We start from the raw sequence: 57,671 nt of genomic DNA, 5'->3' as shown, positions 1-57,671 counted from the left end.
CTAATCTCACCTTTCCATACTCTCCCTGAACCAATTGTCTTCCATAGGTCTTTGAAAAATTCTTTTGAATGGAAACCTGAATTTAATATGTTATGGTCTTTGCCAAGAATTTCTTCCCGTTTATATTTTGAAATCTCACAGAACTTTTCATTTACACTGGTGATAATTCCTTTTGCATCGGTAAATGCAACAATCGAGGATTGATCAAGTGCAAATTTAATGTCAATATTCTCTTTAACAGTCTCTTTAAGATGACCCTCAGCTCTTTTTCTATCCGAAATATCTGAACGAATCGCAATATACTGAATTGGCTTGCCTTTTTTATTTAAAAAAGGAACAATCGTGGTATCAACCCAGTAAAACGACCCATCCTTTGCTTTATTTCGTATTTCACCGCGCCAAATCTTACCTGAATGGATCGTAGTCCATAAATCCTTGAAGAATTCCTTAGAATGATAACCAGAGTTTAAGATCCGATGATTTTGGCCAATGATCTCTTCCTTTGAATACTTGGAAATCTCCTCAAATTTATCATTAACATATATGATTATTCCTTGGGGATCTGTAATCGCAACAATAGTCGAAGCATCAAGCGCTGCTTTGATGTCCTTTAAGTTCGTATCAGTTGTCGCTAATTGTTTACTAATTAATGTACTTGATACAAGTAGCCCGCCAATAATTAAAATAGACAAGAATAATACCAAATAAATAAAGAAAGGACTATCTGCACTTCCCCCATTAATCCTTTCGCTTGCTGTTGTAATTAACGCTCGCTTTAGAAGAAAATGCCCTTCAATGATCGCTAACGACATAATGACCGCACTAATTGGTTTTAACCAGACCTGGTTCCCTTGGGTATAGCCATTCGAAGAAAAAAGAATCCATAAAGAGAATAAAAAAGAAGCAAAGATTAATAGACCTGAAAAAAGGAGCAAAAAAACTTGGTACGTTATCGTTACATTCATGGCATATAAACCGATTAAATGGATTGCAAATACGGCAAGAGTAAGAAATAAACTAGCCGAAATTAAATGATAAAACTTTATCTGTTTTCCAAATAATGATAAGAAAGCCATTCCAGTAAATGCAATCCCGATGATAATGGAAAGAATCGTTAGTGGAATGTGATAACTGGCAAACCTGTTAATATCTGCGGAAATGAGCCCAATAAAATTCATGATCCAAATCCCAATACCAATGGAAAATGTACCACCCAGAAACAGAAGCCTGTTATTTTTTTCAGTAGACTTTACTAAAGTAAACATATCTAATGCGGTGTATGATGCCATGATCGTTAAACCTATGGCAATTATTATGAATAGAGGATGAAAAGTCTCTATTATTGCATTCATTTGCCTGCATCCCCCAAATCTATTGCTTTTCTACTATGATTGTAATGGAATGCGAATTGTTATGGAAGTCTAAAATTTTCATCTAGCCTCAATTTCCCTTTATTTTAACCTATTTCTCACCTTTCAAGGAAATAGAAAAACGGACAATTAATATTTCTTGTGATAAAAGACCTATTTTGCGGAAAAGGCAGAATTTTTTAAAAAAAGTCTACACATTTTTATTTATTTCAGCTATACTGTACTATAACAAGAGGGATATTAATAAACTGTATTAATAAAGGAGGAGTTTTATTATGTTAATGAGTCCAGTTGAGTTTTTCCGTACTTTACCAAAAAAACAATGTTCAGAGTGTGGTCAGCACATGGAGGAACAAGCAGAAAGTTATTTTATGGAATGTGACAAATGTTTAGCTAAAAAAGAAGAATAGCTCTAAAAAACTCTCCAATAACATTGGAGAGTTTTTTCGTATTTCAAGAGGAATATATGGTTATTTAATTTTTGCCTTTTAGGAGAGAATTAGGCAGGCATAATCCCTTATCTTGATGCAAATCCTTTAGATAAGGAGTTGATATGTATGGATAATAAGTCTAAATCTTGGAGTAATCAGACTAGAAACCCCATAAAAGAAACTTTTGCTAATAATACGAAAACCGTATCAGGCGAATCAGTGGATGAGCTTCGGAATCTTGAAGAAGCAAACACCTTAATCAGCGGAGATGAAATTCGCCAGCAAAATGAAAATTTATAGATGTTACAATTTTTTTGATGATATTAAATAAAAAGGCTCTGTTAAACGTGTGCCTGTTGATTTCCACTCCAGGCGATTGGCATTAACATAGCAAATAAAAAAAGACTGTCCATGATCCATGACAGTCTTTAGTCCATTATTTAAATGATTATATTTGCGGAAGTTCTCTCATTTCTTGAAGCATTTCATTGCCACACATTGGGCATAGCAGGTCTTCTGCAACGAAGTCCTTTCTCATCCACCCTATACAGGCTTCATCGATGCAAGAATAGATTTCTGTATTAACCAGAATTGTTTCAATTTCTTCTTCTTTTGCTCTTTTACCGTAAAAAATGGGAACCGCCTCCTTTTTTATTAGTATGCACAAATAAGTTGCTTTTCATTTCCATAAATCCTTAGGAGTTGAGAAAAAGAATGCACAATGAAAAAAGATATACAAAAGTTGGAACGGATATTGAAGAAGTTAAGAGGTTAAACAGCCAATCAGGCTTGAGCTATAATGAAGTCAAGAAATTACTTGCGAAAGATACCTTAATAATAAAAAGGAATAGTAAATAGCATTAAAAAAATCCACAAACTCCCTTAAAGGGAAACTTGTGGATTTTTTTAATTAGAGTTAAAAGTTACCTTCTTTATACTCAATCGATATATGTTCTTGATGACCTTTCGAAAGGAGCTTATCATTTTTACGGTTTTCCTTCGATTCAAAAATAATGTTGAAATCGTAATCATCTGGGTATAGTTCTTTTGCTGGAATATATAAATTAATTCTTTTGTGGTTAATTGTATGCTTTTGCCCTTTGATTTGCACAACGTAATTTCCAAGCGTGTCTGGACCCATATAGATAATCCCAAACTCATTTGTAGGTGTAATTTTTACATTATCCCCCTGTTGAAAGAGAGGGACTTTTACCTCCGGTTTTGGTTTGTTCCTAACGTTTTGATATTTATTAATAATCACCTGTTTTTCCAATTCCTTAAGTTTCCATGCATCTGTTACATCAGTTGTATATTTCTTTTCCTCTTTATATGTGATAGTATGAGCCCTTTCAAGAATTTTCGGATGAATCCCAAGTTTTAACGAAATTGCAAAAGCCTGGCTTTCTCCTCCTCTTCCAATCGTTAAGCGATATGTGGGACTTAAAGTGGTGAGATCGAACTCCATTGATCCATTAATAAATCCAGGATGCGTTTCGGCAAGTACTTTGATTTCACTATAATGGGTTGTAGCGAGAATGGTTGCCCCCTTTTCATACAAAGTTTCTAAAATCGCGGTAGCGAGCCCCATGCCCTCTCCAGGGTCTGTTCCAGAACCTAACTCATCTAATAAAACCAAGGTACGTTGCTGGGTTTCCTTTAAGATATCGATGATATTAACAATTCGTGAGCTAAATGTACTTAAATTTTCCGTAATACTTTGCCCATCCCCTATATCCACTAAAATTCGTTCAAAGATATTCAAATTACTTTCTGGGGCTGCAGGAATATGGAGACCGCATTGGACCATTAAGGTTAATAGGCCAGCCGTCTTAATCGTTACAGTTTTCCCGCCAGTATTTGGACCGGTAATGACCAAAGCGTGCTCGCCATTACCTAGAGTAAAGGAAAGCGGGACCGCCTTTTCTCCTAATAACGGATGTTTTGCCTCAATTAAATTCAATTGACCAGATTCATTTATACCCACTTTTGATCCATTTATTGAACGGCTATACTTGGCCTTTGCAAATAAAAAATCGTAATGAACCATGGTTTCGATCGCAAGTCGAATTTGTCGCTCCTTTTCTTCAACCAACCCTGTTAAATAGGTTAAAACCTTTTGAACTTCCACTTCTTCATCAGCGAATAACCAATTTAATTGATCTTGATAAGTTGCAATTTCTTCAGGTTCCATAAAAAGTGTAGAGCCCGAAGCAGAGGTATCTAATACCACTCCTTTTATTTTGTTCCGATATTCCTTCTTAATCGGGATTACATACCTGCCATTTCTTTGACTGATCACATTCTCTTGCAAATAATTTTTATATTTATTGGAGCGAATCAACTGAAGTGTTTTTTCTTTAAGCCTTTCCTCTTGAATAGCTATTTGTTTCCTCACTTTTAATAATTCTTTACTAGCATAGTCATCAACATGACCATTTCTAATACAGCGGATAATCTCACTCGCAAGCTCCGGCAATTCTTCAATTCCATCGACGTAGGAAGAAACTCTTGGTGCATAATAAACTTTATCCTTCATATATCTGCGCATCTTTCCGCAGCAATCCAAAAAATCATAAAGCTTAGCCAGTTGGTCAGCCCTTAGTGCAACTCCTTTATTCATGTTATTCAACAAAGCATCCATCCCATCCAAGCCATGCACAGGAACACTAGCACTTTTTTGTAAAATTTCTACTGCCTCAGATACCTCATCAAGCCAGGCTGCTATTTGCTTCAAGTTTGTTGATGGTGTTAGGTACTCAATTTTTTCCTTACCTTCTTTTGTTAAGGCAAAATTTGCAATAATGTCTTTGATTTGTTGAAATTCTAAAATATTGAGAGTATGTTGATTCACTTTTAATAACCTCCTAAAAATAAGGCTCTGTTAAACTTGCCTGTTGATTTCCGCTCCAGGCGCTTCGCTTTCCGCGGGCGGTCCCGTCGCTGCGCTCCTGCGGGGTCTCCCCTGCCCCGTCCTCCCGCAGGAGTCTTCGCGCCTTCCGCTCCAATCAACAGGGTGCCAATATCAACAATAAGCTTTAACATAGCCAAAAATAAAAATAGCCGCAATGAACAATGTCATTGCGGCTAAATGAAAAAAGTATTTCAATCATCTTCATACAAAATATTTACCCAAAATAAAAACTGTCTACACGGATGTACACAGCAACATTGGTAAAAATGTATGCTTATGATGCCCATTGTTCTTAACTCCATTCCCATACATACTTAAATAAGCCTTCTATCAATAAAAAATTGAAAAAAGGATTTAGGAATGAACATATCCAATTGATTGGATTAGTTAAGAACGACACCTAACATAAAACATACTCCTTTAAAAAACGTAGTTTTTTAAGAAAAATTTAATTCTTTTAAAGAATATAACAAATGGAAACACTTGTCAATTTACTTTGTGCCTCATATTGTAAGTTATGCATATAAAGCTTGATTTGTTCTATTATATTGGCTCTGTTAAACCTGCCTGTTGATTTCCGCTCCAGGCGCTTCGCTTTCCGCGGGCGGCCCGGCGAGCCTCCTCATCGCTGCGCTCCTGCGGGGTCTCCCCTGCCCCGTCCTCCCGCAGGAGTCTTCGCACCTGGAACGTAGATCAACAGGGTGCCAAAATCAACAATAAGCTTTAACATAGCCATTATATTAAGAATGGAAGGATATAGGGAATGATGAACGATATTAATAGTGCAGCGATTCCCATAGCAGCACCAGCAACAGCTCCCTGTATTTCCCCCTCCTTGACGGCCTCAGCTGTCCCAATACCATGCGCAATCGTTCCAATCGATAAACCACGTGCAAATGGGTGATCAATTTTAAAAAAATTCAACAGCTTGGGCCCAAACATAGCGCCAATCATTCCAGTAATGATTACAAAAGCAGCAATAAGTGATACATTAGCCTTTATTATTTTCCCGATTTCTGTCGCAACTGGAACGGTTACTGACTTAATCGTTAAAGGCAAAAGGAACATTTTCGAGAGATAAAAGCATTTAGCAATAACAATGGCGGATAGAATGGTTGTAAATGTTCCAATTAATAATCCTACGCAAGCAGCAACTAAATACTTTGCAAATAAGTTTCGATTCTTATAGATTGGGACTGCTAGGGCAACAGTTGCTGGTCCGAGCAGATAAGTCATAATCTTTTTAGCAGGTATATAATCATGATAAGAAATATGTGATCCCACTAACAGGATAATAATAATAATCGTACTAAAAAACACAGGACTGGTAAGTGGCGAGGAATATCTATGGCCAAATTTTCGTGTAAAAATATAAACAGCTAGGGTTAAAAAAATACTATACACTGTGATCATGATAATTCACTTTTACCTTTTCTTTTTTCATAATTACAGTTTGTGTTGCCTTCCCAGCTGCTAAGAGACCAATAAATGCACTGATGACAAGAACAAATAAGATTAGAATTCCCTTATTTAAAAAGATAGGACCTAATGTCATTAAGCCAACTGCTATCGGTATGAAAAAAAAGCTTAAATGTTTTAATAACCATGTAGCTGCCAAGTCTATTTGCTCCACTTTGATGACACGAGTCCAAAGTAAAATTAACAGAAGAATAATACCAATTACATTTCCTGGTACCTGCAAATGAAAAAAAACTGTAATCTGACTACCAATTTGATAAATGACAATTAATAGCGCAAGTTGAAAAGAAAACATCAGCACTTTTTTCACCCCAATACCTCCTATCTCATTAAAATTTAAATATTCCAAAAATACAATCAATAATATTACAGTATAAAGGAACTGCATTTTAAATGCACGAAGTTTTGTTCACAAATTATCCATATCTTTTTTGGGATAACTTCTTTATCTTAATTGTAGGGGGGATTACATATGAAAAAGATTTATTTAATTTGTGGTCTTGCTGTGTTCATTGGAATAGCAGCAGGAATTTCTTTCTTTCTCATACGAGATGCAAATGCTAAAATACCTGCAGAAGTTACCTTGATTAATCAAAATGGTGATTCCTATAATTTTGGAAAAGATAAAACCAAACTAAAACTTGTTGAATTTATCTACACGCATTGTCCTGATATTTGTCCAACCACTACCCAAAAGATGATTGACTTGAAAAATGATTTTGAGAAGGCTGGTGTTTTTGGGAAGGATATTGAATTTCTGACGATTACCATCGATCCTTATCGAGACACGCCGGAGATCTTAACCAGTTACATGAAGGGCTTTCAAATTGAAAATAATAAGGACTGGTTATTCTTAACAGGAGATAAACAAAACATTAAAAGAGACCGTGCAGAGATTAAAAAAGTTACGGATGCGATGCAATTTCAGTTTAAAGATCCTGGCAATGGACAATTCATTCATTCCACCTTTACCTTTTTGATTGATGGTAACAATAAATTTATTGCCAAGTTTCCGATGGGAGAAGACTTCGACAAACAAGAAGTTTATGACAAAGTTATGGATAAATTGAAGTAATGCGAAAAGAGCTCAATCAAAAAAAAGAGATTAGTCCGTATGGATTAATCGCTTTTTATTTCCGGGTTCTGTACCCTGCCTGTGTATTAGTTCACAGAAGAAGGGTAATTTTTTATTTTCTGCAGTGACAAGAGGTAATTGGATTTTGGTTTGGTTAAACTCGCTTTTATACCAGCCTTTTTTAACTTGTTAACAAGTTCAGTTAGTTGATTTTTTGTCATCCATCTCACACCTTCTTTTACTTGCTTCTTACCCAATTCTACAACAAAAATATGAATAAAGTGTGAATTAGAATAAATTTTTTTAGAAAATTTTTCTTATAAACTTTTTCTTGACGAAAACAATTCGCTCTTCTTCTGTTTTAATGGTATAATCAGTAGATATTTTGTGTTGGAGGATGTTTTAAATATGATTACTGTAAGTAACGTAGGTTTAAGATATGGAGACCGAAAATTATTTGAAGATGTAAACATTAAATTTACACCTGGGAACTGCTACGGACTAATCGGTGCAAATGGTGCCGGAAAATCAACCTTTTTAAAAATTCTATCTGGTGAAATTGAAGCACAATCTGGAACTGTTCAACTTGGTCCTAACGAACGGATGGCTGTATTAAAACAAAACCATTTTGAATATGAAGAGTATGAAGTATTAAAGACTGTTATTATGGGTCATTCGCGTCTTTATGAAGTCATGCAAGAAAAAGACGCAATCTATATGAAGGAAAACTTTACAGATGAAGATGGCATGAAGGCTGCTGAACTTGAAGGCGAATTCGCTGAATTAAACGGCTGGGAAGCAGAACCAGAAGCTGCCATTCTATTAAAAGGCCTTGGTATTGGCGAAGACCTTCATTATAAAACAATGGCGGAATTGACTGGCTCCGAAAAAGTGAAAGTGTTGCTTGCACAGGCTTTATTCGGCAGACCAGACGTTTTACTACTGGATGAGCCAACTAACCACTTAGACATCAAAGCCATTCAATGGCTAGAAGATTTCTTAATAAACTTTGAAAATACGGTTATTGTTGTTTCCCATGATCGTCATTTTTTAAATAAAGTTTGTACACATATAGCCGATCTTGACTTTGGTAAAATTCAAATCTATGTGGGTAACTACGATTTTTGGTATGAATCAAGCCAGTTAGCTACAAGATTAACTTCGGACGCTAACAAAAAGAAAGAAGAAAAGATCAAGGAACTTCAAGCCTTTATTGCACGCTTTAGTGCCAATGCTTCGAAATCAAAGCAGGCAACATCTCGGAAGAAGTTACTAGATAAAATTACTCTTGATGATATCAGACCTTCTTCTCGTCGCTATCCATTTGTTGGGTTTACACCAGATCGTGAAATTGGGAATGATTTGTTACGAGTCGAAGGATTAACAAAAACTATTGACGGTGTAAAAGTCCTTGATAACATTAACTTTATCGTCAATAAAGGGGATAAAATTGCCCTTGTAGGAACAAACGAGGCTGCAAAGACTGTGTTGTTTAAAATTCTAATGGGTGAAATGGAAGCAGATAGCGGTACCTATAAATGGGGAATTACCACTTCACAAGCTTATTTCCCTAAGGATAACTCCGAGTACTTTGAGAACAGCGACTTAAATCTAGTTGATTGGCTTCGTCAGTTCTCACCTAAAGATGACAGTGAAAGCTTCTTACGTGGATTTTTAGGGAGAATGCTTTTCTCGGGTGAAGAAGTTCTTAAAAAAGCAAGTGTCCTTTCAGGGGGCGAAAAAGTCCGCTGCATGCTTTCGAAAATGATGTTAAATGGCGCGAATGTTCTCCTTTTAGATGAACCGACGAACCATTTAGACTTAGAATCAATAACCGCCCTTAATAACGGATTAATCAATTTTAAAGGTTCATTGCTTTTCGCTTCCCATGACCATCAGTTTATTCAAACGATTGCCAATCGAATTTTTGAATTAACTCCAAATGGTTTAGTGGATAAGCAAATGAGCTATGATGAATACCTTGAAAATGATGAAATACAGAAGCAAGTGGCTGAAATGTATAAATAGTTAATCGGACTAAATGGGCACCACGTTACAGAAGACGTGGTGCCCATTTTCCTTAACTTCTCTTCTGTTTTCTTCTTGATGACGGTTCAGTTCTTGAACCTGTTTCGGTTGTCGTTGTTCCCTGTCCTTCCACTTGCGGGGAAGTCAGCCCAATTGTCGATGGATCTTTTTTACGTTTTCCCATTTTGTACACCTCCCCTATTAGCTTTTGGAGGATTATCGGTACTTATTCCGAATAATTCAGATAAAGTTAGACAAAATAATCAAGAGGAGGAGGTGTTTGTATGGCAAAAATTGGTGTAGAACAATCTCTTGCACAAGTTCAACAAGCATTACGTGAAAAGGGGCATGATGTCATTGAATTAAAGCAAGAGTCGGACGCCCAGAATTGTGATTGTTGTGTTGTTACAGGACTAGATTCCAACGTAATGGGTATGCAGGATACTAATACAAAGGGTTCTGTTATTGATGCAAGCGGACTGTCAGCTGACGAAGTATGTCAACAAGTTGAAAGCAGACTTCAATAATGAATTGATTCCTCAAAGACTAAAGGATACACTTTAGTCTTTTTTTGATTTAATCTTTTTTGATTAATTCTTTTTGCTATAATGATTATGAAATAGATGTTTTAGAAAGAGGTTTCCCTAGTTTATGAATATATACATAGCCCTTTTGCCAGAGATGGTTTTGAAGTATAGGATTGATCCTTGTTATGCAAAGTGATTTTTGGTCTCCGATTTTATTGTCGCTAAAAGTAGCCTCGATATCTGTTATCTTAGTCTTTGTTGCAGGGATATTATTTGCAAGATTGCTTTCAAAAGGACAGATTAAGGGTAAAATGCTTATTGAAATCTTTCTTTTACTTCCGATCGTATTGCCTCCAACCGTTATTGGATTTTTACTTATATTTATTTTTGGAGGCAATAGTCCTGTTGGTTTATTCATTAATCACCTGTTTTCAAGTTCGATAATGTTTACCCCTATGGCAGCAGTAATTGCCTCAAGCATTGTTGCTTTCCCATTAATGTATCAAACGGTCAAAATTGGTTTCCAATCTGTCGATAACGGAATTGAGGAAGCAGCAAGAGTGGATGGTGCAAACGAATGGAGTGTATTTTTCCTTGTTACTCTGCCATTATCTTCAAGGTCCATTATTACTGGTCTAATTCTTAGTTTTACTAGAGCACTAGGTGAATTTGGTGCCACTTTCATGTTTGCTGGTAACATCCCTGGAAAAACGCAAACTGCCCCCACTGCCATTTACATTGCAATGGAATCTGGAAATATGAATTTAGCTTGGTTGTTGGTCTTAGCCATGATTTTTCTTTCTGCATTATTGCTGTTTGCAACAAATTTAACACAAAAATAAGCCATGATAAGTGCCTGCTTATCATGGCTTATTTTGTGTTTAAAATTTTCTAATGAATTTCTTTCTTACACCAACAATAATCCCGGCTAAAGCAATAAAAATGACCCCATATATGGCGTTTACATGAGTTAAATTCTTATCTTTTTCTCCCTTTTTAACAGCTGATTCACTTTTGACAAATACTTTCTCAGGTGCAGGTTCCTTGTATTTAAGTGGAACTAACTGGAGAACTTGTCCATTACTAATATTTTTAATCAATAGTATTCCCTCATTATTTAACACTCTCGTACTCCCTTTTACCGATTCTGTAATTAGAGTATTCGTTGCAGGGAAGTATTCCTTATTGGCTAATTTGAAAATTTGTCCTTGCATTAAGGTTCCATGTTGAAAGTTTTTAAACCCGTAATCAAACAATCGAGCTGTATCATCATACTTATCTCTTTGTTGGACAGAGTTTAAAACAACTGCAGTTAGCCTTATTTTCGAATTGGCAGCCGTAGTAGAAAGCGTTTGTTTCGCTTCACTGGTATACCCCGTTTTACCTCCTGTTACTCCCGGGTATGCCAACTCCCCTTTTAGCATGCGGTGGTGGGTTAGGATGGTCGTTTTCCATGATTTCCCCTTCCACTTAAGCACTTTTGTCCCAAAGATTTCAGCGAAGACAGGATTCTTGATTGCATAATTAGTTATGAGCCCCATATCCATTGCAGTTGTAAAATGATTCTTATCAAACAAACCATTGGGATTAATAAAATGGGTATGATGAACACCAATCGTTGATTTTAAATAGGCATTCAAATTGACCGAAAACTGTTCGACGCTCCCGTCAATGTGTTCTGCAATGGCTACAGCTGCGTCATTACCTGAATTAACAAGCATTCCTTGAATCAATTGCTTTAAAGGAACTTTTTCTCCTTCATCCAAATAAACCCTTGTGCCATCTTGTCTTACCGCATTGGCACTAACCGTAACCATACTATTAAGATTGCCATTTTCTATTGCATATATCGCAGTAGCTATTTTGGTTAAACTGGCAGGGTACATTTTTTTATCTGCATTTTTTGCATAAAGAACTGCACCTGTATCAGAATCTAAAAGAACAGCACCTTTACTTTTTAAGTCTAGTTGTCCATTTTTAGCAGCAAAGGTAGTTAAATGGTTTGAAGAAAGCAGTAGGAAAACGATGATAACGGATACAAATTTTTTCATTATATAACACCCAACTTTTACATTATTTCCTATTTCATATTAACAGATTATATAGCAAAATAATAGTTTCAATTGGAAGTTATCTATTATCTAGTGACTTTATGGAATAAAAAAACCGGCAGATATCTCACCAGCCGGTTTTAGGTCTAGTTTCTTTTTTTCGAGATGAGTAAAGTAATTTGCGCCATAATTAATGGTAATGAAGATTTCCTTCGATAAGCCAAGTATCTAGGTTCCCATATATTTGTATACTTTTCTTTGAATTTTCGCAAACCCTGGAAGTGGTAAAAAAAATGGCCATGAAGGAATATTTGTGCTGCAATTTTTTCGCTTAAAAAAGAGAATCTTGACAGTCCCACATTAGCCAATGGGGCCATTCCCATATTGAAACGATTATACCCATGTTCTTTGGCCCAATCAAATAAACAAAGGAAAAGATAATCCACTGTACCTGATGATACTTCTGGTCTAAATCTTATTAAATCCACAGAAATAGTTTGAAAGTCATCATCCACATGCATGATATTCATAAAGCCAAGTATCTGGTTATTTTCATCTTTAACGATTGCAATGGGTGCTTTATTTAAATAATCTTCCGAAAAGAAACCTAATGAAAAACCTTTCTCTTCTCTCCCTTGAAGCCATTCATTTGATATATCTCTTAATTCTTCCAAGAGCTCACTGGAATGAGGCGGGCTGACTACCTCATAAGAATAGTTTTCACGGACAAATTTATTTCTTAATGCTCGTAACCCTTTCATTTTATTCCCTGATAAGGAGAATTTTTCTAAATCCACAAACGCTTCTTCGCCTAATTTAAAAAAAGCAAAGCCATGTCCATGGAGATATGGAAGCATATTATCACTTACTTGATAAAAAATAGGTGTATAGCCATGTAAATCGGCTATTTCCTGAAATTCCTCTACTGCATTTGATAATTCCTCCTTTTCCCCAATGGGATCTCCTAGGATCACTAACTTGTCCGCATATTTTTGAAAAGAAATTAAAACATTTCTTTTGCTGTTCCAGAAGATGTATTTGTCATGTAAAAATATTAAGTGTGATAACGCCTTACCTGAATACTTAGATAAATGTACGATAATTTCTTTCTCTCGGTTAACGGATCGCTCTAAAATCCAATTCTTTGGTAAACTGATTAAATAACCAAACAAGAGAATGAATAAAGCGATAACAAGCCCAATTGCTGCACTAGTAAATAAATCGCGATAATCAACAATTACATACGGCAAAAGTTTTTGTGGTATTTCTATTTTAGAAATTGGCAAGTTCAAATAACCAATCACGAGATACATTGATGTAATTAAAAGAATAATCGTAATATCAAAGATTGTTTTTCCCCAGGTCAGCACATAACTCTCTCGATAAAATTGACCTTTTGACATCCTTAGCAACAAGGCGACGATAATTAAAAAAATCGCTTCTTCATAATCAATCCCCTTAAAAATAGAGAAGAGCGCGGCCAGAATTAGGGCGAACATCGATAACTCATAAGCCCTCTTCACGCTATATTCGATTCCTCGCGATAATCCTAATAATAAAAATCCAGTTGCCACCGATAATTGGTGCGATACGTTAATGATTGGAAATGATAAAAGTTCTTGCGCTACCTTCAACCGGGACATAATTCCTGGCACACTAGCAGATAAAAGTAGGATTAATCCAGATAGAAAAACAAGCATTGTTAACATTACATGACTTAATCCTTGAAGAACGGCTTTAGGAAGATCATTCCAAGTTTGGTTCCATTTTTCCCAATAAAGTTTAACAAAGAAAACTAAGCTTATTAAAAACGGAACAAAGTAGTAGCCAATCCGATAAAAAAGTAATAGAACAAGGACTTTCTCTTCCGGAATAAATAAATCTTGCATCCCCCAAATAAACACTAAATCAAAGGAACCTAAACCGCCAGGTATCATACTAATGATACCGGCACACGCAGCTACTATATAAACAGGAAAAAGCGTTTCTGCAGAAATAGAAATTCCTAAAATCCTGCATAAAATCAAAATCGCCAAAAATACTGCCAACCATTCGATTATCGATACTAAAATTAGCTTCAAAGTACTTTCGGTACTTACGAGTGATCGACTGCCTTTTTTTGAATTAAACATATGTATGATTAAAAAGAGTGGTAAATATAAACCAACACCTACCACTGCAAAATAGAGCCATTTTGTATCAACAAACAAAGGAAAGCTACGGTAATGGATTGTAACAATCCATGAAAGCACTGAAATACCTGTTAAGTAGAATAACGAAACAGAAGCAATTACTCCAAGAAGCTTTCGTTTGTCCTGTTCATATTTATGGAAGAAATACGTTCTTAACATCGCACCGATTATTCCACCAAAGCCAATTAGGTTTGAAAACGAATTAGCAATAAATGATTGTTCCAATAAATCTTTAGTTGGGACCTTCAATTTTAAGATCCGCACTAATATCACATCATAAAACAACATCGGTAAAACAGCGATAAAGGTAATGCTTAAAATAATGAGAAGAAGCCAAATATTAAGATGGCTCAACTCTTCCTTAAGTAAGTGCATATTTAAGTTTTGCGTAAATTTTTTCATTTCGATAATAGCAAAGATTAATAGGAACAACGGGAAAACAAATTTTACAGTCTTTAATACACTTTCTTTTTTAATCCCCAACAAGCTAACCACCTAATTATTTGCTGATTCCTTAAGATACATCTAACTTCCTAAATCCTTAGATGTACTTCCTGTTTTTACTATAAACTTTTCTATAAGAAAAACAAAGAAAAATATCATCACTTTGCATGGTGTTACAAATCATTGTAGACATTTTTTTTAATGTTCAACCATTATGGAATGATTAAGCTTCAAGCGATTTTATTAAAATTGATTAAAATGCAGAAAAAATAGACAAGTTTACTCACCCAATCAGCATAAGAATAAAGTAGGACAATTTTATGAGGGGGTAGCAAATGAAATTTTTAGTCTTTAAAAAGGAAACGCTCCTATTTTTTGTTGCTATAGGGGTTGTACTTTTTTCCCTGTCAGCATGGTTCATGTTGAAAGCTGGGGATATAACTGTCTTTAATCAGCAGGTAACTGGCGATATTCGCGAAATTCACATGGTTACTGCTGAATTTAGTACGAAAATGAAAAATGGAAAAGAAATAGAGGCTTACCGCTGGGATCCCGGTACAGTCTTAGTAGAAAAAGGCGAAAAAGTTAGATTATTTATCAGCGGGATTAACGGTGAAAAGCATCCTTTTTATATAGAAGGAACGAAAATTAAAGGGATTGTAAAAAAAGGGCAAGAAACGGTTGTGCCACTCCAGTTTAATAAAAAGGGAACATATCGATTAATTTGCGAAGTGCATTCTGATCGAACAACCAACGGCCCAATGATCGCTTATATTGTTGTTAATTAATGCAGGAGACTTTTCTCCTGTTTTTTTATTTGAAAAGTTTTTAAGGGATTAGACATTCTTGTTTTTCTTATATAACAGTTTTTATTTTTCACCATTTAATTATAGTACAGACTTCAAATTTGTTCACTTTTCTGTCATAAATCAAGTTTAAGAAATCCCTTTATAAATACCTTTATTTCAACCGTCACAATATCTTAACAATTAGTTACTAATATGCGTGCCTTTTTTCACAATGAATCTGTTATACTCAACTCATAAACGAAACACCAAAACTGTTATATAGTTTAAAAAAAAATATGAGGTGAAATATGATGGAACAATGGAATGGATTTACAAAAGGTGCATGGTCTAAAGAAGTTAACGTTCGCGATTTTATCCTTAAAAACTATACTCCTTTTGAAGAGGATGAATCCTTTTTAGCAGGCCCGACAGATGCGACTACTAAACTATGGGAACAGGTAATGGAATTAACCAAACAAGAGCGTGAAAAGGGCGGCGTGTTGGATATGGACACAGAAACCGTATCTACAATCACTTCACATGGCCCCGGATACCTTAATGAAGAACTTGAAAAAATTGTTGGGGTACAAACCGATAAACCATTTAATCGTTCTATGCAGCCACTTGGTGGAATTCGTATGGCGAAAGCGGCCTGTGAAGCCTACGGCTACCAATTAAACCCTGAAATTGAAAGGATTTTTACTGAGTTTCGTAAAACTCACAACCAAGGTGTTTTCGATGCCTATACAGATGAAATGATGCTCGCACGTAAAGCTGCTATTATTACCGGCCTGCCTGATGCTTATGGGCGCGGCCGAATTATTGGGGATTATCGTCGGGTTGCCCTATACGGTGTTGATTTCTTAATCCAAGAGAAGCAAAAAGATCAAAAGAATACAAGCAAGGTAATGACAGAAGATAATATGCGTCTACGCGAGGAGCTGGCTGAACAAATTCGAGCTTTAAAAGAACTGAAGGAAATGGCAAACAGCTATGGTTTTGATATTAGCCAGCCAGCAAAAAATGCTGCTGAAGCATTCCAATTTGTGTACTTTGGCTACTTAGCTGCGATTAAGGAACAAAATGGGGCGGCAATGAGTCTTGGTCGTGTGTCAACATTCTTAGATATTTATGTTGAAAGAGACATACAAAACGGTACATTAACGGAAGAAGAAGTACAAGAAATCGTTGACCACTTTATTATGAAGCTGCGTCTCGTTAAATTTGCTCGCACACCAGATTATAATGAGTTATTCAGTGGTGACCCTACATGGGTAACAGAATCAATTGGCGGTATTGCAAATGATGGCCGTTCACTTGTTACGAAAAACTCTTTCCGTTTCCTTCATACATTAGATACTCTCGGTGCTGCTCCAGAACCAAACTTAACAGTATTATGGTCACCGCAGCTACCAGAGAACTTTAAAAAATATTGTGCGAAAATGTCTATCAAAACGAGCTCAATTCAATATGAAAACGACGATATTATGCGTCCAGAATATGGCGATGACTATGGAATTGCCTGCTGTGTATCAGCAATGGAAATTGGTAAACAGATGCAGTTCTTTGGAGCTCGTGCAAACCTAGCTAAAACGCTTCTTTACTCTATTAATGGCGGCGTTGATGAAAAATTAAAAATTCAAGTGGGACCACAATATCAGCCAATTACTTCTGACGTATTAAATTATGAAGAAGTGATGCAAAAATTTGATTTAATGATGGAATGGCTGGCAGGTCTATATATTAACACCTTAAATGTAATTCACTATATGCACGATAAATATAGTTATGAAAGAATTGAAATGGCATTACATGATACGAAGATACTTCGAACCATGGCAACTGGTATTGCTGGTCTATCCGTTGTTGCTGATTCACTTAGTGCGATTAAATACGGCGAAGTTAAGGTAGTCCGTGATGAAAATGGTCTGGCCGTTGATTTTGAAACAACTGGTGACTACCCTAAATACGGAAACAATGATGACCGCGTCGATGCCATTGCCGTTGAAGTTCTTAAAAACTTTATGAAAAAGCTTCGTAAACACCAAACATATCGGGACTCTGTTCACACACTTTCAATCTTAACCATAACGTCCAATGTGGTTTACGGAAAGAAAACAGGTAATACACCTGATGGACGCCGGATGGGAGAACCATTTGCACCAGGGGCAAACCCAATGCACGGACGTGACACAAAAGGAACATTAGCTTCCCTATCTTCTGTTGCAAAGCTTCCATACAGTTATGCAATGGATGGAATCTCAAATACCTTCTCCATCGTGCCTAAAGCATTAGGTAAAGAAGAGGAAAGCCAAGTACGCAACTTAGTATCCATCCTTGATGGATATGCTATCAAAGCAGGACATCACTTAAATGTTAACGTCTTTAATCGAGAAACATTAATTGATGCAATGGAGCACCCAGAGCTATATCCACAATTAACAATCCGTGTCTCTGGTTATGCCGTTAACTTTATTAAATTAACAAAAGAACAGCAATTAGACGTTATAAATCGTACATTCCACGAATCACTTTAATATTAACGGTGGCCCTCTCTTGCTGCGGGCCACCTATTAACCAAGGGGGATCATCATCATGAACGGAAATATTCATTCAATCGAAACATTAGGGACTGTCGATGGCCCAGGGATTCGATATGTCATATTTACACAAGGCTGCCTTTTGCGCTGCCAATTTTGCCATAATGCAGATACATGGGAAATTGGCAGCGGTAAAGAAATGACTGTTTCCGACATCATGGATGATCTTATGTCTTACCTGCCTTTCATTCAGGCATCTGGCGGCGGGATTACAGTAAGTGGCGGTGAGCCACTCTTGCAAATTCCTTTCCTAACTGAATTGTTTAAGGAATGTAAAAAGAAAGGGATCCATACTACCATTGATTCTTCTGGCGGTTGTTTTTCCCACTCAAAACTTTTTATCGATCAACTTGAAGAACTACTCCAGTATACGAACTTGGTGCTTTTGGATTTGAAGCATATTAATCGGAAAAAGCATATTAAATTGACCGGGATGGCCAATGATCATATTCTCGAATTTGCTACGTTCCTATCTGACCATCAGGTACCAATATGGGTACGCCATGTTCTTGTCCCATCGGTAACAGATAATCCTGAAGATTTAAAACACCTTGGAGAGTTTATTGGTACCCTTAAAAACGTCCAAAAGATTGAGATTCTTCCATACCATAAACTTGGTGTTTATAAATGGGAAGCACTCGGACATGAATATCCACTCAAAGCTGTGGAGCCGCCAACTGAGGAAAATGTGGAGTTTGCTCATAAAATGATAACTGCGCAATGGAAAGCACCAATCCAACACTGATTCAAATGAATCAGTGTTTTTTAAATAAGGAAAGCTGCTCAACATTAATCATGCATTAATCATATTTATTGGTCTAATTAGTAATGTCTTCAAATTATGCCATTATGCCAAATATAAAATTGATTCTTTACCATATCTCCTATATACTCATATCATTGACATTTAAGTGAGGTGATAATTTTTGTTTCAATTGCTTATTGATAATTCAGATATAAATGCCCTTAATGCTCTTTACGTCAGTATCTTTTTAGGAATTACCTTAAAATTATTATGGGCATGGAGTGTTGAATATTCTTTTGTTGGCTCCCTATCTGATCCGGCAGGGACAAATATTATTCACCCATTGGTTCTATACCTCAAGAAAAGTTGTTTAAGTGGAAGCTATATTCTAAAAAGAATTGTTATATATTTTCGTAGAAAAGAATATTCTCAGGATGATTCTGAAGAACCTGTTTCCTCCCTTTTTGCTTACTAATTATATTTACAACATACTAGGAGGAAATATGAAAACAAAAAGATCTTCATTCATTATTATCGCAATGCTAGCTGTAACTACGTTATTATTATCTGCCTGTTCATCTCAAGCCCAGAGTGGCAACAATACAGGTGGTAACAATACTGGATTATTCCATACGTATTTTGTCGATCCATTTTCAACCTTTATCCATTATTTAGCGGAGCTCTTTAATGGTAACTATGGTTTGTCAATCATTCTTGTAACACTGATTATCAGGCTTGCCTTAATGCCGCTTATGTTAAGACAGTATAAAAATCAAATGGCTATGAAGCAAAAGATGGATGTCTTAAAACCTGAAATGGATGTTATTCAGGCAAAGATGAAAACTGAAAAGGATCCAAAGAAAAAGCAAGAACTTCAAGCAGAAATGATGGGGCTTTATAAGAAGCATGGGGTAAATCCATTAAATATGGGCTGTTTACCATTACTCATCCAAATGCCGATTCTAACTGGTTTTTATTATGCAATTCGTGGTTCAGAGGAAATTAAAACACACGAGTTTTTGTGGTTTAGTCTTGGAAATCCAGACATTTTTATTACCATTATTGCTGGAGTTATTTACTACTTCCAGTTCAAAGTTTCCCAGTCCAACATGCCGTCTGCGCAGCAAGACCAAATGAAATATATGGGATTACTTTCACCGTTGATGATTGTTATGTTTTCTTTTAACGCACCAGCAGCGCTTCCTCTCTATTGGGTAGTTGGCGGTACGTTCCTAATTATTCAAACACTAATTAGCAAAAGCCTTTATCAAACTAATAAAACACCAAAAGTGCAAGTAAAACAAAAATAATCTCCACAAAAGAAGCGCCCGCAGGACGCTTCTTTTTATATAGCTCTTCCTAACCATAAACCAATGATAGTAAGCATGATTCCTAAAATGTAACTGCTTAGTAAGTAACTGTAATAAAGCTTTTTCTTTTCTTCCTGTTTTAGTTTTACTGCTTCTAGCATTAAGGTAGAGAAAGTCGTAAATGCCCCCATAAACCCAATTCCCAACAAAGAATACAGGGTTCCCTTCACTTCCAAACCAAAGATCATTCCCAAAAGGAATGCACCCATTAAATTCACAGTCAAGGTACCGATTGGAAAACCCTCGCTATTTTGTATCTTTTTACTAATAACAAAACGGTTAATCGCACCGATGAACCCTCCTATTGAAATAACTACTATCTCATTCATAACACGCGCCTCAATCGTTTAGCTCGTTCACTAAGTGTCATTCCAGCTCTAACTACTAATAGACCTCCAAAAAAACTAACACCTACATAAAGTAAGCCAAAGATGTATTTTCCTGTTTCAAGTAAATGAACTGTTTCTAAGCAAAATGTTGAAAATGTTGTATAAGAACCAATGACACCAGTGGTGAGAGCAGTATATAAATAAGGATGAAGTTTATTAGAACCACTAAATTGGTTTGTTATAAAGCCCAGCAAAAAAGCACCTGTTAAATTTATCGTAAGTGTTCCATACGGAAAGTCCTTTCCCCATATCTCAACAGCCATAGCGGATAATAAATAGCGGCACAAACTGCCAGCAACCCCGCCCAATCCAACCAAGAAATAAATCAACGTTTACCCTCCTAGTACAAATGTCATTACATATTTCTCTTTATTATGATCCATTATGAATGTTTAGGATAGTTTTTTTACAATCATGGAAACCTAATTTTGTAGTATTGACAAAGGAGTGTTATTCAACATGAAAAATAGCTTTTACATAATTGTCGCCCTAATTTCAAGTCTTTATTTAAGTGGTTGTGCATGGAATGATATCAATAATGATGTAGCAACCGGCCAACGAAATGCAACTGAAATAACACGTGTAAATGATAAGAGTCCCCATCAAGTTGGACCTGCGATTTCAAGCGCTGATACAAGTGATCCGGAATTAGACCGCAACAGAAATGATAACACTATTACAAATGTACGTAATAACAATCAAACCAACACAAGATTAGCTGATCGAGCAGTTGATAAGGTAATCAACTTAGTCGAAGTCGACGATGCAGTCGTAATTGTTAACGATAATAATGCTTATGTTGCGGCTAAACTGGACCGTTCATCTCGAAATGAATTGACTTCAGATATTAAAGATAAAATTGCTCGAGCAGTCAAATCTGTTGATAAAGACATTGATAACGTTTATATTTCTGTTAACCCTGATTTTTATAACCGCATGAATTCTTATTCCAGGGATATCCGAAATGGACGCCCGATTTCAGGTTTTATGGACGAGTTTTCCGATATGATCCGCAGAGTATTTCCAAATGCGAGATAGTGTAAATATTGAAAAAAATGCCTGGCAAAACCAGACATTTTTTTCATTTCTGCAATTTCATTTTTAATTGAATGCTTACGTCCTTCCATTCATCACTAAGGATACTAAAAAAGACCGTATTCCTTACGTATCCATCAGAAATAATCCGATCCTTCCGTAATTCTCCTTCTTTCACTGCACCAATTCTAGCTATGGCCTGCTGTGATCTTATATTTCGAGAATCAGTTTTTAATTGGACACGAGTAAGGTTCCAAACATCAAAAGCATGCTTTAGAAGAAGGAACTTACATTCTGTATTTACACTTGTCCGCCATACAGCCGGGTGATACCACGTCGAACCAATTTCTGCACTATTATGGCGTGGAAGAATGTCCAAGAATCGCGTGCTGCCAATTATCTTATTTTCGTTGTCGACCACTGTAAAGGTATATTCAGTACCCTTTTCTCTTGCTTTAATAGCTGCGTTTATCATATGTTCCATTTCATCTTTTGAGCGGACCTTTGTAGCCATATAAGTCCAGATTTCATCCGGTATGGCCGCTTCCCACAAACCGTCTAAGTGGTCCATGCTGATTGGCATTAATTTTACTGTTTCCCCTTGTAACGAAAATAGGTCGTTCCACAATTTAGTCATGATCCATGCTCCCTTTTCCATAAGAAAAGACTGTAGGCTATGCTCTACAGTCCTCTATTTTCTATGCATCTTGAAAATATTCTTTGTAAAAGCCGCCTACTTTTCCTGTATTATCAATAATGTAATAAAATTCTTCTGTTTCATTTTTTACATCATAAATTTTCCCAGCAGTTAAGGCATTATTGACAAGATATTTTTTTGCATCGGTATGAACGCATTTAATTTTCTTAATTGTTTCCCGATCACGCCATGATAGATGAATCATTGTTGCCACCGTTCCTTTCCTTCTTTGTCCAATTTCTAGTATAATCAATATAGGTAATAGTGCGCAACAATATCATGTTTTCTTTCAAAAGCTATTTACATTAAGTTTATGTGAACTATTTTAAAATTTTATAAATTTTGGGTTCTCAAATGAACTAAAAACCATTACAATTATAAAAACTGAATATTCAATCCATTTTCTTGAGGAGGCATTCAAAAGTATGAAAATTATGAGTAATGAGCAATTGGTTGTTTCGTATCGGGATGCATTAAAATCAGACAAGGAAAAAGAATGGATTAAGATTTTAAAAGATGAAATCAAACGTCGTGGCTTAAAACCATTTAAAAAACGTTAATATGAAAAAACCGCTGAAACGATTCAGCGGTTTTTTATTTTCGTCATATTTTAAATTTATTTTCTAATAACACATTCGGATAGAAGGATAATTCAGTTAGTTTTGCGACAATTTTGTCTGCTGCTTCCTGTGGATTATCAGCGAAAACCTCAAAGAACTCCCCTTCATACTCTTGTTTTGCGTGGTCATAACGGGGATCATAGTATTGTTCAAGTAAAATACGAATCATATCTGTATAATTTTGGTCATTTAACGTTTGGTTAAGTGAATTTGTAATATCAACATCTTTAATTCGTCTTAACACCTTTTCTACTCCATCAGAAATCTTATCATAATACCATGGCTCATCCTGATAGGGAATTACATATTCAGCAACTAAATGAGCGATTCTGTGTTCAATTGGGGTATTGATGTTTATATTCACACCCTTCATTTTTTTAGCCATTAGTTCCTCTGATTGGACTGCTTTTCCAATTCTCTTACTTTCCGCTTCAACTAGAAAGTATTGTGCACCTTTTATTTCTTGAAACCCTTTAAACAATAAGGAGTCAAATGTTTTTTGATTATGGCCGTCACCTAAGCCAATCGTCCCGAAAATTGAACCGCGATGCCCCGCCATCTCTTCAAGGTCCAAAATAGGATAACACCTATTTTTCAAAATCTTTAAGACCGCTGTTTTCCCAACCCCGGTTAGTCCATGAAGGATGACTGCTTTGTCAGGAAGCATTGATGGTAAATGTTCAAGAATATAGTGGCGGTATTCTTTATATCCTCCTACTAATCGATAAGCATAAATTCCTGCAAACTCTAAAAAGGTAACCACTGCTTTACTTCTCATCCCACCGCGCCAGCAATGGATAATAAGTTCCGAATCATTGGAGAGGTAATTCTTTATCGTTTGAAGGAGAAATGGAATTTTAGGAGATACAATTTCCATTGCTTTCCATTTAGCATCTGCCGGTCCTACTTGTTTATAAATTGTACCAATCACTTTCCGTTCCTCATCTGTAAACAAGGGAACATTGATCGCTCCTGGAATTGCCCCATCATTAAACTCAATCGGTGAGCGTATATCAATGACAATTGGGTTCTTAATCGTAAATAGTTCTTCGACCGTCATTTCTTTCATATCATTTACGCTCCTTGTAAAAGTTCTCCATTATTAAATATGAGGCTGTGTTAAGATTGAATGTAGATTTGCGCTCCAGGCGCTTTGTTTTCCGCTCTAATCACCATAGCTAAAATAGCAACAATAACCTTTAACACAGCCAAAAGTTAGAATATCTATTAAAAACAAACAAAACTTCCACCAAGGGAAGTTCTAAAAATGTTAACGGATAAGGAAAATAATTTTCCTACTAAAGTATAGACATATTATACAAGATATATCCCTTGCTTTCAATAAGTACTATTTACTAAAAAAGTCTACTCACAAAGTGATGAGCAGACTTTTTTACTTATACAATTTTTGATTTTAGTTTAAATACAGACATTAACTTTTCCATCTCATCTAGGTTTCCATTGTGAAAAAGATCAACAATTTTACTTCCTACGATCACTCCATCACAGTATTTTGTTATGTCAGATATTTGTTCTTGATTTGAAATTCCGAAGCCAGCCAAGACAGGAATGGGGCTTGAAGCTTTTACATCCTGTAAAAATTGATTTAACTCTTCATCATATTCATTTCTCGCTCCTGTAATCCCCTTAATCGTTACGGTGTACAAAAATCCCTTGCCCTTACTTGCAATAGTTTTAATACGCTCCATCGGTGTCGTGAGTGTTACAAGTCGAATCAATTCTATGCCCGCTTCCTCTAGTTGTGATATTATAATTCCCTCTTCTTCTAATGGCAAATCAGGAATAATACATCCATCTACACCAGCATTTCGAATATCATGGACAAATTCATTGATTCCATAGCAATAAATTGGATTTAAATATGTCATAAGCAGGATTGGAACATTCACTTCCATTCGCGCTTTACCAAGTTCTGTAATAATGTTCTTTAGGGTTGTTCCATTTTCAAGAGCTCTTATCCCCGCCCGTTGGATGGTAGGTCCATCAGCAACAGGGTCAGAAAAAGGCACCCCCACTTCAATTGCAGTTGCACCAAATTTTTCTAAAAGTTTTAAGCGCTCAACCAAACATTCCAACCCGCCATCCCCTGCCATTATGTAGGGAACAAACGCTTTCGTATTCTTTTCTTTTATTGCAGTAAACGTTTTTTCAAAACGATTCATTTCTTACCTCTCCTCTCTCAGAAGTTTTTTCACGGTATCTACATCTTTATCACCCCGTCCTGATAAGCAAACAACAATCTTTTGTGATTTTTCCAATTCGGCGGCAAGCTTCACTGCATAAGCGATTGCATGTGCACTCTCTAGTGCGGGGATGATTCCCTCTAGTTTAGACAAAAGCTGGAAGGCATCTAATGCCTCTTTATCCGTAATCGAGTGATATTTTACTCGGCCAATGTCATGTAAATAGCTATGCTCTGGTCCAATACCTGGATAATCCAGCCCCGCCGAGATGGAATGTGCTTCTTGAATTTGACCATCCTTGTCTTGTAAAAGGTACATAAGTGCTCCATGTAACACCCCTGGACTCCCCTTTGTTAAGGATGCCGCATGATACTTTGTATCAACCCCCTGACCTGCTGCTTCCACACCATAGAGACTAACCTCTTCATCCTCGATAAATGGATAGAACATTCCGATCGCATTGCTCCCGCCGCCAATACAGGCTACCACAGCATCTGGAAGGGTCCCTTCGCTTAATTGAAATTGATGTTTTGTTTCCTTACCAATCACACTTTGGAAATCTCTAACCATTTGAGGAAATGGGTGCGGCCCCATTGCCGATCCCAGTAAATAGTGGGTATCATCCACATGTTCTACCCAGTATCTTAACGCCTCGTTTACCGCATCTTTTAATGTAGCACTCCCGGAGGTAACACTGACAACCTTTGCACCCAGCAATTCCATTCTAAAAACATTGAGTGCCTGCCTTTTGATGTCCTCTTCTCCCATAAATATGATACATTCAAGATTTAATAGGGCACAAACTGTAGCAGTTGCAACACCATGCTGACCTGCCCCTGTTTCAGCGACTATTTTTTTCTTTCCCATCCGGACGGCAAGCAGTGCCTGCCCAATTGCATTATTAATTTTATGGGCTCCTGTATGATTTAAATCTTCTCTTTTTAGAAAAATCTGCGCTCCGCCCGCATATCTTGTTAAATTTTCTGCATAGTACAGCGGAGTTTCTCTTCCAACATAGTTTTTTAACAACTCTTGTATCTCAGCTTGAAAGGAAGGATCCTTTTTCGCGCTTTCATAGGCTTCATCTAGTTCAATTACTGCTTTCATCAATGTCTCAGGGACAAATCTTCCTCCGAAAATGCCGAAGTGGCCTTTCTCATTTGGTAATGTATATGTGTTCATTCCCTTTACCTCCCTACAAGTGTGCTTTTCGCTGTTTCTATAAATGTTTTAATCTTTCCTACATCCTTTTTCCCATCAGTTTCTACCCCAGAGCTAACGTCGACCATAAAGGGCCTGATGATTTTTATGGCTTCTGCCACATTGTCTGCATGCAAACCGCCGGCTAAGATGATTTTTTGCTTAGTAATCAAATGCAGATCAACCTCACTCCAATTAAACACCGTTCCATTACCACCTCTGTATTTTCCTTTAGGACTGTCGAGTAAAATAAAGTCGCTTGGAAAGTCAGTCAATGCCGCTAACCTATCATTTCCTTGAAAACTGATTGATTTGATCACCGGCAACGAAAAAGATTTGCAAAAAGATGCTGGTTCATCTCCATGTAATTGAATATGGGTAAGTCCTACAGTGGCAGCAATTTTTTCAATTTCATCTCTAGATTCATTCACAAAAACACCGACCTTTAACACATCTTTTGGCAAATGTGCAATAATCTCTTGCGCCTTCGTAACGGATACCCTGCGTTTACTTTCTGCAAAGACAAACCCGATCGCATCGGCACCATATTGAGCCGCCGCAACCCCAGTTTCAACATCAGTGATACCACAGATTTTCACTTTCATCTGTTGACACCCTCTTTTAGTGGTAATTGAAAATCTAAAAAGGATTGTTTCACATCTGCACTTTTCATCAATGCTTCTCCCACTAATATCCCATTCGCTCCTGCATCTCTTACCCGTGCTACATCTGCTTGATGATGGATTCCACTCTCACTTATCAGATAGGCACCCGAACTTTTTACAATGGAAGCTAATGTCTCTGTTACTTCAAGTGAGACGTGAAATGTCTTTAAGTCGCGATTATTTACTCCAATCAACTTCGCACCTGTTTTAAGGGCACTTTCCAATTCATTTTGATTATGAACCTCCACTAATACCTCTAGCCCTAATTCCCTTGCATATTGAAAAAGTTCAACTAATCTATGATCGTCTAAAGCAGCTGCGATAAGTAAAATAAGATCCGCTCCATTCGAAGCAGCAAGATTTATTTGCAACTCATCAATGATAAAATCTTTACAAAGTATTGGCAGGTTCACCTTGCTTCTTACGGCTTTCAAGTCTGAGAAAGCTCCCTTAAAAAAGGTTTGATCGGTTAGAACAGAAATAGCACTGGCTCCATATTCTTCATACAATCCGGCCTGATAGGATGGTTCGATTGTGTTATTAATGATACCTTTTGAAGGCGACGCCCGCTTAAACTCTGAAATAATCGAGATTTGGTCGGCTGTTTTAAGCTTTTGAATAAAAGATCTTTTTGGACGGTTCAATACAACATCATGATGGTTTCCTTCACGGAGGATAATGACTTCTTTTTTCTTTTGGTCTATGATTTTATCTAAGATTGTTGTCACTTATATCGCCTCTTTCTGACCTGCTGCTTGAGATTTTTCAATCAGAGTGGTTAATTTTTCATAGGCAGCACCAGAATCAATGATTTCTTTTGCCATGCGTATACCTTCCTCGATTGAGGATGTTTTTCCAGCAGTATAGATTCCAAGTCCGGAATTAAGTAATACCGTATCTCGGTATGCACCCTTTTCTCCTTTTAATACATTGATTAATATTTCAGCATTTTCCTTGGAATCTCCACCCTTGATACAACTATTATCATATTGTTGGAGATTAACTTCTTCTGGATAGAATGACTGATTTGTAATGAGCCCATTCTCTAAAATGGTTAAATGGTTTTCCCCCTGAAGTGATGCCTCATCCATAAAACCTGCTCCATTGATGACAATGGCCCGTTTGCGTCCTAGTTTCAAAAGTACTTCAGCAAAAACATTCAATAAATCTCTCCGATAGACACCCAATAATTGATAGTCCAACTCAATTGGATTTGTTAGTGGTCCGATAAAGTTAAAAATAGTTGGGATCTTCAATTGTTTTCGGACGGTCATAACTTTTTTTAACTTAGGATGAACGTTTGGTGCGAATAAGAAGGATAATCCGATTTCCTGCAGAATCTCTTCGGTTCTTTCAGCAGAAAGATTTAAATTAATCCCTAAGTATTCCAGTACATCGGCACTGCCCGTTTTACTCGAAACACTTCGATTTCCATGCTTAGCAACAGGAATTCCAGCTCCAGCGATAACAAAAGCAGAAGTCGTACTCACATTAAAACTAGAAGATCCGTCTCCACCCGTCCCACAATTATCAAGGACACCTGAAAATTTCTCTTTAAATTTCAGCGTATTTGCTTTCATCGCTTTTACAATCCCAGTAATTTCATCGACCGTTTCTCCCTTTGATTTCAAGCCCATTAAAAAAGCAGCAATTTCAGATTCAGAAACCTCTTCCCCCAAAATATAACTAACGGCTTCTTTCATCTGGTTTTCCGAAAAGGATTCACGGTCAGCTAATTGGAGTAAATAATTTTTCATGGTTCTTCATCCTCTCTATCTCATTTAAAAAGTTATTTAAGATTTGTTTTCCTGAAGGAGTACCAATCGACTCTGGATGAAATTGAAGACCAAAAACCGGAAATTGACGATGTTTTATCGCCATAATTTCCTGATCATCGTCAGAATGTGCGATACATTCAAGTTCATCTGGGATACTGCACTTTTCAATAATTAGTGAATGATACCGCATCACCTCTAATGGGCTGGGTAGATCTTGAAATAAACCCGTGCCCTGATGGGTAATTAACGACGTTTTTCCATGCTTGATTAAAGCTGCTCTTTGAATCTCTCCACCGAAAGCAGCACCAATGGCCTGATGACCAAGACAAATTCCTAAAATCGGGATTTTATTAAAAAACGTTTGAATTAACTCGATGCAAATACCGGCATCCTCCGGCTTTCCTGGCCCAGGAGAAAGAATAATCGCTTTAGGATTAAGTTCTTTGATTTGCTCCATGTTTAACTGATTATTTCTAAACACGGTAATTTGTTCTCCTATTTCCCCTAAATATTGATAGAGGTTGAATGTGAACGAATCAAAATTATCGATCAGTAATATCATTTCTCACCCTCCAAGAAAGAGTTTAGTTTGTTTATGGTCTCTTGATATTCGGACTCTGGATTCGAGTCATACACAATTCCTGCTCCTGCTTGAATATAGGCCGAACCGTCTTTTAAAATCATGGTTCGAATGGCAAGAGCAAAATCCATATTTCCGTCTGCGGAAATGTACCCAACAGCACCTGAATATAAGCCTCGTTTTGATTTTTCCAAAGTGTTAATAATCTCCATCGCTCGCACCTTTGGAGCTCCTGATACAGTCCCAGCAGGAAGACAGGAAGCGAGGGCATCGATTGCTGTTTTATCAGAATTTAAATGGCCGCTTACTTCAGAGACTAGATGCATCACATGCCTGTATTTTTCAACAGCCATATACTTATCCACCCTGACGGAACCAAATTCGCAGATTTTCCCGAGATCATTTCGACCAAGATCGACAAGCATCTTATGCTCTGCTAATTCCTTCTCATCATTTTTCAAGTCTTGTTCAATCAACAAATCTTCTTCATTAGTTCTCCCTCGTTTTTTTGTCCCAGCGATTGGGTTTGAAATCACTGTGTGTGCTCTTGTCTTAATTAGGCTTTCAGGAGACGATCCAATAACTGTATAAGCGTCAAAATCGATATAAAACATATACGGAGTGGGATTATTAGCTCGGTGCTTGCGATAAAGTGATAATGGATCTCCGTTAAATGTGGATTTCATCCTTCTAGAAAGGACCACTTGAAAAATATCACCTGCTAAAATATGTTCCTTCGCAATTTCTACATTTTTGATAAAGGTTTCTTTTGTTATTTCAGAGTCAAAACCTGTAAAATCAAAGGGCTCTTCTGTTGAGTAAAAAGTAGGCTGCTTGAGCTCTTCTATCCTGCGATTAATTCTTTTTTCAATTACAGCGTTGTCGCTCTCCTCCGTTAAAGGACAACCACATATCAAGACCTTTTCTTCAAGGTGATCAAAGACAATGACTTCTTCATAAAACATTAAATGTACATCCGGCATTTCCATACCGTTTGGATATTCCTCTCCAATCACTTCATACTGCCTGATAATGTCATAGCCTACATATCCGACTGCGCCTCCAATAAACGGAAAGGGATACTTTTCAAAGCCCATTGGCGGGATAAGTTTTTTTAACACTTCTAGGGGGTTACCGGTTAAAACTTCTTTTTCACCATTCCGCTTATGAATCTCATTCCTGTCCCCCTTCGATATGAGTTCAAAGGCTGGATCTGCACCAATAAAGGAATATCGACCAGAATCATTGTACTTATGTGAACTCTCAAGTAGGAATTTCTTGTTCCCGTTTATCTTTTTTAAGATGGAGATTGGTGTAAGCGTGTCTCCTTTGATTTCCTTTATGAAATAATCACTTTTAGTTTTCATATTAGGACTCCCTTCTAAATAAAAAAAAATCGTCCTCTATATGCGCAAAAAATTTGCGCATATAGAGGACGATTCTATGGTCGTGGTGCCACCTCTGTTTGAAGCAGTTGATCAACCTGCTTCCTCTTCAGATACGGAACAATCTGTTCGATATCCTATCCTTTTAACGGTGGAGACCCGTGCATCCCTACTTAGATTCAAGATGCCTCTCACAAGTCCATTCCACAAATCCTTTCTTATCGGGCTCCCACCTACCCCGACTCTCTTGGAAGAAATAAATCAGTGTACTCCTCTTGTTCAACGAGTTAATTATTTAACTTTGATTTATATCCTACGCAAATTTCAAGCTGAAGTCAAGGGTAAAGATTTAGAAAATTTCAAATTAGTTCGAAAATTTACTTTCCTCCTCCTAGTTTACAAATCACTATCTTATTTATTAATTCCATTTAAAGGATGTTCCGAAAAGGGTTTTTTAAAGTGAATAAGCGAATAGTAATAGTAGCAAATAACGAAGGCGGGATTGAAGATTAATGGAGCATATTGAACATTTAAGCCAAAATCCAAAGGCTGCGAAAAAGAAACAATCGGCAGCGGGACAAAAGCGGTCTAATGAAATAGCTAATCAGAAGTGGGCAATCATCTCACTGTCTTCCATTCCACTAGTCATGACGTTGGGTAATTCGATGTTAATACCAGTTCTACCTTCAATGGAAAAAAAGTTATCGATATCTTCGTTTCAAACCAGTATGGTTATTACCGTTTATTCGATTGTTGCTATTTTCTTAATACCTGTTGCAGGATACTTATCAGACCATATTGGTCGAAAAAAAGTCATTATCCCAAGTCTCGTCATCGCTGGTATTGGCGGGCTGATTTCAGGATTTGCTTCATGGAAAATGGATGATTCCTATTGGATTATTTTAGCCGGGAGAGCCCTTCAGGGGGTTGGAGCAGCTGGAGCCGCACCAATCGTTATGCCCTTGGTTGGAGATATGTTTAAAAATGAGGATGATGTTAGCTGTTGTTTGGGTCTAATTGAAACATCAAATACCTTCGGAAAGGTATTAAGCCCTATATTAGGGGCTTTTCTTGCAGGATTCATTTGGTTTATGCCTTTTTTTTCATTTCCAGTATTTTGTGCCATTTCTGTTTTGATGATTTTGTTTCTGGTCAAAAGTCCAAAATCAACTGAAAAACCAATTCCATTTAAAGCTTTTTTCATCAATGTGAAGAAAACCTTTACTGAAAAGGGTCGTTGGCTTTACGCCATCTTTTTTATTGGTGGAATCTTTATGTTTGTCCTTTTTGGAATTTTGTTTTACCTATCCGAACTTTTTGAAAAAGAATATGGCATTAAGGATATCAAAAAAGGATTCTTTCTAGCCCTTCCACTTGGTGCTCTTTGTTTATCTTCGTTTATCAGTGGAAAAGTGATTAAGAAAAATAAAGTTCTAATGAAATGGATTACATTTGGTGGATTAATTGCTACAGCGCTATCGATTGGAGCCCTGTGGTTTTCGATAAAGCTTTGGTATGTGATTACCATGTTTCTAATAAGTGGAGTAGGTATCGGTTTAGGGCTTCCTTGTCTTGACGCCTTGATTACTGAGGGTGTAGAAAAGGAGGAAAGAGGCACCATTACTTCTATTTACAGTTCGATGAGGTTTATTGGAGTTGCTGCAGGGCCTCCGATTATTGCTCTATTATTAAAGCAGGCTACCCACTGGATTTTTATACTCTTTGGCAGTCTAAGTATTCTAGCCGCACTTACCGCATTAATAGCTATTAAGCCTAATGCACAAGGCCAAAAGAGCTGAGGAATACCCTCAGCTCTTCATTTTGATCTTTTATTTCACTGGTTTTTTTAGAAATCCAATTAATAATGCTGAAACAACCGAACCCACTAAAATGGCAAGCGCATAAAGTAAGGCGCTATTTTCAACCAATGGTACAACAAATATTCCGCCGTGTGGGGCACGGAGACCAATTCCGAATGCCATCGATAGTGCACCTGCGATGGCAGAACCAGCCATAACAGAAGGAATGACGCGTAATGGATCAGCTGCAGCAAATGGGATCGCACCTTCTGTAATGAAGGATAAGCCCATGACATAACATGCCTTTCCTGCATCTCTGTCTTGTTCATTAAATTTATTTTTAAAGAATGTCGTCGCAAGAGCAATCGCTAACGGTGGAACCATACCTGCAGCCATAATTGCTGCCATAGGCCCATATACACCACTTGCTAGTAACCCTGTTCCAAATACATAGGCAGCCTTGTTTACAGGACCACCCATATCAAAGGACATCATAAGTCCTAGTACAACACCTAACAAAACGGCATTACCTGTTCCAAGACCTGTTAACCACTCAGCAATTTCCTTGTTTATCCATGCAACTGGATTATTTACGACATAATGCATCAAAAATCCTGTAATCGCTATTCCTAAAAGAGGATAAATTAAGATGCTTTTTATTCCTTCGAGAGAACGTGGAAGCCCTGCAAAAATTTTCTTTAACAATAAAACAATGTAACCTGCTAGAAAACCAGCAATCAAACCACCAAGGAATCCGGCCCCGCCATGTGCCGCCATCATCCCTCCTACCATACCTGGAGCGAAACCTGGACGGTCTGCAATACTGAGAGCAATAAATCCTGCAAGTACAGGAACAATTAATGCAAATGCATTATCACCGCCGATGGCCTTGATTACTGCCGCAATAGGATTGTAGGATGGGTCGTCTGGATTAGCAGAGTTATATCCGAACATAAAGCTAATTGCAATTAATATCCCACCGCCAACAACAAAGGGAAGCATATTTGAAACACCATTCATTAGGTGCTTGTAAAATCCATTACGAGATCCTTTTTGATCCGCTGCTTTTTCACTTTGGCCGTTCTGACCCTTGAAAATTGGGGCATCCTGTTTTACCGCTTTGTCAATTAATTGTTCGGGACGACGAATTCCTTCAGCTACCGCTGCTTGAATCACATGCTTACCCTTAAACCTTTCCATCTCGACATTGATATCTGCAGCAATAATGACTGCTGCTGCATTTTCAATTTCCTCTTTGGTCAGGACATTTTTTGCTCCGCCTGAGCCATTAGTCTCAACCTTAATATCTACACCCATTTCGGCTGCTTTGGCTTTTAAAGAATCAGCTGCCATATAGGTGTGGGCGATACCCGTTGGACACCCTGTTACAGCTACAATTAAATTCTTCTTAGTTTCTGTTGTTACCGTTTCCTGTTTTTCTTCTTTATCATAGCGGTTAATAGTTTCAAGGATTTCTTCAGGAGTAGTCGCCTTTAATAGCTCGTAACGAACTTCCGCTTTCATTAACAATCCAGAGAGCCGTGCTAATGCCTCTAAATGTGTATTATTCGCACCATCTGGGGCAGCAATCATAAAAAATAAATGTGCTGGTTTTCCATCCAATGATTCATAATTAACACCTGCAGCTGATTTACCAAAGACAATGGCTGCTTCTTTGACTACTTTTGTTTTAGCATGCGGGATGGCGATGCCATCTCCTATACCTGTTGTACTTTGCTCTTCACGCTTTAAAATGGCTCCTTTAAATTCAGCACTGTCTGATATTTTCCCCGCATTATAAAGGACATCAACAAGCTGATCAATCGTTGCTTCTTTTTGATTGCCTTCAATATTTAAAAGAATCGTATTTTTAGATAACAATTCAGTAATTTTCATGGCTTTCTCTCCCTTATCGGATCTCTTTTATATGAACTTGTGGAAGAAGTCCTTCTACTTTTTCCTTGGTACATAAACCAAGTGAAAAGGCTGTTGCACTTCCCGATGCCACACTAAAGCGAAAAGCTTCTTCAATATTACTTGTTTCCACGTAGGCTGCTAAGAAGCCTGCGACCATGGAATCCCCTGCTCCTACTGAGTTTTTCACTTCTCCTTTTGGAACCTCAGCCAAAAGGGTTGTTTCACTATTAATCAATACCGCTCCAGCGCCAGCTAGTGAAACGATAACATTTTTTGCACCCATCTCTACAAGCCTCTTCCCGAATGGGATTACTTCTTCAGCGTTTGTAATGGTCGTTTCAAATAATTCTCCTAATTCGTGATGATTAGGTTTGATTAATAAGGGTTGATAGGGAAGGACTTTTTTTAACAAATCACCTTCTGCATCCACAACAAATTGTGCATTACTTTCACTGCAAATCTTGACCAGGTCCTCATATGTTGTTTTGGGTAAACTGCTTGGAATACTTCCAGCTAGAACCAATAAATCATCTGCACCTAATTGCATGATTTTTTGTTTTAACAGGGCAAAATTTTCTTCCGTGATTGTCGGTCCTTTTGCATTAATTTCGGATTCTTGACCTGTTTTGAGTTTTACATTAATCCGTGTATCTTCTTCGACCTGAACAAAATCTGAATCTATCTTTTCATTTTGAAGATATTGCTCGATGTATGCTCCAGTAAAACCACCAACAAATCCCAGCGCTTTACTGCGCGTGCCAAATTGGTTTAAAACCCTTGATACATTGATTCCTTTACCACCTGGAAATTTTGCTTCATCGACTGTTCGGTTTAACTCACCCAACTGAAAGGACTCTAGTTTAACGATATAGTCAACAGAGGGGTTTAACGTTAATGTATAAATCATGCTGTCACAACCTTTATTGTAGTTCTATTTAAGTATTGCTTCTGTGTTTCGTCCTCTAATTCATTCGTGATAATCGCTGCTTCATGAATTTCGGCAATTTTCGCAAATGAGATTTCAGCAAATTTTGTATTATCCGCTAATACATATGTCTCTCTTGAAAGAGAAATTGCCTTTTGCTTCACCATGGCTTCCTCCTGATCTGGCGTCGTAAAGCCAAATTGTGGATGAATGCCATTCACACCCATAAAACATTTATCAAATCGGTACAGGTCTAATCCTGCTAAGGCTCCCCTTCCAATGAAAGCATTGGTATTAGATTTCGCCTTACCACCAATTAAATAGGTGGAGATGCCTTTATCTAATAATGGTTTTAAATGCATTAAGCCGTTCGTAACAACAACTATTTCCTTAAACGGCAAGAATTCAATCATTTCAATAACAGTTGATCCAGCATCAAGATAGATGCAATCACCTTCATCCACCAAACTAGCTGCATATTGTGCAATCAATCGTTTTTCCTGAAGGTTTTTGGACGATTTCTCAATCATACTCGGCTCTTGAAGTTTCCCCTGTAATCTTGAGGCACCGCCGTGGATTCTCTTTAAAAACTTTTGGTCCTCTAATTGCGAGAGATCTCGGCGAATTGTTGACTCAGAAGACTCGGTTAACTCCATAATTTCATTAATTTTAACTACATTTTTCTCTTTTAATAATTGCAGAATAATTCGATGACGTTCTGGTGTTAACATGTCATCACCACCTAGATTTTTTATTATTAATTACATTTTACTGAAAACGATTGCAAATATCAATCATTTTCTTTCAAAAACATTCACCATTTGAACGTTTTTGAGCGTTTTTTGAACTTTTCGAATAACTACAAATAAATCAAAGCCCATAATACAAAAAATTTTTTCTGCAAACTTGGAAATTATCATGGTATAATATGTATGGATATAAACGATGTATGCGGGTGTGGTTTAATGGTAGAATTTCAGCTTCCCAAGCTGACGGCGGGGGATCGATTGCCTCACCTGCTCTATGAAATAATATGGAGAAGTACCCAAGTGGTTATAAGGGGGCGCACTCGAAATGCGTTAGGACGGGTAACCGTTGCGTGAGTTCGAATCTCATCTTCTCCTCCATACATATTCTTTCAAAAACAACGATGAATTATCGTGGTTTTCTTAATATAAAAAACGCCAGAGATTTCTGGCGTTTTTGCATGTACACTTATTGATAGAGACTTAACCATTCAGGATATAGTAACCCTCTTTATAAATTATTCACAATTTCAAAATGGTATGAAATTAAAATGGGGAAATAACAATATTCGAGAAAAATATTAATCGCGATTCAATTTTTTCTTGTTCAATTAAAAATGTGTATAATAGTATGGATGAATACTTTGAAGAGGATGATACGTTTGAACATTACAGGGCACACCGTTGAAAAATTAGAAGATCCATTCGGTTTATTATCAGGTGACCGTTATGAGTTTTTCTTAGAACTTGAGGTAGATGAAGAAGATGAGCTTTATTCAGAAAAAGGAATTGGTCTAAGAGCTATATTCGTTAGTGACGAAAAAGGCGAGAAAATTACCAACTCTTATCTTTATGAACAGGAGAATGAGAAAGTTCTAGACTTTGCTCTTGAAGAGGATGAAGAAGCCCTTGTCCTAGCCTATTGTAAAGAACACGCAAAGGAATCATAAAAAGCAGGGAGTGATAATCACTCCCTGCTTCTCATTTATTACATAAAGTTTTTACTATGGTTGTGAATTACTTGTAATTCTTTTGTTGTTAAACTCATTTCACTTTTACAAATCGGGCATAATGGTACATCTGTACTTTTAAAATTGTCGCGTACCCAACATTTACAAGTGTCAGAATTACAAACCCAAATTTTCGTTTCTTCTAATTTGATTTCCTCATCATTTTTTCTACCAAACGCCAAAACGATCACCCCTTATGATTAGTGCATGACTGTTTTTACTATTTTGTTTGTTAGCTAAATAATATGGAAAATATCAATATACATCATTTAGCAGTTTCCCATTGCCATTGAAACTAGTACTTTATTTATTTATGAATATTATAGATAAAAAGGTGATGCTAAATCCCGTGCATCACCTTTTTATTTTAATAGAATTAAACTGTTTTAACGTTAGCTGCTTGTGGTCCACGAGCGCCTTCAACGATTTCGAAAGAAACTGTTTGGCCTTCTTCTAAAGTTTTGAAGCCTTCTGTTTGAATTGCTGAAAAGTGAACAAATACATCTTGACCGCCATCTGCTTCGATAAATCCAAAACCTTTTTCTGCATTAAACCATTTAACTTTACCGTTGTTCATGAAATAACCCCCAAAATAGTTGTTCACTTTTAATTTATTTTACAATTAAGAAAAATAAAAAAGACGTACTGACACGTTTGGGTAATAGACATCACCCACAAGTTCGTGCAGTTACGACTACCAAAACCAATATTATTGAATTTACTTAAAAGCGTACCTTTATTTTAACCGATTTTTGCCAAACCGTCAATAAAATTTCAAAAACTAGGAAATGAAGAGAAAATATTTCAGTTTTTTAATAGACTACCATACTTGTTGGAGGTTGGACAGAATAATGAAACCCTGTAAGTGAGTTTCATTATTCTTTATTAAAATTACCTTGTAAAAATATTTCCATAAAATTGACGACAAATTTCTGGATATCAGCTTCCATACCGATGTAATCAAGCGTAACTACGGGTTCTTTATCTGGTTTTGGTCGAAAATCAGCAATACTTTTTCCTTTGGCATTACCAAATTCCTCTACCCTGACCCGTCTTGGGATATATTTTACCAAATCGGGCTCCGTTAACGCCATGAGCGGGACCACGTCATGAAGTGGAGCACCATTAATACCCGGGACATTTTTCTGATACGCTTTAAAGTAATAATCAAATGCGGGTTTTAATAATAGTCGAAAAGGTGTCGGGCTGTTTTTGCTAAGAAAGTCAATTATATCGGGTGTGATGATTGCTTTATTGGTTATATTTAGCGGATATAAATAAATATTATGTGCTTTTTCCATAACCATATGTGCTGCAATTGGATCAACATAAAAATTCGCTTCGGCCTCAGCGGTAATATTCCCCGGGACCAAAAAAGCTCCACCCATAATATAAAAAGCGTTTACTCCCTTTAATGCATCATTCCCGTACAGGATAAACATTAACGCTAACTCAGTCAATCTTCCCACAGATACAATGACAATATCCCCTTTATATTGCGTAACAATTTCAATGATTTTGTTAATATCATAAACCTTTACATTCTTGATTGTATCGGGTGGCTTTATGGGTCCTAACCCTTCTTCGCCATGAATTTCTGGGTAATACCGGATTGGTTGACCAGATAAGGGACCAGCTGCACCGGCTATAATTGGAATATCGGATCTACGGGCTAATGTTAACAGATAGGCGGTGTTTTTTACTGATTTCTCTTTCGGGGTATTACCATAACCACTGACAATGCCGACGAGGTTTATTTTGGGATGTAGTAAGGCATACATGATGGCAAAAGAATCATCAATACCTGGATCAGCAATCATGAGCACATTGTAAGCCACTCTATCTCCCCCATAAGTTATATTTATAAAAACTATGCATTATTGAGGGGTGAAAGAACTATAGAAAAACCGATTCTAAAATCGAATCGGTGGCAGCAATGCTTTTTCTCATGCTTCTTTTTTGACTCGTAGTGCTGTTTTCTTCCTTGGCGCAGCCGTTTTTTGGGGTTTTGTCCGGTCAATGGATGCCTGTAGGGCTGCCATTAAGTCTGTGACATTTGAAGCTACTTCCTTCGTAGCTGCGGATACGATCTCTTGTCCATTTCGTTTCGATTCAATTAACTCAAGCAGGGCAGTTCTATAATCATCTGTATACTTTCCTGGGTCAAATGTTGTTGTCAATTGGTCAATCAACATGATGGCAGTGTCGAGTTCCCTTTTCGTCACTTTATCCTCGGAAGGAACACTTGGTACATCGCCCGCTTTTCGTACTTCATCTGGATAATGAATGGTTTCCATGACTAAGACATTATCGTATACACGAATCACTGCTAATTGCTCTTTAGAACGAATGATAATTTTGGCAAGACCTACTTTTTGTGACTCCATTAATGCTTTTCTTAGCAATGAATAAGCTTTGCCTCCACCCTCACTAGGAGACATATAATAACTTCGATCGAAATAAATGGGATCGATTTGTTCCATTTTTACAAAATCAATTATTTCAACTGCCTTGTCTTCGTTTTCTTTTCTTAACTTTTCAAGTTCTTCATTGTCTAGCACAACAAATTTCCCTTTTGTATACTCATACGCTTTAACGATATCCTCTGGTTTCACTTCTTCTTCACAAACAGAACAGATTTTCTCATATTTAATCGGAGCATTACATTTGTTATGCAGGGTTCGAAGCTTGATATCTTTGTCCTCTGTTGCCGTATGAAGTTTAATGGGTATATTTACGAGCCCAAAACTGATACTTCCCTTCCACATTGTATGCATTGTGTAATTCTCCATTCTTTTTACTTTTATTTTGCGGTACCAAGACATTCGCATTCCTAAAAACATTTGGAAAAGAATGAATCTGAGGTTTATTAAACAAAATAAATGAAAAAGAAAGGGACAATTTATCCATGAAGCCGATGCTGCCAAGTCTTACCTTTGATATTCCTGTTCATCCCGATTGGCTATACGAAGTAAAATATGACGGATTTCGTGCCCTTTTAGTATGGAATTCTCGAGGAATTGATCTTATTAGCAGGAACGAAAAATCTCTTCTCCCCCAATTTCCTGAGATAGAGGAATTTTTATTAAAACACGAAAAACAATTTAAATCTTTTTTACCCTTACTATTAGATGGTGAACTAGTTTCATTAGAAAACACACATAAAGCTAATTTCTCGATGATCCAGGTTCGAGGACGACTAAGATCGAAAAAAAAGATTCGCGAACAGGCGGATATATCCCCTTGTCGACTAATGGTGTTTGACATCCTGATGTGTTCAGGAAAACCACTTCATTCACTTGTTTTTCATAAACGTAAAAACGAACTCATTAAACTGTTCGAAAAAATCGGTTTCGAGTTAGAAGCTGATCCCTATAATGATCAACTCGTTCAACTTGTTCAGGCAAATGACGAATTTAATTCGCTTTGGGAGAAGGTAGTTTTATCTGACGGGGAAGGTATTATTGCAAAACATAAAAATAGTCTATGGGAAGAAGGAAAACGCTCTTTAAAATGGTTAAAGTATAAAAATTGGAAGTATGTAAGCTGTTTTATTAACGCCTATGATAAAACGAATGGTTATTTTTACGTAAGTGTTTATAAGGATAACAAAATCCAGCCAATTGGTCAGGTCCTTTTCGGTTTTAAACCAGAGGAAAAGCAAGCACTTCAGCAAACGATTAAACAAAATATGCTCCGTGAAGAGGGGCATCTTATAATTGTGCAACCCGCCATATGTTTAGAGGTAAAGTATTTAGAGCTTTATGAAAACCAGCTTCGTGAGCCTCATTTTGACCGATTTCGCTTTGATTTAGAGCCAGCATCTTGTACATATGATCGTTTTATCTTTGCACAAAAAAACCTGCCTGAAGGCTTAGATATAAGTCATCCTGAAAAACCTTTATGGGAAAACCTTGCAATCCGGAAGGCAGACTATATCCTGTACTTGCGAGAAATATCACCTTATATGCTGCCATTTTTAAAAGACCGGTTGTTAACCGTCATTCGCTATCCACATGGAATGTTTGGCGAAGCGTTTTATCAAAAAAACTGTCCTGATTATGCGCCAGAATTTATACAAACACATCCAGACGAGGGGATTGACTATATCCTCTGCAATAATTTAAAAACGCTCGTTTGGCTTGGCAATCAATTAGCGATAGAGTTTCATATTCCCTTCCAGACCATTCATAGCAAAGGACCAAGTGAGATTGTTTTTGATTTAGATCCGCCCTCCAAGGACCACTTTCAATTGGCAATTAAAGCAGCCCTGCTCATTAAAGAAGTCCTCGATCAATTAAATTTAATAGGGTTCATTAAAACCTCTGGAAACAAAGGACTTCAAATCTACCTGCCTTTACCAGAAAATGAATTTACTTATGATGATACTAGGTTATTTACAAGTTTTATCGCTGAATATTTGATTTCAAAGGATCCGGACTCCTTCACAATTGAACGAATGAAGAAAAATCGCGGAAACAGGCTATATGTTGACTATGTGCAGCATAGCGAAGGGAAAACGATTGTTGCCCCCTATTCCATGCGAGGAAATGAACATGCTGGTGTCGCCACTCCCATAGATTGGGATGAAGTAAATGAAAATCTGGTGCTCTCATCATTTAACATGGAAAATGCTCTAAAAAGAATTCGTCAGCAAAGGGATCCCTTTTCGAATTATTTTCAAACAAAATCTATCCAACCGTTTGGTCCCGTATTGGAGGTGTTAAAAAGAGGGCCGAATAAAAAAGGATAGGGATAGCCCTATCCTTTTATTTGAGTTTCAACGTATTTTTGTGCCTCATTTTGTAACAGCTCATACGAAGACTGTTCAGACAGTTCCGTTTTCGCTGAAACTGTAAATGCCTTGTTCTCTAGGTCAACATTAATGGTGGCACTGTAAAGGTAAGTAGCATTGCCAATTAAGTCAATTGTATATTTTCTTTCAATTTCATGTACAACACATTGTACTTTTCCACCATTATTATAAACATTTATAACATTTTCAAATTTATTTAATTCCTGTAAACAAGTAACAAGTGTGGAAGCTGACATTGCTGTCCCACAAGCATTCGTAAAACCAACACCACGCTCAAACGTTCTTACATAAATTGAACCTGGCTGCAGATACTTAACAAAGCTTACATTCACACCGTCAGGGAATAGATGATTTGGGCCATTTACTTTTTCACTTAACTGTTTTTGAAGATCGCCTTCCAGCTGTTCCGCTTCAACAATGGCAATTAAATGTGGATTAGGAACAGCAAGTGCTGTAAACCTTAAATCTGCTGAAAGTTCTTCGATTTTTTCATTAAATAAGGTTGGTTTATTTAAATTTAAAGGGAGAGCTTTTAATTCAAATAAAACCGGGGAAATTTCCACCTGGTAGGTATGGATATTTGGCAGCAGGTCGTTTTGTTTCCTTACCTGTAAATTTGTTTTCATCGTTTCAATCACGGCTTTATTTTGCCCAAGATGCTCACATACATATCTCGCCACGAGCCGTAGTCCATTTCCACACATTGAGGCCTCTGAACCGTCAGAGTTAAAAACGCGCATTCTACCATCGGCATTTTTACTATTCATAACGAATAGGATTCCATCAGCACCTAATTCAGACTGACGATTACATAACAATTTTGCGAGTTCCGCTCGTTCATGTTCCGAAAAGACATATCCATTTGACATTTCATCAATGATGATAAAGTCATTTCCCGAACCATGACCTTTAATTAATTTGACTTGCATCGTAATACCCCCACACCATGATATAAGTATGTTATTTATCATATCAAACAATGTTCGTAAGGGAAACTGTCCAAGCTTCTATCTTTCGATAAAATACTCATTAACCAAGAATGACATTCGAAGGAGTTTGTCTTGTTCTGATAAAGTCTCTCTCAGGGTGAGTACGGGCGTATTGGGTTCTGGAAACAAAGAACTCCAATCAATTGGCATCCAGCCGCGCCTAAGCCTTGCGTCCTGATGGTGATGTTGATTTATTAATCGCTCATCCATAAAGACTGCTGCCCCTTCAACAGCACCAATTAACCTGCCTTTCGAATCTAGTAATTCCTTTTTAAGTGATCTCCAATTTTGTTTTCTTCTTTCAAAACAGCCCAGGTACTGCTTCCTTTGATTAAATACCTCAATTTTTATCACTTTTCTGCCACTAACCTTAAAATAACCGATTGCTTGGTTATCGATATTATAGAGTGCATACATCTTTGTAATGGCTAACTTTTTTAACCCTTTGCCTCGGTACCTTTTTATCATTCCAGCCATATGCCCGTTAGGAAAATAGAATAGTAGTTTTGATGCGTTCGTGTTCAAATACAATACCAGTAAATGTCGTGCGTCAAATAACGACATACTGCCACCCTTGGAATTCCCCATACTTCTGGCAATTGAAATCGATTGCCTCCTTCTGAAAAGATAGAATTGAAAACTAACTAAGCTATAGATAAGAAATGGGATTGTAAAAAACATGATATCTTTCGTTTTAAAAATAGAAAGGTTACCAGCGACGATTAGGATTGCTGGAATTAATGCAGTAATACTACCATTTAAGTTCAAATTAGCTGTATCCCGGTAATATTCATTTATTTTCATCTGGAAAACTCCTTATCAATTCCTCTCTACTTAGTTTATTTAATAGTAACTAAAAAAATGATAGGAGATTTTGATTAAATAAATACGTTTTGTTAAACTTGCCTGTTGATTTCAGTTCTAGGCGCGGGCGGTTCGGGGAGCCACATCCCTTAGGAGTCTTCCCGCCTTCCCCTCCAATCAACAGGGTGCCAAAATCAACAATAAGCTTTAACATCCCCCAAAAAAAAAAGAAGAGACTTGTAGGTCCCTTCTCTTAATCGTTAATATAGGTAAGGATCGATGACATGGCTGATCTCGCATCCTCGTACCCTTGATTGTATAGTTCTTCAAGCCTTCCCGGATTCCGTTCCATTCTACCGACCTTTAAGGGCTTGGTGGGACGGATAATTAAAACATTTCCTGTTTCCTCTTCCTTATTAAGATATTCGACCGTTTCATTATAGATTTGGTATCGATTCCTAAGGGAATGTTGCAAGCCTTTATATCCAGGGTATTTTCGATCGACGAGAAAATGTAACTTTGAAGGCTTTTTCATATACCCTTTGTTTCTTGTTAGAATCACGATATTTTTGGTAAACCCATCCTGCTGAGCTTTCTTGATTGGTATGGGGTCGCTAATTCCACCATCAAGTAGTACTTTATCTTTAAAACGAACTTCAGGTGCAATAAACGGTAAGGAGCTCGATGCACGTAATACGGTTAACAGGTCATTCCCATAATCTTTCTTTTTGTAATACACAGGCTTACCTGTCAGACAATCCGTGGCCCCTACGACAAATTCTGTCGGACTATTGTAAAAAACATCATAATGGTAGGGAACATGTTTATTTGGAATTTCGTCAAAAATAAAATCCATCCCAAAAAATTGCCGATTCCGGAAATAATTTTTCCATGAAATATATCTTGGGTCAGAAGCATATTCAATCGTAACGGTTTTATTTCTTCCTTTTTGCTTTGACAAATAGGAGGCAGCATTACATGCACCTGCAGAAACCCCGATTACATAAGGAAAAAATAATTGAGATTCTAAAAAGTATTCAAGGATACCGGCCGTGTAAACACCACGCATTCCTCCACCTTCTAGTACCAAACCGACTTGATTTTCCATCTTGCCCCGCCCTTTCATTGTTTACATTATTCATTTGTCATTATAGTCCTTCTCATTTTATTTACAAAATGAAACGACTTTGTGATGACTCCTGCTCTAATTACTCATACCATTTGAAAAAAGGTTCATTATTTTTATTGAAAAAATTTATCCGGATACACTATTCCCTAGGCACCTAAATTGTTAAAATTGATAAAATAACTATTATCAACGTGAAGAAAGGTTTTTTTATGACAAAAATACTTTTAAAAAATGCCACGGTTTATCCAATTACATCTGAGCCCATCCCATATGGGGATGTGTTAATTGAAGGCGGGAAAATCCTTAAAATTGGAAAAAATCTAAAGACTGATTTAACTGTAAAAATCATCGATTGTGGGAATTTATTTCTGTTTCCTGGCTTCATAGATGTTCATACCCATTTAGGCCTTTATGATGAAGGAACAGGCTGGGCCGGGAATGATGCCAATGAAACGGCTGAAGCGCTCACGCCCCATATTCGTGCAATTGATGGAGTATATCCGTTGGACCCAGCCTTCACTGATGCTGTTAAAAGCGGGATTACCACAGCTAATGTTATGCCAGGTAGTGCCAATGTTATTGGAGGAACCACTTCCGTGATCAAAACTACCGGCAGAAATATTAAAAAAATGATTAGACGAGAGGTCTCAGGTTTAAAAATTGCTTTAGGGGAAAATCCAAAAAGAATTCATAGCCACGGCAACAATGATTCCATTACCCGGATGGGCATTATGGGAATGCTTAGGGAAGCCTTCTACCAAGCTATCCATGCCGATAATCCAGACCTTCCTAGGATAGCTCCGATCGTCATGGCCATCAAAAGAGAAATTCCAGTTAGAATTCATGCCCATCGTGCTGATGATATTATTTCAGCGCTACGATTCGCGGAAGAATTTAATCTTGATTTACGAATTGAGCACTGCACAGAGGGTCACCTAATCGCCAGTGAATTATCAGGGATCGATTTAAAGGTATCGGTTGGTCCTACCTTAACGCGAAGGTCAAAAGTCGAACTGAAAAATAAAACCTGGAAAACCTATCAGGAATTGACTAATCATGGTGTCGAAGTATCGATTACCACCGATCATCCCTATACACCAATCCAATACTTAAATATTTGTGCGAGCCTAGCTGTCCGTGAGGGATTACCAGAACAAAAAGCCCTTGAGGGAATTACGATACTGCCAGCTAAAAATTTAAAAATAGACACTCAAGTTGGAAGTATTGAGGAAGGTAAGGAAGCAGATTTAGTCCTATGGAGTCACCATCCTTTCCATTACTTGGCTAAGCCAAAATGGACGATAATCGGCGGCGAAATGGTCTATCAAGAAACATAGAATTTTGCTGAAATTTGGTAAAAAATATTATCGAAAAATCCACAAAAAACCTATTTATTTTTTATCTATTTTCTTGTATTATACTCTAAGTGAAACCAATAAAAACCTGAAAGTCTTTGGGGGTTTATAAGCATATTCTGGTTAACAAAAAAATGAAATAGGGAAGGCAAATGGTGCGCCACCAGTTTTACTGGTTCTAGTGGGTTCGATTCCCACCCCGAAATTTTTTAGTAAAATTATAAAAAATTTCGAGGGTGGGCCGTTTCTTTTGACATGGGATCGGAATGCCCTAATGGAGGGATATTCATGCTTAAAAAACGTGATCTTCATGACAGCCACACATTGTACGAATTAATGACCCACCCTGATGTCTTCCCTTTTGTGCGCCAAAAAGCTGATTCCTATGAAGAATTCTTATTTATGACAAAACAAACCATTGAAGCCGAAGAACGCGGTGAATTAATATCACGAACCATTCTGGATGAATGGGGTGCGCCTATTGGTACTATCAATCTTTTTGATATAGAGGATAACGCTGGGTTTTTAGGAACTTGGCTTGGCAAGCCTTTTCATGGAAAAGGATATAATAGTCCGGCTAAGGATGCCTTTTTTCAGGAACTTTTCTATGAATTAGGCATTGAAACAGTCTTTATGAGAATACGCAAGGTTAATATACGCTCAATCAAAGCAGCGGAAAAACTTCCTTATGTAATAATAGCAAATGAAACGAGAAAATCTATATATGATCAACTGAACGCAAATGGTGATGTGTATGATTTATATGAGATACCAAAAGATCAGTACACCTTCTACCTCATGCGAAATGGTGCTGCTCAATCCGACGATTCACAATTGTTAGAAGCATAAAGAAGCAATCGGCCATGTCCGATTGCTTTTTGTTTAACATTTTTTAAGAAATATTATTCCGTTATGTTCTGTTGAATCGTTTCATTCACGTCATTAAGACCCATTTGGAGCAAAAATTCATCTAGTTCCTCATTTGTTAATGTTTCAAAGCGGCCATCATGAAAAAATATCTGGGTTTGATTAGGGTTAATTCTGTTCATATTAAAACTCATTTTCTTTGCTCCTTTCATAGATGATTGGTATCTATTGTCCACAAAAAGAGCTATTTCCATTCATGAAAATCAAATAGTTCAAAAAATTATACTAATTCTTATTTACCTTTCCTAATACATCCGTTCCCCCAGTAACAGGAATAATACTTCCTGTTATAAAATCAGACTTCTCGTCAGCTAGGAAAGCAATGACTCTGGCAATATCCTCTCCTGTTCCATGCCTGCCGATAGGAGCATTTCCAATCACACCCATTGCCTCCTCGATATTACTCTCTTTCCATTGGTTGATTATATCACCTGGGCAAACCATATTCGCAGTAATCCCGTTTTCGGCTTCCTCGATCGCAATGGTCCTTGTAAGTGAGGCCAAACCAGTCTTCGCTGCAGCAAAGGCTGACCGAAATATCCAACCTGGTGCAGTTTCAACTCGATCATATCCAAACGTAATAATTCTCCCCCATTTTTGCTTTCGCATCGGAGGAATAACTAATTTTGTTAAATAAAAAACCGCACTTAAATTCCCTTGTACGATATAGTTCCATTCTTCGAAAGAATAGTCTGCCAGTTTTTTTCGTTCATGAATATATGGACCTGCATTATGTACTAAAACGTCCACTGTATGGAAAGTCGAAAGTGTTTCATTAACAATGCGGATACAATCCTCCTTGGTTGCTACATCTCCTTGAACAGCAATGTTTTTGGTTCCAAAGCATTCTGTCAATTGGTTTGCTAAAGAAATTGCTTCTGTTTTGCTATTACGATAGTTAATGGCAAGTTGATAACCATTCTCCGCAAGATATAAAGCCGTTTTTTTGCCAATACCAGTTGCTCCTCCCGTAATCAAAGCCGTTTTCTTTTTCACAAATCATTACCTCTCTATGTTTAGAATATCTTTCTTAACTATATGTTAACTAGAGATGTTTATACGCAATTTTTACTTTCTTGAATAAAGTTTAAAAGGATAGACCGCTTGTCAGGAACTTAGGTTTTAATAACGAATGGGCAAATGTTAGCATAGGATACAAATATCTAAGTAAGGAGGAAAGGATGAGATCATTGTTCCCGTGGAACCTATTCCCATTTGATAAAAACATCAAGGATAAGATGGCAAAAATGAAGCCTGAAGAAATCAATCATTATGTTCAGGATATAATAGGTAAAATTATGCCTGGAAACATGAAAGCTGGAATCAATCCTCAGGAGATGTTCCAGGGATTCCAACCGTCGGTATCCACACCAGTTTCCTCGAACGATCGTTTACATTCAACTGCTTTCGAAACACATGATTTTGTTTATGTTAGAATTTTAATAAATAAAGAGGAGTGGGTAAAACAACTTCGGATCTATCATACCTCCAATCAACTAATTGTAGAGCATCTCCCTCAGCATGAAGATAAACATACAATAACTCTGCCTGCCATTGTGAAAAAGAAGGGCGCAACAGCTACCTTCAAAGATGGCATCCTTGAAGTCAAAATTCCTAAAAATATTGACATGCAATATTCTCAGATTGATGTTACCGAAATTTAATTACTATTCAGAAAAAGGTGTTAAGTACAAAGGACAGCAAATTGCTGTCCTTTTTGTCAATGTCAGTAATGTTATTCCTTCGTATCATCCATGTTCATGTCATCCATTGAGCTCTTTGCATTTGCATCCTCCGGTTCACTCGGACTCCCAACAACAAATTCTTCTTTAGGCATATTATGCATATCTCTTGCTGTAACGTGTGAAATGATATAATACGTTCCTTCTTGAGTGAATGATTTTTCCATCCGATAGATTCCATTTTCTGTATGTTTAATTTCAACCTTTTCATGGTTTGGATCCTTAGCACGCCATATCTCAAAAATAACCTCTGCATCGTTTACCTTATCATTTCCCTGAGTAACCTTCGCCTCAAATGTAACCGGCTTATTTACTTCACTGGGATTTGGTTTAATGGACAAGTCTACTTCAACCATTTGCGGTAGATTGTCACTTTGATCTTGTTTATTACACGAGACAACGATACTTAAACAAAGAACCATTACTAAAAAAACGGTAAACCTTTTCAAAATTCCTCTCTCCTAACTTCATTCTTCCATCACTTCATTATGAATTTTTATTAACTGTACCTTGGCTTCATGCGAAATTGTTGAATCACTCACTCTTTTGATTGCAGAATAATATTTCTCAAATTTGCTTTTCCTGATCCTCGGGTGTGAATTTTCATCAAGGAGCTCTCTTTTTATCGCTTCTCGCAAAGTGACCTCACTGCTTTTACCCTTGGTATCTAGTAAACGATTATTCCAAATCATCCGATATTCTTCTAATAAATGATCAATGGAAGCCTTTTCTTTAGACAAAAAAAATCCCCTCCTTTTGTCTTCACTTGCATTGTTACATATTTCCTCCCCTTTTTGCAAAAAATAAAGGTTAACATATCCATGGAAGGAGCAAGCTTATATGTCTACACCTTATAAATGTCCAAATTGCAAGACGAATCGAAGCCGCTTTAATGTGATTCAACAAGTTTCTCATTCTGTTAAGCTCGACCCGCAATCAGGTGACGTCATCAAAGAGTATGCTGAAAACGAATTAGAACCCTTCCATCTCCCCTATAACGGCCCTGAATATCGGGTACAATGCGGTGCTTGCGGTTTAGTGGAGGATGAGCGTACCTTTATAAAATTTGGCGAACAACCCTTATAGCACTTTCCAAACAAAAACATCCTTTATTGGAGTGTCCAATAGTGAGGATGTTTTTGTTTTTTGCTGGGTTTTTTTATTGAAGTTCATTTTGCTTAAGAAAATCCTTTGAATCCACTTTCCAAGCGTCAATTGGTGAAAATCTGATCAAATGAATATTTCCCCTAAAGGTTTGTCGACCTCTATTTTTTATAAACCAGTCGATTTCAACGGGTACATCCAAACTAATTTCTTCTTTTAAATCCTCTGCTGGTAAGAGTTCCATCCGAGAAATGCTAATATTATCTACATCCTCTAAAATGGGCTTCCAGTTAATTTTTTGCAGCGAGGCTTCTGATGTAATTCTGCGATCTTGCTGTTTAAATCCTGCAATATAGGCATTTATGACTTCATACGGATTCGCTTTTCCTAAATACCGATTTAATTGCCCAGAAGCTTTCAACACCATGAGCATATGTGATAAGTCCATTGAATTGGTTCGATGGGTAGTACTTCCATAAAAATGGATACAAAAGTGTCCAGGAAAGTTATTCTGGAGTGCTCCAGCACCATGAGGCATCCCATGCATGGAACCTGCTATCCACTGGTCCTTATGAATGACAATAATGGCCCGGCGTTTCCAGCTCCATTTGCCCCCATATATTCTTTTCATAATCTTTGTGTCTTTTGAGGTTAAAGGTTGTACGTCAGCATGGTGGCTCCCCGCACGTCTTTGTACTTTAAACTTTTTACCCGTTTCTACGTCCATAACTGTAAATTTTGTGTACTTAGGGAGGATTTGATTAACGTCTTTCCAGTTTAACATCTCAATTTTATAACTAATGGTTGATGCAGCTTTAACTCCTTGACCGTATAGGAGGATATGAATACATACAAAAAAAATAATTACCCTCTTCATAGCATCCTCCTTTTAGAAATAAACTTTGCTACATTAAAAGAGTTACCTGAAGAGGAAATTATCATTCATTCAATCCTTGTATTTTTGTTATTTTCAAGATTTTCTAGTTCTATTTTGATCCCATTCCAATCAATATCCTCACCGATAAATACAAGGTTTAATGGCATATTCATGTCCTCTTTCAAATATATCGGCATTCCATAAGAAAATTGAAATAAATAAGGAAGGTGCGAATAGTCGAACTTTAGATAACCTTTAATACGGTAAATAGTGTCCGGTAGTTTTTTCAAAAAATCTTCAAATTCTGTTTGGCTAATGGCTGCATTAAATCGGTATACAAAGGTCGTTAAATTTAAATGGGCAGGCTGAGCAGCCTTCTCTAAAGAAACAGAAAGACTTCGCAACTGTTCAATTGCAACTTGTGAAAAATTAGTCAAAAGACATCTTGCATTTGGATTAATGGACTGAATTTCGAAAGTAATCTTTGATTGCTCATTCTCTTTTAATTCATTCATTTTATTTACAAGGATGAAGTCTGCATGTCTTACCTGTTCTAGGATTAATTGCTGAAGCTGCGGATTTAATGATTTTCGATCCATCCACCTTGTGCCGTCAACTGTTGTGATAATTCCCTTAATGTTTAATTTATCTGCAAATAATGGCGATAGGATCGCATCTAAAACCTCCACAGGGTGGGCAGCACCGGTCGTTTCGATATAGATCACTTCAGGTTTTTCCACTACCAATAGACCTTGTAATTGCGCTTCCAGCTTGTCCTGTATGGAACAGCAAATACATCCACCCAGAAGCTCTTTTAAGGTAACACCTTCATCATCTACAACATCAGAATCAATAGAGACCTTCCCTAATTCATTCATCATGACAGCTGTTTTTCTTCCCGTTCGATGTTCATCCGCTAACAATCGTTTGAGAAGGCTAGTTTTCCCACTCCCTAAAAAACCAGATAAAATATAAACCTCAGCTTTTTTCATTTTTCATCTCCCTTTCTATTGATCATTGATGACGATCTCAAAAAATGAACCCAACTCTAAGGGAGTCGGGTCGGTTTTGTTTATTTCATTGTTCCCTTTAAGACTTTGATCGCCTCTTGCAATTGTGTATCATTGTTTTTAATTTTATCTCTTAATAATTCCATTAGTTTCATGGTAGAATCGCCTTTTAAAATTCCAGTGGCTGGGAGCTTTTGTGCTTTTTGGAATGCTGTAACGGCTACTTTTGTCTTTTTGTCAAAAAATCCGTCTGTACGGCCTGGGTCATATCCAACCGCTTTTAACATTTTCTGTGCTGTTTGCACTTCTGTGCCCGAACTAGATTGTTTAAGTTCTTTATCTGGATCAATAATAGTTAAGGTTGCATAGTCAGGTAAGGCCACTGCCACATCTGGGTTTATACCTTTTTTATGGATCCAATTGCCATTTGGTGTTAGCCATTTTGCGGTTGTAAACTTAAGATTTGAACCATCCTTAAAGTCTGAAGCAGTTTGAACTGTTCCTTTCCCAAATGACTTTTCGCCCACAAGTTTTACACCTGCTGATTCTTTTACAGCGCCAGCCAGAATTTCAGATGCACTAGCACTACCCTTATCAATTAAAACAACCAAAGGAAGATTTGGGTTTCCTTCATTTTGAGAAGGATACTCCTTGATCTTTCCGTTTCGATCTTCAACTTTTAAGATCAGTTTTCCTTTTGGAACGAACATGCTTGAAATAGAGATAGCCTGATCTAAAAGACCACCTGGATTTTGGCGCAAATCTAATACAAGCCCCTTCATTCCTTTACCATTTAATTCATTAAGTTTTTCCACTAGTTCCTTTGCTGTATTGCTTGAAAAACTTGTAATTTGAACCTTAGCAATGCCGTCACCAACCATTTCACCATAAACGGTTTCAATCGGAATTTCATCACGAATAATAGGGACTGACATTGGAGCATCTGATCCAGGACGTTGTACAGACAACTCTACTTTGGTACCCTTCTTGCCTCGAATCAGGGTAACCGCTTGAGTTGAATTCATGCCCTGGAGACTCTTTCCATTCACAGACAGGATCATGTCATTTGGCTTTAAGCCAGCTTTTTCAGCAGGAGAGCCCTTGATCGGAGAAACAATCACGATATGCCCGTCCTTTTCCTGAATTTCGGCTCCAATACCTTCAAATGAAGAAGAAATACTGCCATGAAAGCTCTCAGCTTCTTCATTCGTCATATAATCTGAATAGGGGTCATCCAGCGACTCCACCATACCGTTTATAGCACCATTAATAACCTTTTTTTGATCGATTTCCTTGTAATAACCACTCTTTAAAGTATCAAACGCTTCATAGAGTTTAGTAAATTCTTGTCTTTCGGTTCCAACTGTAACTACCTTTTCATCTCCAAATGCAAGCGCAAATGTTGTAATTCCCGCAGAAAGAAACACAACCATAAACAACAGCATGATAAAATGAAACTTTTTTAATCGTATGTATCCCGTTTTGTTTTCTACTTGCTCTTGTCCAGTATTGGTATCTTCCACTTTTTCTTGTCCAATTTTCTCATCTTCCAAAGCCTTCACCACTTTCATTCACCATAAAAATTAGAAATGATCTAGTTGACTGCCATTTGCAATTCCTAGGTGGTTTTTCAAATTTTCAGCATTAATAATCAAACACTAAAAAATCAACCCTTAGTGATTAGAATAACATCTTTCACATAAAATTAACAAAGAAAAGTTAATGAAATAAATAAATATCACAGTGAATTGATTTCACAACAAAAAGGCACCTACCAATTGGTAAGTGCCTTTTGTTTTTATTCTACATCATATCCTTGATCTTCGACGGCTTCTTTTAGTTTCTTAATTGAGGCTTTACTTGAATCATGACCTACCTCAACCTTACCATCTTTTAATGAAACATTTACTTCGCTTACGCCTTTTACACTGAGAAGGGCATTTTTGACTGCTTTTTCGCAATGTCCGCATGTCATTCCTGTAACCTGTAATGTTGTTTTCTCCATGACGATTACCTCGCTTTTTAATTAGATATTAACTCTCTTCAAGCGAAGGGAGTTTGACACGACTGAAACTGAACTAAATGCCATGGCTGCACCTGCAACCCAAGGGACTAATAAACCTAGAGCGGCAATCGGAATTCCTCCTGAATTATATACAAGCGCCCAGAAAAGGTTTTGACGTATATTTTGCATTGTTTTTTTACTTAACCTTATGGCTTTTGGAATCAAAGTTAGTTCTCCGCCAAGAATCGTAATATCGGCAGCTTCAATTGCTACGTCTGTTCCTGTACCAATGGCAATCCCGATATCGGCAACCGCAAGTGCTGGGGCATCATTTATTCCATCACCCACCATAGCCACTTTTAGACCTCTTTGTTGTAATTGTTTCACATGATTAGCCTTTTCCTCTGGCAGGACTTCTGCAATGACATGGTTTATACCTACTTGATGAGCGATTGCCTTTGCGGTCCGTTCATTATCACCTGTTAGCATAAACACTTCAATACCGAGATCGTGTAATTGCTGAACGGCCAATTTTGCTGTTTCTTTGACCGTATCAGCAACAGCAACCAGACCGATTATATCAGAATTAATCGCAATAAACATGGCGGTTTTTCCTTCGTTTTCTAAACGAGTCAGTTCTTGTTCTCCTTTGACGCTAGAAATATTTTTTAGCTTCATCAGCTTACGGGTGCCTACGAATATTTCATCATCGCCAATTTTCGCTTCAATCCCATAGCCAGGTACAGCTTTAAACCGTTTGACAGGAAGCGTACTAGTTCTTTTTTCAACCCCATATTTTACAATCGCTTCTGCAAGTGGATGTTCTGAAGACTTCTCAGCTGATACAAGATATTGAAGTACTTTTTTCTCCTCTTCGTAGGCAATAAAATCTGTGACTATTGGTTGTCCCTTTGTAATAGTGCCTGTTTTATCGAGGATGATAGCATTGATTTTATGGGCTAATTCTAAATGTTCTCCACCTTTAAACAGAATTCCCATTTCAGCGCCCTTCCCTGTCCCGACCATAATCGATGTCGGAGTTGCAAGGCCAAGTGCACAAGGGCATGCAATCACTAAAACAGCTATCGCTGTTTCTAATGCAGCAGAAAACTCACCCGGATGAACAAAGAAATACCAAAGCAAAAATGTCAACAAAGAGATGACGACCACAACCGGGACAAAATATCCAGAAATTGTATCAGCAACACGCTGAATAGGAGCCTTGCTGCCTTGTGCTTCTTCAACAATCTTTATGATCCCGGCAAGTGCCGTGTCTTTACCCACTTTCACGGCTTTAATCGTTAAGGTTCCATTTTTATTCATCGTTGAACCAATAACTTGATCCCCAACTGATTTCTCAACAGGGATAGACTCACCAGTAATCATCGACTCATCTACAGAAGACTGGCCTAATGTTACAACGCCATCAACCGGAATTTTTTCCCCAGGTTTGACTAGTAAGAGATCAGCAACCCTTACTTCTTCAATTGGAAGTTGAAACTCCTTCCCGTTTCTAATGACTGTTGCTTCTTTTACTTGAAGACTCAGCAGTTTTGAAATGGCGATAGTGGTTTTCCCTTTTGCCATTGTTTCAAATAATTTCCCCAAAAGAATTAAGGTAATCAGCACAGCACTGGTTTCAAAATATAGATGCGGCATATAGGCGTGATTTCCAATTGTTTTCACCCCTTCAGCTAGGCTATAAAAATAGGCCGCTGAAGTTCCTAAGGTCACTAGTACATCCATATTCGCGCTTTTATTTTTCAATGCCTTGAAAGCACCAACATAAAACTGCCCGCCTATATAAAATTGCACCGGGGTTACCATGAGAAATTGAAACCATGGATTCATGAATAAATGGGGCATTGGCAACCCTAGATCAATTGGAATATGAGCAAGCATCGTATATAAAAGTGGAATCGTCAGAATCACTGAGAGTAGAAACTTCCTTTTTTTCTGTCTCAATTCCTCTTCTTTATATTGTTGTTTTTGTCCCACTTCATCAAATCGTACTCCATAACCAAGCTTTTCTATTCTAGTAATAATATCATTACTTGATACATGCTCCGAATCGAAAGAAATAGCTGCACTTTCCATTGCCAAATTGACATTTGCTTCTACACTGTCCATTTTATTAAGAACTTTTTCAATTCGTGTTGAACAGGCGGCACATGTCATTCCAGTAATATCCAATTTAAGCTGTTCTTTCATATTAATCACCCTCTTATTTATACTATACCCCCGGAGTGTATATTTGGTCAAACAGAGTAAAACAAAATCTTACTATATTAAATTTATGCCTATTTTAGACGTGTTTCGATGATTTTTGTCACAAAGACATTTGATTTTTTATTAATTCTCCATGATGATGACGAGTTCCTGTTTATTAGAGAAAAATAAAAAGCCTCATCCTAGTGTAAAATGTACCCTATAGAGTAGACACTTAAAAAAAGTCTACCTATAGGGTACTTTTTTGTATAATTAAGAAAAAATGGGGATTGGGGAATAGCCCGAAATGAGTAAAAAAGTATTTACAGAGAAAGAGATTAAGTTACTTTCAAAGAACCCTTTTGTTAAGTCAGTTAGTCCAAAGGGGATTACTTACACTGATGAATTTAAGCATATTTTTATGGAAGAAAATGATAAGGGAAAGTTTCCAAGACAGATATTTGAGGAATATGGATTCGATATAGATGTTATTGGAATTGACCGAGTTAGATCATCGGGCAAAAGATGGCGTGCAGCCTACCGAGAAAATGGAGTATCTGGGCTGCGTGATACTAGAACTGAAAAATCAGGAAGACCTTCTGAAAGAGAACTTACACTAGAAGAGAAATACGCAAGATTAGAAGCTCAACATAATTTATTAAAGGCAGAAAATGAACTTTTAAAAAAGATACGATTTGCAGAAAGGGGGCTGAAGAAAAAGAAATAACTTTATCAGCTGACCAAAAGTTTATCCTTATTCGTTCCGTTATTGAGAAGTACGAATTGAAAAATATGGTGAGCTATTTATGTGATGTCGCTGGAGTCTCACGTTCTGGCTACTATAATTATTTCTCTGCAAAATCTCAAGAACGAAGAAAACAAAAAGATGAACAGGACGAAATCGTAAAAGAAATAATATTGAAAGCCTTTCATTTTAAGGGCCGTAAAAAAGGGGCACGTCAAATCAAAATGACTTTGGCGGGTCAATTTAATGTTAAGTACAATTTGAAGCTGATTCGAAGAATTATGAAGAAGTACGCCATTATCTGCCCCATTCGGAAGGCAAATCCATATAGACGTATGATGAAAGCCACACAGGAACATCGAGTTGTGCCGAATCTATTGAACCAACAATTTAAGCAGGAAGTCCCAGGCAAAGTCCTCTTAACTGATATTACATATTTATTTTACGGCCAGGGCCAGAAGGCCTACTTATCGACAATTAAAGATAGCTCTACTAATGAAATCGTGGCCTATCATGTGTCAGACCGTATCACGATGGATTTAGCTACAGACACCCTTCTTAAGTTAAAAAAGAATCGAAACTTTAGAAAAGCAGAGGATGCATTGATTCACTCCGATCAAGGTACTCACTATACACACCCTGACTTTCAAAAATTAGTGAAAAAGCTTGGACTACGTCAATCTATGTCAAGACGAGGAAACTGTTGGGATAACGCTCCACAGGAATCATTCTTTGGTCATTTTAAGGATGAAGCCTCTATTAAGCCATGTGCGAATTTAGAAGAACTAAAGCGTGAAATAAAGCAATATATGATCTTTTACAATAACTATAGATACCAATGGAGCTTAAAAAAGATGACCCCTGTTCAATACGAGGGCACTGAAAAAGTCCAATATCTAAATTAGGCAGTTGAAAGTTTCAATTGAATTGAACTTTCAACTGCCTTTTTAATTTATAATTAATGATATTAAATGTATGTAGGTGATTTCCAAAATGATC

General features: G+C 37.1%; 61 protein-coding genes, 2 tRNA genes, 1 pseudogene and 1 other annotated feature (1 of these 65 running past the window's edge). Of the genes and pseudogenes, 23 read left to right on the top strand and 41 right to left on the bottom strand.

What is annotated here, in order from left to right:
* Positions 1-1,352 carry the 5' portion of a PAS domain S-box protein gene (locus KW850_RS16450; RefSeq protein ID WP_218348665.1) on the bottom strand. 805 nt of this gene lie to the left of the window's left edge, so the window shows 1,352 of its 2,157 coding nt (coding positions 1-1,352); it begins with the start codon at positions 1,350-1,352; its stop codon lies off the left edge, out of view.
* Positions 1,353-1,645: 293 nt separating this feature from the next.
* Here KW850_RS16450 and yhfH point away from each other — a divergent pair, with 293 nt between their 5' ends.
* Together yhfH and KW850_RS16440 are read left to right on the top strand one after the other, a co-directional pair.
* Positions 1,646-1,780, top strand: coding sequence for a protein YhfH (yhfH, locus tag KW850_RS16445; RefSeq protein WP_218348664.1), 135 nt, complete (start codon positions 1,646-1,648; stop codon positions 1,778-1,780).
* Between the two features lie 147 nt (positions 1,781-1,927).
* Positions 1,928-2,101 (top strand): hypothetical protein, encoded by a 174-nt coding sequence (locus tag KW850_RS16440; protein ID WP_218348663.1) that lies wholly within the window; start codon positions 1,928-1,930, stop codon positions 2,099-2,101.
* A gap of 148 nt (positions 2,102-2,249) precedes the next feature.
* Here the strand turns inward: KW850_RS16440 and KW850_RS16435 are convergent, their stop codons facing one another.
* The 5 genes from KW850_RS16435 to KW850_RS16415 all read right to left on the bottom strand — a co-directional run bounded on the left by KW850_RS16435 (position 2,250) and on the right by KW850_RS16415 (position 6,501).
* A complete protein-coding gene (locus KW850_RS16435; RefSeq protein WP_256358294.1) occupies positions 2,250-2,468 on the bottom strand; it encodes a cold-inducible protein YdjO-related protein in 219 nt (72 codons plus the stop codon).
* 249 nt (positions 2,469-2,717) lie between these two features.
* Positions 2,718-4,652: an endonuclease MutS2 gene (locus KW850_RS16430; protein WP_218348662.1), complete on the bottom strand. Its 1,935-nt coding sequence runs from the start codon at positions 4,650-4,652 to the stop codon at positions 2,718-2,720.
* 2 nt (positions 4,653-4,654) lie between these two features.
* Positions 4,655-4,849: a hypothetical protein gene (locus KW850_RS16425; RefSeq protein ID WP_218348661.1), complete on the bottom strand. Its 195-nt coding sequence runs from the start codon at positions 4,847-4,849 to the stop codon at positions 4,655-4,657.
* A gap of 598 nt (positions 4,850-5,447) precedes the next feature.
* On the bottom strand, positions 5,448-6,125 hold the full coding sequence (locus KW850_RS16420) for an LrgB family protein (RefSeq protein WP_218348660.1): 678 nt from the start codon (positions 6,123-6,125) through the stop codon (positions 5,448-5,450).
* Positions 6,109-6,501: a CidA/LrgA family protein gene (locus KW850_RS16415; protein WP_218348659.1), complete on the bottom strand. Its 393-nt coding sequence runs from the start codon at positions 6,499-6,501 to the stop codon at positions 6,109-6,111. Before KW850_RS16415 ends, KW850_RS16420 begins: the two co-directional genes overlap by 17 nt.
* A 162-nt stretch (positions 6,502-6,663) precedes the next feature.
* Here KW850_RS16415 and KW850_RS16410 point away from each other — a divergent pair, with 162 nt between their 5' ends.
* Together KW850_RS16410 and KW850_RS16405 are read left to right on the top strand one after the other, a co-directional pair.
* Positions 6,664-7,266 (top strand): SCO family protein, encoded by a 603-nt coding sequence (locus KW850_RS16410; RefSeq protein ID WP_218348658.1) that lies wholly within the window; start codon positions 6,664-6,666, stop codon positions 7,264-7,266.
* Between the two features lie 408 nt (positions 7,267-7,674).
* Positions 7,675-9,294, top strand: a complete 1,620-nt coding sequence (locus KW850_RS16405) for an ABC-F family ATP-binding cassette domain-containing protein (protein ID WP_218348657.1) — start codon at positions 7,675-7,677, stop codon at positions 9,292-9,294.
* Positions 9,295-9,346: 52 nt separating this feature from the next.
* Here KW850_RS16405 and KW850_RS16400 read toward each other — a convergent pair whose 3' ends face one another.
* Positions 9,347-9,478, bottom strand: a complete 132-nt coding sequence (locus KW850_RS16400; protein WP_081825337.1) for a YuzL family protein — start codon at positions 9,476-9,478, stop codon at positions 9,347-9,349.
* A 100-nt stretch (positions 9,479-9,578) separates the two neighbouring features.
* On the opposite strand from KW850_RS16400, the gene KW850_RS16395 reads away from it, so the two are divergent.
* Both KW850_RS16395 and modB read left to right on the top strand, forming a co-directional pair.
* A complete protein-coding gene (locus tag KW850_RS16395; protein ID WP_218348656.1) occupies positions 9,579-9,821 on the top strand; it encodes a YkuS family protein in 243 nt (80 codons plus the stop codon).
* Positions 9,822-10,006: 185 nt separating this feature from the next.
* Positions 10,007-10,663, top strand: a complete 657-nt coding sequence (gene modB / locus KW850_RS16390; RefSeq protein WP_218348655.1) for a molybdate ABC transporter permease subunit — start codon at positions 10,007-10,009, stop codon at positions 10,661-10,663.
* 39 nt (positions 10,664-10,702) lie between these two features.
* On the opposite strand, the gene KW850_RS16385 is transcribed toward modB, so the two are convergent.
* Positions 10,703-11,872, bottom strand: coding sequence for a D-alanyl-D-alanine carboxypeptidase family protein (locus tag KW850_RS16385; RefSeq protein ID WP_218348654.1), 1,170 nt, complete (start codon positions 11,870-11,872; stop codon positions 10,703-10,705).
* A gap of 146 nt (positions 11,873-12,018) precedes the next feature.
* Positions 12,019-14,547: a bifunctional lysylphosphatidylglycerol flippase/synthetase MprF gene (mprF, locus tag KW850_RS16380; protein WP_256358293.1), complete on the bottom strand. Its 2,529-nt coding sequence runs from the start codon at positions 14,545-14,547 to the stop codon at positions 12,019-12,021.
* 296 nt (positions 14,548-14,843) lie between these two features.
* Between mprF and KW850_RS16375 the strand changes: the two genes are divergently transcribed.
* The 5 genes from KW850_RS16375 to yidC all read left to right on the top strand — a co-directional run bounded on the left by KW850_RS16375 (position 14,844) and on the right by yidC (position 19,951).
* Positions 14,844-15,296, top strand: a complete 453-nt coding sequence (locus KW850_RS16375) for a cupredoxin domain-containing protein (RefSeq protein WP_218348652.1) — start codon at positions 14,844-14,846, stop codon at positions 15,294-15,296.
* A 311-nt stretch (positions 15,297-15,607) separates the two neighbouring features.
* Positions 15,608-17,833, top strand: coding sequence for a formate C-acetyltransferase (gene pflB / locus KW850_RS16370; RefSeq protein WP_218348760.1), 2,226 nt, complete (start codon positions 15,608-15,610; stop codon positions 17,831-17,833).
* A gap of 55 nt (positions 17,834-17,888) precedes the next feature.
* The gene (pflA, locus tag KW850_RS16365) at positions 17,889-18,641 is read left to right on the top strand and encodes a pyruvate formate-lyase-activating protein (protein WP_218348759.1); all 753 of its coding nucleotides are present in this window, start codon (positions 17,889-17,891) and stop codon (positions 18,639-18,641) included.
* A 181-nt stretch (positions 18,642-18,822) separates the two neighbouring features.
* Positions 18,823-19,116 (top strand): hypothetical protein, encoded by a 294-nt coding sequence (locus KW850_RS16360; protein WP_218348651.1) that lies wholly within the window; start codon positions 18,823-18,825, stop codon positions 19,114-19,116.
* A 28-nt stretch (positions 19,117-19,144) separates the two neighbouring features.
* Entirely contained in the window at positions 19,145-19,951 is an 807-nt protein-coding gene (yidC, locus tag KW850_RS16355) for a membrane protein insertase YidC (protein WP_218348650.1), read from the top strand.
* Between the two features lie 35 nt (positions 19,952-19,986).
* Here yidC and KW850_RS16350 read toward each other — a convergent pair whose 3' ends face one another.
* A complete protein-coding gene (locus tag KW850_RS16350) occupies positions 19,987-20,340 on the bottom strand; it encodes a fluoride efflux transporter FluC (RefSeq protein WP_218348649.1) in 354 nt (117 codons plus the stop codon).
* Positions 20,337-20,729, bottom strand: coding sequence for a fluoride efflux transporter CrcB (gene crcB / locus KW850_RS16345; RefSeq protein ID WP_218348648.1), 393 nt, complete (start codon positions 20,727-20,729; stop codon positions 20,337-20,339). Before crcB ends, KW850_RS16350 begins: the two co-directional genes overlap by 4 nt.
* A 130-nt stretch (positions 20,730-20,859) precedes the next feature.
* Here crcB and KW850_RS16340 point away from each other — a divergent pair, with 130 nt between their 5' ends.
* On the top strand, positions 20,860-21,438 hold the full coding sequence (locus KW850_RS16340; RefSeq protein WP_218348647.1) for a YhcN/YlaJ family sporulation lipoprotein: 579 nt from the start codon (positions 20,860-20,862) through the stop codon (positions 21,436-21,438).
* Positions 21,439-21,481: 43 nt separating this feature from the next.
* Here KW850_RS16340 and KW850_RS16335 read toward each other — a convergent pair whose 3' ends face one another.
* Positions 21,482-22,072 (bottom strand): GNAT family N-acetyltransferase, encoded by a 591-nt coding sequence (locus tag KW850_RS16335; RefSeq protein ID WP_218348646.1) that lies wholly within the window; start codon positions 22,070-22,072, stop codon positions 21,482-21,484.
* Between the two features lie 61 nt (positions 22,073-22,133).
* Positions 22,134-22,337, bottom strand: a complete 204-nt coding sequence (locus tag KW850_RS16330) for a DUF6501 family protein (protein WP_218348758.1) — start codon at positions 22,335-22,337, stop codon at positions 22,134-22,136.
* 220 nt (positions 22,338-22,557) lie between these two features.
* Between KW850_RS16330 and sda the strand changes: the two genes are divergently transcribed.
* Positions 22,558-22,692, top strand: a complete 135-nt coding sequence (sda, locus tag KW850_RS16325) for a sporulation histidine kinase inhibitor Sda (RefSeq protein WP_218348645.1) — start codon at positions 22,558-22,560, stop codon at positions 22,690-22,692.
* 43 nt (positions 22,693-22,735) lie between these two features.
* Here sda and mnmH read toward each other — a convergent pair whose 3' ends face one another.
* From mnmH to trpE, 8 genes are all read right to left on the bottom strand, one after another.
* On the bottom strand, positions 22,736-23,821 hold the full coding sequence (gene mnmH, locus KW850_RS16320) for a tRNA 2-selenouridine(34) synthase MnmH (RefSeq protein ID WP_218348644.1): 1,086 nt from the start codon (positions 23,819-23,821) through the stop codon (positions 22,736-22,738).
* Positions 23,822-24,149: 328 nt separating this feature from the next.
* A complete protein-coding gene (gene trpA / locus KW850_RS16315) occupies positions 24,150-24,935 on the bottom strand; it encodes a tryptophan synthase subunit alpha (RefSeq protein ID WP_218348643.1) in 786 nt (261 codons plus the stop codon).
* 3 nt (positions 24,936-24,938) lie between these two features.
* Positions 24,939-26,138, bottom strand: a complete 1,200-nt coding sequence (trpB, locus tag KW850_RS16310; RefSeq protein ID WP_218348642.1) for a tryptophan synthase subunit beta — start codon at positions 26,136-26,138, stop codon at positions 24,939-24,941.
* Positions 26,139-26,143: 5 nt separating this feature from the next.
* Positions 26,144-26,761 (bottom strand): phosphoribosylanthranilate isomerase, encoded by a 618-nt coding sequence (locus tag KW850_RS16305; protein WP_218348641.1) that lies wholly within the window; start codon positions 26,759-26,761, stop codon positions 26,144-26,146.
* Positions 26,758-27,549, bottom strand: a complete 792-nt coding sequence (trpC, locus tag KW850_RS16300; RefSeq protein ID WP_218348640.1) for an indole-3-glycerol phosphate synthase TrpC — start codon at positions 27,547-27,549, stop codon at positions 26,758-26,760. Before trpC ends, KW850_RS16305 begins: the two co-directional genes overlap by 4 nt.
* Positions 27,550-28,578, bottom strand: a complete 1,029-nt coding sequence (gene trpD, locus KW850_RS16295) for an anthranilate phosphoribosyltransferase (RefSeq protein ID WP_218348639.1) — start codon at positions 28,576-28,578, stop codon at positions 27,550-27,552.
* Positions 28,550-29,161 carry an anthranilate synthase component II gene (locus KW850_RS16290; RefSeq protein WP_218348638.1) on the bottom strand — a complete coding sequence of 204 codons (612 nt, stop codon included), beginning with the start codon at positions 29,159-29,161 and terminating at the stop codon, positions 28,550-28,552. The genes trpD and KW850_RS16290 overlap by 29 nt, the downstream gene beginning before the upstream one ends.
* Entirely contained in the window at positions 29,158-30,546 is a 1,389-nt protein-coding gene (gene trpE, locus KW850_RS16285) for an anthranilate synthase component I (protein WP_218348637.1), read from the bottom strand. Before trpE ends, KW850_RS16290 begins: the two co-directional genes overlap by 4 nt.
* A 61-nt stretch (positions 30,547-30,607) precedes the next feature.
* Positions 30,608-30,856 (bottom strand) — a binding site (T-box leader).
* A gap of 220 nt (positions 30,857-31,076) precedes the next feature.
* Between trpE and bcbE the strand changes: the two genes are divergently transcribed.
* On the top strand, positions 31,077-32,363 hold the full coding sequence (gene bcbE, locus KW850_RS16280; RefSeq protein WP_218348636.1) for a bacillibactin exporter BcbE: 1,287 nt from the start codon (positions 31,077-31,079) through the stop codon (positions 32,361-32,363).
* 30 nt (positions 32,364-32,393) lie between these two features.
* Here the strand turns inward: bcbE and KW850_RS16275 are convergent, their stop codons facing one another.
* From KW850_RS16275 to KW850_RS16265, 3 genes are read right to left on the bottom strand one after another with little or no spacing between them, the layout of a single operon-like run.
* Positions 32,394-34,259, bottom strand: a complete 1,866-nt coding sequence (locus KW850_RS16275) for a PTS fructose transporter subunit IIABC (RefSeq protein ID WP_218348635.1) — start codon at positions 34,257-34,259, stop codon at positions 32,394-32,396.
* A gap of 13 nt (positions 34,260-34,272) precedes the next feature.
* On the bottom strand, positions 34,273-35,187 hold the full coding sequence (gene pfkB / locus KW850_RS16270) for a 1-phosphofructokinase (protein ID WP_218348634.1): 915 nt from the start codon (positions 35,185-35,187) through the stop codon (positions 34,273-34,275).
* Complete coding sequence (locus KW850_RS16265) at positions 35,184-35,936, bottom strand: DeoR/GlpR family DNA-binding transcription regulator (RefSeq protein WP_218348633.1); 753 nt, start codon at positions 35,934-35,936, stop codon at positions 35,184-35,186. Before KW850_RS16265 ends, pfkB begins: the two co-directional genes overlap by 4 nt.
* A 220-nt stretch (positions 35,937-36,156) precedes the next feature.
* Between KW850_RS16265 and KW850_RS16260 the strand changes: the two genes are divergently transcribed.
* From KW850_RS16260 to KW850_RS16250, 3 genes are all read left to right on the top strand, one after another.
* Positions 36,157-36,226: transfer RNA gene (locus KW850_RS16260), tRNA-Gly, on the top strand.
* A gap of 14 nt (positions 36,227-36,240) precedes the next feature.
* Positions 36,241-36,332: transfer RNA gene (locus tag KW850_RS16255), tRNA-Ser, on the top strand.
* 272 nt (positions 36,333-36,604) lie between these two features.
* Complete coding sequence (locus tag KW850_RS16250; RefSeq protein ID WP_218348757.1) at positions 36,605-36,901, top strand: DUF6509 family protein; 297 nt, start codon at positions 36,605-36,607, stop codon at positions 36,899-36,901.
* A gap of 38 nt (positions 36,902-36,939) precedes the next feature.
* Here KW850_RS16250 and KW850_RS16245 read toward each other — a convergent pair whose 3' ends face one another.
* The 4 genes from KW850_RS16245 to ku all read right to left on the bottom strand — a co-directional run bounded on the left by KW850_RS16245 (position 36,940) and on the right by ku (position 39,738).
* Positions 36,940-37,143, bottom strand: coding sequence for a cold-shock protein (locus KW850_RS16245; RefSeq protein WP_218348632.1), 204 nt, complete (start codon positions 37,141-37,143; stop codon positions 36,940-36,942).
* 194 nt (positions 37,144-37,337) lie between these two features.
* Positions 37,338-37,538, bottom strand: coding sequence for a cold-shock protein (locus tag KW850_RS16240; RefSeq protein WP_218348631.1), 201 nt, complete (start codon positions 37,536-37,538; stop codon positions 37,338-37,340).
* Positions 37,539-37,836: 298 nt separating this feature from the next.
* On the bottom strand, positions 37,837-38,799 hold the full coding sequence (locus KW850_RS16235) for a nucleoside hydrolase (protein ID WP_308128817.1): 963 nt from the start codon (positions 38,797-38,799) through the stop codon (positions 37,837-37,839).
* A 108-nt stretch (positions 38,800-38,907) separates the two neighbouring features.
* Positions 38,908-39,738: a non-homologous end joining protein Ku gene (gene ku, locus KW850_RS16230; protein ID WP_218348630.1), complete on the bottom strand. Its 831-nt coding sequence runs from the start codon at positions 39,736-39,738 to the stop codon at positions 38,908-38,910.
* A 131-nt stretch (positions 39,739-39,869) separates the two neighbouring features.
* On the opposite strand from ku, the gene KW850_RS16225 reads away from it, so the two are divergent.
* Entirely contained in the window at positions 39,870-41,714 is a 1,845-nt protein-coding gene (locus KW850_RS16225) for a DNA ligase D (RefSeq protein ID WP_218348629.1), read from the top strand.
* Between the two features lie 8 nt (positions 41,715-41,722).
* Here KW850_RS16225 and dapF read toward each other — a convergent pair whose 3' ends face one another.
* From dapF to KW850_RS16205, 4 genes are all read right to left on the bottom strand, one after another.
* Entirely contained in the window at positions 41,723-42,706 is a 984-nt protein-coding gene (dapF, locus tag KW850_RS16220; RefSeq protein WP_218348628.1) for a diaminopimelate epimerase, read from the bottom strand.
* A gap of 78 nt (positions 42,707-42,784) precedes the next feature.
* Positions 42,785-43,570, bottom strand: coding sequence for a hypothetical protein (locus KW850_RS16215; protein WP_218348627.1), 786 nt, complete (start codon positions 43,568-43,570; stop codon positions 42,785-42,787).
* Positions 43,571-43,619: 49 nt separating this feature from the next.
* Positions 43,620-43,784, bottom strand: coding sequence for a hypothetical protein (locus tag KW850_RS16210; RefSeq protein WP_218348626.1), 165 nt, complete (start codon positions 43,782-43,784; stop codon positions 43,620-43,622).
* A 39-nt stretch (positions 43,785-43,823) separates the two neighbouring features.
* On the bottom strand, positions 43,824-44,678 hold the full coding sequence (locus tag KW850_RS16205) for a patatin-like phospholipase family protein (RefSeq protein WP_218348625.1): 855 nt from the start codon (positions 44,676-44,678) through the stop codon (positions 43,824-43,826).
* A 230-nt stretch (positions 44,679-44,908) separates the two neighbouring features.
* Between KW850_RS16205 and KW850_RS16200 the strand changes: the two genes are divergently transcribed.
* Together KW850_RS16200 and KW850_RS16195 are read left to right on the top strand one after the other, a co-directional pair.
* The gene (locus tag KW850_RS16200; RefSeq protein WP_218348624.1) at positions 44,909-46,036 is read left to right on the top strand and encodes an amidohydrolase; all 1,128 of its coding nucleotides are present in this window, start codon (positions 44,909-44,911) and stop codon (positions 46,034-46,036) included.
* 306 nt (positions 46,037-46,342) lie between these two features.
* A complete protein-coding gene (locus KW850_RS16195) occupies positions 46,343-46,903 on the top strand; it encodes a GNAT family N-acetyltransferase (protein ID WP_218348623.1) in 561 nt (186 codons plus the stop codon).
* A gap of 53 nt (positions 46,904-46,956) precedes the next feature.
* On the opposite strand, the gene KW850_RS16190 is transcribed toward KW850_RS16195, so the two are convergent.
* Together KW850_RS16190 and KW850_RS16185 are read right to left on the bottom strand one after the other, a co-directional pair.
* A complete protein-coding gene (locus tag KW850_RS16190) occupies positions 46,957-47,115 on the bottom strand; it encodes a hypothetical protein (protein ID WP_218348622.1) in 159 nt (52 codons plus the stop codon).
* A 91-nt stretch (positions 47,116-47,206) separates the two neighbouring features.
* A complete protein-coding gene (locus KW850_RS16185; protein WP_218348621.1) occupies positions 47,207-47,977 on the bottom strand; it encodes an SDR family oxidoreductase in 771 nt (256 codons plus the stop codon).
* Positions 47,978-48,162: 185 nt separating this feature from the next.
* On the opposite strand from KW850_RS16185, the gene KW850_RS16180 reads away from it, so the two are divergent.
* Positions 48,163-48,645, top strand: coding sequence for an Hsp20/alpha crystallin family protein (locus KW850_RS16180; protein WP_308128816.1), 483 nt, complete (start codon positions 48,163-48,165; stop codon positions 48,643-48,645).
* Positions 48,646-48,716: 71 nt separating this feature from the next.
* On the opposite strand, the gene KW850_RS16175 is transcribed toward KW850_RS16180, so the two are convergent.
* Together KW850_RS16175 and KW850_RS16170 are read right to left on the bottom strand one after the other, a co-directional pair.
* The gene (locus tag KW850_RS16175; protein ID WP_256358291.1) at positions 48,717-49,172 is read right to left on the bottom strand and encodes a FixH family protein; all 456 of its coding nucleotides are present in this window, start codon (positions 49,170-49,172) and stop codon (positions 48,717-48,719) included.
* An 18-nt stretch (positions 49,173-49,190) separates the two neighbouring features.
* A complete protein-coding gene (locus KW850_RS16170; protein ID WP_256358290.1) occupies positions 49,191-49,463 on the bottom strand; it encodes a hypothetical protein in 273 nt (90 codons plus the stop codon).
* Between the two features lie 100 nt (positions 49,464-49,563).
* Between KW850_RS16170 and KW850_RS16165 the strand changes: the two genes are divergently transcribed.
* Positions 49,564-49,809 carry a DNA alkylation repair protein gene (locus KW850_RS16165; protein ID WP_218348620.1) on the top strand — a complete coding sequence of 82 codons (246 nt, stop codon included), beginning with the start codon at positions 49,564-49,566 and terminating at the stop codon, positions 49,807-49,809.
* A 73-nt stretch (positions 49,810-49,882) separates the two neighbouring features.
* Here KW850_RS16165 and KW850_RS16160 read toward each other — a convergent pair whose 3' ends face one another.
* The 5 genes and pseudogenes from KW850_RS16160 to KW850_RS16140 form a co-directional block, all read right to left on the bottom strand.
* A complete protein-coding gene (locus KW850_RS16160; RefSeq protein WP_218348619.1) occupies positions 49,883-50,704 on the bottom strand; it encodes a hypothetical protein in 822 nt (273 codons plus the stop codon).
* Between the two features lie 65 nt (positions 50,705-50,769).
* Positions 50,770-51,696 carry a CobW family GTP-binding protein gene (locus tag KW850_RS16155; RefSeq protein ID WP_218348618.1) on the bottom strand — a complete coding sequence of 309 codons (927 nt, stop codon included), beginning with the start codon at positions 51,694-51,696 and terminating at the stop codon, positions 50,770-50,772.
* Between the two features lie 80 nt (positions 51,697-51,776).
* Complete coding sequence (locus tag KW850_RS16150; RefSeq protein WP_483862185.1) at positions 51,777-53,237, bottom strand: lmo1851 family serine protease; 1,461 nt, start codon at positions 53,235-53,237, stop codon at positions 51,777-51,779.
* Between the two features lie 275 nt (positions 53,238-53,512).
* Positions 53,513-53,719: a copper chaperone CopZ gene (gene copZ / locus KW850_RS16145; protein WP_218348616.1), complete on the bottom strand. Its 207-nt coding sequence runs from the start codon at positions 53,717-53,719 to the stop codon at positions 53,513-53,515.
* A gap of 21 nt (positions 53,720-53,740) precedes the next feature.
* Positions 53,741-55,924, bottom strand: a pseudogene (locus tag KW850_RS16140) (heavy metal translocating P-type ATPase); the annotation flags it as partial.
* A 310-nt stretch (positions 55,925-56,234) separates the two neighbouring features.
* On the opposite strand from KW850_RS16140, the gene KW850_RS16135 reads away from it, so the two are divergent.
* Positions 56,235-57,577, top strand: a protein-coding gene (locus KW850_RS16135; protein WP_256358289.1) for an IS3 family transposase whose coding sequence is annotated in 2 segments (ribosomal slippage) — positions 56,235-56,622 and positions 56,622-57,577 — 1,344 coding nt in all. Because the reading frame shifts where the segments join, the coding sequence is not laid out codon by codon here.
* The last annotated feature ends 94 nt before the right edge of the window (positions 57,578-57,671 follow it).

Source organism: Bacillus sp. sid0103 (assembly GCF_019219025.1).
The sequence above is the reverse complement of the archived record's forward strand: the minus strand, read 5'-3'. Positions and strand labels throughout refer to the sequence as shown.

What these genes read in the sequence shown, in the direction of transcription:
- yhfH (WP_218348664.1), top strand. Translation starts at nt 1,646, where the DNA reads ATGTTAATGAGTCCAGTTGAGTTTTTCCGTACTTTACCAAAAAAACAA.
- KW850_RS16440 (WP_218348663.1), top strand. Translation starts at nt 1,928, where the DNA reads ATGGATAATAAGTCTAAATCTTGGAGTAATCAGACTAGAAACCCCATA.
- KW850_RS16420 (WP_218348660.1), bottom strand. Translation starts at nt 6,125, where the DNA reads ATGATCACAGTGTATAGTATTTTTTTAACCCTAGCTGTTTATATTTTT.
- KW850_RS16410 (WP_218348658.1), top strand. Translation starts at nt 6,664, where the DNA reads ATGAAAAAGATTTATTTAATTTGTGGTCTTGCTGTGTTCATTGGAATA.
- KW850_RS16405 (WP_218348657.1), top strand. Translation starts at nt 7,675, where the DNA reads ATGATTACTGTAAGTAACGTAGGTTTAAGATATGGAGACCGAAAATTA.
- KW850_RS16400 (WP_081825337.1), bottom strand. Translation starts at nt 9,478, where the DNA reads ATGGGAAAACGTAAAAAAGATCCATCGACAATTGGGCTGACTTCCCCG.
- KW850_RS16395 (WP_218348656.1), top strand. Translation starts at nt 9,579, where the DNA reads ATGGCAAAAATTGGTGTAGAACAATCTCTTGCACAAGTTCAACAAGCA.
- modB (WP_218348655.1), top strand. Translation starts at nt 10,007, where the DNA reads ATGCAAAGTGATTTTTGGTCTCCGATTTTATTGTCGCTAAAAGTAGCC.
- KW850_RS16385 (WP_218348654.1), bottom strand. Translation starts at nt 11,872, where the DNA reads ATGAAAAAATTTGTATCCGTTATCATCGTTTTCCTACTGCTTTCTTCA.
- KW850_RS16375 (WP_218348652.1), top strand. Translation starts at nt 14,844, where the DNA reads ATGAAATTTTTAGTCTTTAAAAAGGAAACGCTCCTATTTTTTGTTGCT.
- pflB (WP_218348760.1), top strand. Translation starts at nt 15,608, where the DNA reads ATGGAACAATGGAATGGATTTACAAAAGGTGCATGGTCTAAAGAAGTT.
- yidC (WP_218348650.1), top strand. Translation starts at nt 19,145, where the DNA reads ATGAAAACAAAAAGATCTTCATTCATTATTATCGCAATGCTAGCTGTA.
- KW850_RS16350 (WP_218348649.1), bottom strand. Translation starts at nt 20,340, where the DNA reads ATGAATGAGATAGTAGTTATTTCAATAGGAGGGTTCATCGGTGCGATT.
- KW850_RS16340 (WP_218348647.1), top strand. Translation starts at nt 20,860, where the DNA reads ATGAAAAATAGCTTTTACATAATTGTCGCCCTAATTTCAAGTCTTTAT.
- KW850_RS16335 (WP_218348646.1), bottom strand. Translation starts at nt 22,072, where the DNA reads ATGACTAAATTGTGGAACGACCTATTTTCGTTACAAGGGGAAACAGTA.
- KW850_RS16330 (WP_218348758.1), bottom strand. Translation starts at nt 22,337, where the DNA reads ATGATTCATCTATCATGGCGTGATCGGGAAACAATTAAGAAAATTAAA.
- sda (WP_218348645.1), top strand. Translation starts at nt 22,558, where the DNA reads ATGAAAATTATGAGTAATGAGCAATTGGTTGTTTCGTATCGGGATGCA.
- mnmH (WP_218348644.1), bottom strand. Translation starts at nt 23,821, where the DNA reads ATGAAAGAAATGACGGTCGAAGAACTATTTACGATTAAGAACCCAATT.
- trpA (WP_218348643.1), bottom strand. Translation starts at nt 24,935, where the DNA reads ATGAATCGTTTTGAAAAAACGTTTACTGCAATAAAAGAAAAGAATACG.
- trpB (WP_218348642.1), bottom strand. Translation starts at nt 26,138, where the DNA reads ATGAACACATATACATTACCAAATGAGAAAGGCCACTTCGGCATTTTC.
- KW850_RS16305 (WP_218348641.1), bottom strand. Translation starts at nt 26,761, where the DNA reads ATGAAAGTGAAAATCTGTGGTATCACTGATGTTGAAACTGGGGTTGCG.
- trpD (WP_218348639.1), bottom strand. Translation starts at nt 28,578, where the DNA reads ATGAAAAATTATTTACTCCAATTAGCTGACCGTGAATCCTTTTCGGAA.
- KW850_RS16290 (WP_218348638.1), bottom strand. Translation starts at nt 29,161, where the DNA reads ATGATATTACTGATCGATAATTTTGATTCGTTCACATTCAACCTCTAT.
- trpE (WP_218348637.1), bottom strand. Translation starts at nt 30,546, where the DNA reads ATGAAAACTAAAAGTGATTATTTCATAAAGGAAATCAAAGGAGACACG.
- bcbE (WP_218348636.1), top strand. Translation starts at nt 31,077, where the DNA reads ATGGAGCATATTGAACATTTAAGCCAAAATCCAAAGGCTGCGAAAAAG.
- KW850_RS16275 (WP_218348635.1), bottom strand. Translation starts at nt 34,259, where the DNA reads ATGAAAATTACTGAATTGTTATCTAAAAATACGATTCTTTTAAATATT.
- pfkB (WP_218348634.1), bottom strand. Translation starts at nt 35,187, where the DNA reads ATGATTTATACATTAACGTTAAACCCCTCTGTTGACTATATCGTTAAA.
- KW850_RS16265 (WP_218348633.1), bottom strand. Translation starts at nt 35,936, where the DNA reads ATGTTAACACCAGAACGTCATCGAATTATTCTGCAATTATTAAAAGAG.
- KW850_RS16250 (WP_218348757.1), top strand. Translation starts at nt 36,605, where the DNA reads ATGATACGTTTGAACATTACAGGGCACACCGTTGAAAAATTAGAAGAT.
- KW850_RS16240 (WP_218348631.1), bottom strand. Translation starts at nt 37,538, where the DNA reads ATGAACAACGGTAAAGTTAAATGGTTTAATGCAGAAAAAGGTTTTGGA.
- ku (WP_218348630.1), bottom strand. Translation starts at nt 39,738, where the DNA reads ATGCATACAATGTGGAAGGGAAGTATCAGTTTTGGGCTCGTAAATATA.
- KW850_RS16225 (WP_218348629.1), top strand. Translation starts at nt 39,870, where the DNA reads ATGAAGCCGATGCTGCCAAGTCTTACCTTTGATATTCCTGTTCATCCC.
- dapF (WP_218348628.1), bottom strand. Translation starts at nt 42,706, where the DNA reads ATGCAAGTCAAATTAATTAAAGGTCATGGTTCGGGAAATGACTTTATC.
- KW850_RS16215 (WP_218348627.1), bottom strand. Translation starts at nt 43,570, where the DNA reads ATGAAAATAAATGAATATTACCGGGATACAGCTAATTTGAACTTAAAT.
- KW850_RS16210 (WP_218348626.1), bottom strand. Translation starts at nt 43,784, where the DNA reads ATGTTAAAGCTTATTGTTGATTTTGGCACCCTGTTGATTGGAGGGGAA.
- KW850_RS16205 (WP_218348625.1), bottom strand. Translation starts at nt 44,678, where the DNA reads ATGGAAAATCAAGTCGGTTTGGTACTAGAAGGTGGAGGAATGCGTGGT.
- KW850_RS16200 (WP_218348624.1), top strand. Translation starts at nt 44,909, where the DNA reads ATGACAAAAATACTTTTAAAAAATGCCACGGTTTATCCAATTACATCT.
- KW850_RS16195 (WP_218348623.1), top strand. Translation starts at nt 46,343, where the DNA reads ATGCTTAAAAAACGTGATCTTCATGACAGCCACACATTGTACGAATTA.
- KW850_RS16190 (WP_218348622.1), bottom strand. Translation starts at nt 47,115, where the DNA reads ATGAGTTTTAATATGAACAGAATTAACCCTAATCAAACCCAGATATTT.
- KW850_RS16180 (WP_308128816.1), top strand. Translation starts at nt 48,163, where the DNA reads ATGAGATCATTGTTCCCGTGGAACCTATTCCCATTTGATAAAAACATC.
- KW850_RS16165 (WP_218348620.1), top strand. Translation starts at nt 49,564, where the DNA reads ATGTCTACACCTTATAAATGTCCAAATTGCAAGACGAATCGAAGCCGC.
- KW850_RS16160 (WP_218348619.1), bottom strand. Translation starts at nt 50,704, where the DNA reads ATGAAGAGGGTAATTATTTTTTTTGTATGTATTCATATCCTCCTATAC.
- KW850_RS16155 (WP_218348618.1), bottom strand. Translation starts at nt 51,696, where the DNA reads ATGAAAAAAGCTGAGGTTTATATTTTATCTGGTTTTTTAGGGAGTGGG.
- copZ (WP_218348616.1), bottom strand. Translation starts at nt 53,719, where the DNA reads ATGGAGAAAACAACATTACAGGTTACAGGAATGACATGCGGACATTGC.